At 68.9% G+C, this 57671-nt stretch carries 40 protein-coding genes, 2 tRNA genes and 14 pseudogenes (2 of these 56 cut by a window edge); 47 read left to right on the top strand and 9 right to left on the bottom strand.

Features of this window, described 5'->3' with window-relative positions:
• A protein-coding gene (locus KAE78_RS16905) for an ABC transporter substrate-binding protein (RefSeq protein ID WP_223172679.1) crosses the window boundary here: on the top strand, positions 1 to 792 show its 3' portion. Its footprint begins 120 nt before the window's first position; 792 of the gene's 912 nt are visible here — the last part of the coding sequence; its start codon lies beyond the left edge, outside the window; it ends in the stop codon at positions 790 to 792.
• A 101-nt stretch (positions 793 to 893) separates the two neighbouring features.
• Here the strand turns inward: KAE78_RS16905 and KAE78_RS16900 are convergent, their stop codons facing one another.
• Positions 894 to 2207, bottom strand: a complete 1314-nt coding sequence (locus tag KAE78_RS16900; protein ID WP_223172678.1) for an LLM class flavin-dependent oxidoreductase — start codon at positions 2205 to 2207, stop codon at positions 894 to 896.
• A complete protein-coding gene (locus tag KAE78_RS16895) occupies positions 2204 to 3523 on the bottom strand; it encodes an O-acetylhomoserine aminocarboxypropyltransferase/cysteine synthase family protein (protein ID WP_411156036.1) in 1320 nt (439 codons plus the stop codon). The genes KAE78_RS16900 and KAE78_RS16895 overlap by 4 nt, the downstream gene beginning before the upstream one ends.
• Positions 3524 to 3688: 165 nt before the next feature.
• Here KAE78_RS16895 and KAE78_RS16890 point away from each other — a divergent pair, with 165 nt between their 5' ends.
• From KAE78_RS16890 to KAE78_RS20120, 13 genes and pseudogenes are all read left to right on the top strand, one after another.
• Entirely contained in the window at positions 3689 to 4450 is a 762-nt protein-coding gene (locus tag KAE78_RS16890) for an MBL fold metallo-hydrolase (RefSeq protein WP_223172677.1), read from the top strand.
• A complete protein-coding gene (locus tag KAE78_RS16885; RefSeq protein ID WP_223172676.1) occupies positions 4357 to 4854 on the top strand; it encodes a hypothetical protein in 498 nt (165 codons plus the stop codon). The genes KAE78_RS16890 and KAE78_RS16885 overlap by 94 nt, the downstream gene beginning before the upstream one ends.
• Positions 4855 to 4915: 61 nt before the next feature.
• Positions 4916 to 5446 carry a Rieske (2Fe-2S) protein gene (locus KAE78_RS16880; RefSeq protein WP_223172675.1) on the top strand — a complete coding sequence of 177 codons (531 nt, stop codon included), beginning with the start codon at positions 4916 to 4918 and terminating at the stop codon, positions 5444 to 5446.
• Between the two features lie 70 nt (positions 5447 to 5516).
• Positions 5517 to 6030: pseudogene (gene pyrR / locus KAE78_RS16875) on the top strand (bifunctional pyr operon transcriptional regulator/uracil phosphoribosyltransferase PyrR).
• A pseudogene (locus KAE78_RS16870) lies at positions 6027 to 6990 on the top strand (aspartate carbamoyltransferase catalytic subunit). Before pyrR ends, KAE78_RS16870 begins: the two co-directional pseudogenes overlap by 4 nt.
• Positions 6987 to 8285 (top strand): annotated as a pseudogene (locus KAE78_RS16865) (dihydroorotase). Before KAE78_RS16870 ends, KAE78_RS16865 begins: the two co-directional pseudogenes overlap by 4 nt.
• The gene (locus tag KAE78_RS16860; RefSeq protein ID WP_223172674.1) at positions 8282 to 8788 is read left to right on the top strand and encodes a hypothetical protein; all 507 of its coding nucleotides are present in this window, start codon (positions 8282 to 8284) and stop codon (positions 8786 to 8788) included. The pseudogene KAE78_RS16865 and the gene KAE78_RS16860 overlap by 4 nt, the downstream one beginning before the upstream one ends.
• A pseudogene (gene carA / locus KAE78_RS16855) lies at positions 8785 to 9969 on the top strand (glutamine-hydrolyzing carbamoyl-phosphate synthase small subunit). The gene KAE78_RS16860 and the pseudogene carA overlap by 4 nt, the downstream one beginning before the upstream one ends.
• A pseudogene (gene carB / locus KAE78_RS16850) lies at positions 9962 to 13244 on the top strand (carbamoyl-phosphate synthase large subunit). The pseudogenes carA and carB overlap by 8 nt, the downstream one beginning before the upstream one ends.
• A complete protein-coding gene (gene pyrF / locus KAE78_RS19140; RefSeq protein ID WP_317451953.1) occupies positions 13241 to 13615 on the top strand; it encodes an orotidine-5'-phosphate decarboxylase in 375 nt (124 codons plus the stop codon). Before carB ends, pyrF begins: the two are co-directional and overlap by 4 nt.
• Positions 13612 to 14097, top strand: coding sequence for an orotidine 5'-phosphate decarboxylase / HUMPS family protein (locus KAE78_RS19135; RefSeq protein ID WP_317451952.1), 486 nt, complete (start codon positions 13612 to 13614; stop codon positions 14095 to 14097). The genes pyrF and KAE78_RS19135 overlap by 4 nt, the downstream gene beginning before the upstream one ends.
• Positions 14090 to 14986, top strand: coding sequence for a guanylate kinase (gmk, locus tag KAE78_RS16840; RefSeq protein ID WP_223172673.1), 897 nt, complete (start codon positions 14090 to 14092; stop codon positions 14984 to 14986). The genes KAE78_RS19135 and gmk overlap by 8 nt, the downstream gene beginning before the upstream one ends.
• 64 nt (positions 14987 to 15050) lie before the next feature.
• Positions 15051 to 15416: pseudogene (locus tag KAE78_RS20120) on the top strand (Fic family protein); the annotation flags it as partial.
• A gap of 104 nt (positions 15417 to 15520) precedes the next feature.
• Here KAE78_RS20120 and KAE78_RS20115 read toward each other — a convergent pair.
• Entirely contained in the window at positions 15521 to 15631 is a 111-nt protein-coding gene (locus tag KAE78_RS20115; protein WP_411156046.1) for an EspF repeat-containing protein, read from the bottom strand.
• Positions 15632 to 15670: 39 nt separating this feature from the next.
• On the opposite strand from KAE78_RS20115, the gene KAE78_RS16830 reads away from it, so the two are divergent.
• The 25 genes and pseudogenes from KAE78_RS16830 (at position 15671) to KAE78_RS16710 (ending at position 40268) form a co-directional block, all read left to right on the top strand.
• On the top strand, positions 15671 to 16279 hold the full coding sequence (locus KAE78_RS16830) for a Fic family protein (RefSeq protein WP_223172671.1): 609 nt from the start codon (positions 15671 to 15673) through the stop codon (positions 16277 to 16279).
• A 148-nt stretch (positions 16280 to 16427) separates the two neighbouring features.
• The gene (gene rpoZ / locus KAE78_RS16825; protein WP_223172670.1) at positions 16428 to 16682 is read left to right on the top strand and encodes a DNA-directed RNA polymerase subunit omega; all 255 of its coding nucleotides are present in this window, start codon (positions 16428 to 16430) and stop codon (positions 16680 to 16682) included.
• A 102-nt stretch (positions 16683 to 16784) separates the two neighbouring features.
• A complete protein-coding gene (metK, locus tag KAE78_RS16820) occupies positions 16785 to 17981 on the top strand; it encodes a methionine adenosyltransferase (RefSeq protein WP_223172669.1) in 1197 nt (398 codons plus the stop codon).
• A gap of 3 nt (positions 17982 to 17984) precedes the next feature.
• A complete protein-coding gene (locus KAE78_RS16815; protein WP_317451951.1) occupies positions 17985 to 19907 on the top strand; it encodes a primosomal protein N' in 1923 nt (640 codons plus the stop codon).
• Between the two features lie 70 nt (positions 19908 to 19977).
• Positions 19978 to 20890, top strand: a pseudogene (fmt, locus tag KAE78_RS16810) (methionyl-tRNA formyltransferase).
• Positions 20887 to 22296 (top strand): annotated as a pseudogene (locus KAE78_RS16805) (RsmB/NOP family class I SAM-dependent RNA methyltransferase). Before fmt ends, KAE78_RS16805 begins: the two co-directional pseudogenes overlap by 4 nt.
• A gap of 62 nt (positions 22297 to 22358) precedes the next feature.
• Positions 22359 to 22727 (top strand): hypothetical protein, encoded by a 369-nt coding sequence (locus tag KAE78_RS16800; protein ID WP_223172668.1) that lies wholly within the window; start codon positions 22359 to 22361, stop codon positions 22725 to 22727.
• 67 nt (positions 22728 to 22794) lie between these two features.
• Positions 22795 to 23841 (top strand): 13E12 repeat family protein, encoded by a 1047-nt coding sequence (locus tag KAE78_RS16795; RefSeq protein WP_262927896.1) that lies wholly within the window; start codon positions 22795 to 22797, stop codon positions 23839 to 23841.
• Between the two features lie 56 nt (positions 23842 to 23897).
• Positions 23898 to 24518 (top strand): ribulose-phosphate 3-epimerase, encoded by a 621-nt coding sequence (gene rpe / locus KAE78_RS16790; RefSeq protein ID WP_262927918.1) that lies wholly within the window; start codon positions 23898 to 23900, stop codon positions 24516 to 24518.
• Entirely contained in the window at positions 24515 to 24778 is a 264-nt protein-coding gene (locus KAE78_RS16785; RefSeq protein WP_223172665.1) for a phosphoribosyl-ATP diphosphatase, read from the top strand. Before rpe ends, KAE78_RS16785 begins: the two co-directional genes overlap by 4 nt.
• Before the next feature lie 37 nt (positions 24779 to 24815).
• Positions 24816 to 25655 carry an ATP phosphoribosyltransferase gene (hisG, locus tag KAE78_RS16780; RefSeq protein WP_223172664.1) on the top strand — a complete coding sequence of 280 codons (840 nt, stop codon included), beginning with the start codon at positions 24816 to 24818 and terminating at the stop codon, positions 25653 to 25655.
• Positions 25655 to 26404, top strand: coding sequence for an imidazole glycerol phosphate synthase subunit HisF (hisF, locus tag KAE78_RS16775; RefSeq protein WP_223172663.1), 750 nt, complete (start codon positions 25655 to 25657; stop codon positions 26402 to 26404). Before hisG ends, hisF begins: the two co-directional genes overlap by 1 nt.
• Before the next feature lie 7 nt (positions 26405 to 26411).
• The gene (gene hisI, locus KAE78_RS16770) at positions 26412 to 26768 is read left to right on the top strand and encodes a phosphoribosyl-AMP cyclohydrolase (RefSeq protein WP_223172662.1); all 357 of its coding nucleotides are present in this window, start codon (positions 26412 to 26414) and stop codon (positions 26766 to 26768) included.
• A complete protein-coding gene (locus KAE78_RS16765) occupies positions 26765 to 27340 on the top strand; it encodes a Trp biosynthesis-associated membrane protein (protein ID WP_223172661.1) in 576 nt (191 codons plus the stop codon). Before hisI ends, KAE78_RS16765 begins: the two co-directional genes overlap by 4 nt.
• 47 nt (positions 27341 to 27387) lie before the next feature.
• Positions 27388 to 27618: a DUF6704 family protein gene (locus KAE78_RS16760; RefSeq protein ID WP_223172660.1), complete on the top strand. Its 231-nt coding sequence runs from the start codon at positions 27388 to 27390 to the stop codon at positions 27616 to 27618.
• Complete coding sequence (gene trpC, locus KAE78_RS16755) at positions 27618 to 28397, top strand: indole-3-glycerol phosphate synthase TrpC (RefSeq protein ID WP_223172659.1); 780 nt, start codon at positions 27618 to 27620, stop codon at positions 28395 to 28397. Before KAE78_RS16760 ends, trpC begins: the two co-directional genes overlap by 1 nt.
• A complete protein-coding gene (trpB, locus tag KAE78_RS16750; protein WP_223172658.1) occupies positions 28394 to 29602 on the top strand; it encodes a tryptophan synthase subunit beta in 1209 nt (402 codons plus the stop codon). The genes trpC and trpB overlap by 4 nt, the downstream gene beginning before the upstream one ends.
• A gap of 53 nt (positions 29603 to 29655) precedes the next feature.
• Positions 29656 to 30401 (top strand): annotated as a pseudogene (gene trpA / locus KAE78_RS16745) (tryptophan synthase subunit alpha).
• A gap of 10 nt (positions 30402 to 30411) precedes the next feature.
• A complete protein-coding gene (lgt, locus tag KAE78_RS16740; protein ID WP_223172657.1) occupies positions 30412 to 31509 on the top strand; it encodes a prolipoprotein diacylglyceryl transferase in 1098 nt (365 codons plus the stop codon).
• Between the two features lie 11 nt (positions 31510 to 31520).
• Positions 31521 to 36117, top strand: a pseudogene (gene gltB, locus KAE78_RS16735) (glutamate synthase large subunit).
• Positions 36110 to 37576 carry a glutamate synthase subunit beta gene (locus KAE78_RS16730; RefSeq protein WP_223172656.1) on the top strand — a complete coding sequence of 489 codons (1467 nt, stop codon included), beginning with the start codon at positions 36110 to 36112 and terminating at the stop codon, positions 37574 to 37576. Before gltB ends, KAE78_RS16730 begins: the two are co-directional and overlap by 8 nt.
• 60 nt (positions 37577 to 37636) lie before the next feature.
• Positions 37637 to 39094, top strand: coding sequence for a pyruvate kinase (gene pyk / locus KAE78_RS16725; protein WP_223172655.1), 1458 nt, complete (start codon positions 37637 to 37639; stop codon positions 39092 to 39094).
• A gap of 49 nt (positions 39095 to 39143) precedes the next feature.
• Positions 39144 to 39230: transfer RNA gene (locus KAE78_RS16720), tRNA-Leu, on the top strand.
• A 133-nt stretch (positions 39231 to 39363) separates the two neighbouring features.
• Positions 39364 to 39446 (top strand) — tRNA-Leu (locus KAE78_RS16715).
• Between the two features lie 201 nt (positions 39447 to 39647).
• Entirely contained in the window at positions 39648 to 40268 is a 621-nt protein-coding gene (locus KAE78_RS16710; protein WP_223172654.1) for an ANTAR domain-containing response regulator, read from the top strand.
• A 6-nt stretch (positions 40269 to 40274) separates the two neighbouring features.
• On the opposite strand, the gene KAE78_RS16705 is transcribed toward KAE78_RS16710, so the two are convergent.
• Positions 40275 to 40649 (bottom strand): hotdog fold thioesterase, encoded by a 375-nt coding sequence (locus tag KAE78_RS16705; protein ID WP_223172836.1) that lies wholly within the window; start codon positions 40647 to 40649, stop codon positions 40275 to 40277.
• 118 nt (positions 40650 to 40767) lie between these two features.
• Here KAE78_RS16705 and polA point away from each other — a divergent pair, with 118 nt between their 5' ends.
• From polA to KAE78_RS16680, 5 genes and pseudogenes are all read left to right on the top strand, one after another.
• A complete protein-coding gene (gene polA / locus KAE78_RS16700; RefSeq protein ID WP_262927895.1) occupies positions 40768 to 43371 on the top strand; it encodes a DNA polymerase I in 2604 nt (867 codons plus the stop codon).
• Positions 43372 to 43381: 10 nt separating this feature from the next.
• A pseudogene (locus KAE78_RS16695) lies at positions 43382 to 45054 on the top strand (DUF885 domain-containing protein).
• Between the two features lie 13 nt (positions 45055 to 45067).
• Positions 45068 to 46102, top strand: coding sequence for an LLM class flavin-dependent oxidoreductase (locus KAE78_RS16690; protein ID WP_223172652.1), 1035 nt, complete (start codon positions 45068 to 45070; stop codon positions 46100 to 46102).
• Between the two features lie 28 nt (positions 46103 to 46130).
• A pseudogene (locus KAE78_RS16685) lies at positions 46131 to 47479 on the top strand (MFS transporter).
• Between the two features lie 25 nt (positions 47480 to 47504).
• Positions 47505 to 48260, top strand: a complete 756-nt coding sequence (locus tag KAE78_RS16680; RefSeq protein ID WP_223172651.1) for an SGNH/GDSL hydrolase family protein — start codon at positions 47505 to 47507, stop codon at positions 48258 to 48260.
• Positions 48261 to 48863: 603 nt separating this feature from the next.
• Here KAE78_RS16680 and KAE78_RS16670 read toward each other — a convergent pair.
• Positions 48864 to 50189 carry an MFS transporter gene (locus KAE78_RS16670; protein ID WP_223172650.1) on the bottom strand — a complete coding sequence of 442 codons (1326 nt, stop codon included), beginning with the start codon at positions 50187 to 50189 and terminating at the stop codon, positions 48864 to 48866.
• A gap of 159 nt (positions 50190 to 50348) precedes the next feature.
• On the opposite strand from KAE78_RS16670, the gene KAE78_RS16665 reads away from it, so the two are divergent.
• Both KAE78_RS16665 and KAE78_RS16660 read left to right on the top strand, forming a co-directional pair.
• Positions 50349 to 51350, top strand: a complete 1002-nt coding sequence (locus tag KAE78_RS16665) for an MFS transporter (protein WP_223172649.1) — start codon at positions 50349 to 50351, stop codon at positions 51348 to 51350.
• On the top strand, positions 51347 to 51565 hold the full coding sequence (locus tag KAE78_RS16660) for a hypothetical protein (protein ID WP_223172648.1): 219 nt from the start codon (positions 51347 to 51349) through the stop codon (positions 51563 to 51565). Before KAE78_RS16665 ends, KAE78_RS16660 begins: the two co-directional genes overlap by 4 nt.
• A 209-nt stretch (positions 51566 to 51774) precedes the next feature.
• Here KAE78_RS16660 and KAE78_RS16655 read toward each other — a convergent pair.
• Positions 51775 to 54192: pseudogene (locus KAE78_RS16655) on the bottom strand (ATP-binding cassette domain-containing protein).
• Positions 54193 to 54286: 94 nt separating this feature from the next.
• Here KAE78_RS16655 and KAE78_RS16650 point away from each other — a divergent pair.
• Positions 54287 to 54913 (top strand): HdeD family acid-resistance protein, encoded by a 627-nt coding sequence (locus KAE78_RS16650; RefSeq protein WP_223172647.1) that lies wholly within the window; start codon positions 54287 to 54289, stop codon positions 54911 to 54913.
• Between the two features lie 67 nt (positions 54914 to 54980).
• Here the strand turns inward: KAE78_RS16650 and KAE78_RS19130 are convergent, their stop codons facing one another.
• The 3 genes and pseudogenes from KAE78_RS19130 to KAE78_RS16640 form a co-directional block, all read right to left on the bottom strand.
• The gene (locus KAE78_RS19130) at positions 54981 to 55505 is read right to left on the bottom strand and encodes an alpha/beta hydrolase family protein (protein WP_317451950.1); all 525 of its coding nucleotides are present in this window, start codon (positions 55503 to 55505) and stop codon (positions 54981 to 54983) included.
• Positions 55388 to 56968, bottom strand: a complete 1581-nt coding sequence (locus tag KAE78_RS16645; RefSeq protein ID WP_317451949.1) for a S9 family peptidase — start codon at positions 56966 to 56968, stop codon at positions 55388 to 55390. Before KAE78_RS16645 ends, KAE78_RS19130 begins: the two co-directional genes overlap by 118 nt.
• Positions 56969 to 56970: 2 nt before the next feature.
• Positions 56971 to 57671 (bottom strand): annotated as a pseudogene (locus KAE78_RS16640) (SDR family oxidoreductase); it runs 63 nt beyond the window's last position.

Below are 57671 nucleotides of genomic sequence, written 5' to 3'. Positions count from 1 at the left end.
GACCCCACCACGATCGTCATCGGGTCGCAGGCCTACTACTCGAACGAGATCATCGCCGAGATCTACGCCCAGGCGCTCGAGGGCGCGGGATTCGTGGTGGATCGCCAGTTCAGCATCGGGCAGCGCGACGCCTACATCCCGTCGATCGAGAGCGGGGAGATCACCCTGTTCCCGGAGTACAGCGGCAACCTGCTCCAGTTCTTCGACGACACGACCACCGCGCGCAGCCCCGAGGACGTTCACGCGGCACTCCTGGATGCGCTGCCGGAAGGGTTGACGGTGCTCGATCAGTCGACGGCATCCGATCAGGACTCCTACACGGTCACCGCTGCCTTCGCGGCGGAGCACGGGCTCACGACGATCGCGGACCTCGCCAACGTCGACGTGGTCCTCACCCTCGGCGGACCGCCGGAGCTGGCCGAGCGCCCCTACGGGCCGAACGGACTCGCCGACGTCTACGGTGTCGAGGTCGGTTTCAGCGCGACGGGCGACACCACGGTCGAGGATCTCGTGGCCGGCACCGTCAATGTCGCCAACGTGTACACGGCCGATCCGCGCATCCAGACCGAGGAGCTCGTCGTCCTCGAGGACCCGGAGGCGCTCTTCCTCGCGTCGAACGTGGTGCCGCTGGTCAGCGCTGACATCGCCGATGAGATCGCGGCGGTCATCAACCCCGTGAGCGCGGCGCTGACACCGGAGGGTCTCGTCGCCCTGAACGTCGAGTCGACGGTCGACCAGCGCTCGCCCGCGGAGATCGCCACGGCGTGGCTCAGCGCGAACGGGCTCGGATAGGCGTCATCGCCACGGCGGCCGGCCCGGAGCATCTCCGGTGCCGGCCGCTTCGACGTTCCGGGCGCGAGGTCCCGCCGTGGAAAGAGTCGGACGACCCAGGCTCAGAAGGACTGCAGGTTCGCGCGCAGACCGCCGTCGGCGTACTCCGCACGGAGGATGCCGCGGCGCCGCAGGATCGGGACGAGCTCATCCAGCGTGCGATGCACCGTCACCGGGTGCAGGTCGCCCCACAGCAGCACGCCGTCGTTGCCCCAGGAGCCGAGCTCCTCGATCCGGTCGGCCAGCTCCTCGGCGGTGCCCACGAATCCCGAGCCATCGCTGAGGCGGCCGAGGCGGGCATGAGCGGCAAGGAGCCTCCGCAGCGGAGTGTCGGGGTCGTGCGCGCCGATGAGGCGTCGGATGCTGCCGTGCGAGACGTGATCGCCGAAGATCGACGTGTCCAATGGGGCGTCCAGATCCAGCGCGGTCAGATCGGTCTCCAGATCGCTGGACTGGCGTTCGGCGATGCGGAGGAGGGCGGCGTCATCGGGATGCGCCGATGCGGCGACGATCCGGTCGGCCTCCTCGGGCGAGGAGACCAGCACGGGCTGGATCGCAAACAGGATCTTGATGTCCTCGGGCTGTCTACCGCGCTCACGCGCCGCCGCGTGGATCTTGGCGCGGTAGGCGGTGATGCTGGCCTCATCGAGGGGAGCGAGGGCGAGCTGCACGTCCGAGTTCGCGCCGGCGAAGCCGAGCCCGCGCCCGGAGCCGCCGGGGGAGACGATGACCGGCTCGCCGTCGGTGAAGGGCACGAAGTTGAGAGGGCCGTCGAACGAGAAGTGCTCGCCTCGGTGGGGCACGGCGTCGAGCTGCGTCCCGTCGGCGTAGCGTCCGCGCGCCGGATCGGCGATGAGCGCGTCGTCGGGCCAACTGCGCCAGAGGGAACGGATGCCGGCGAGCCACTCCTCGGCGCGGTCATAGGCCGCATCGTGGCCCAGCGGGGGTGTCGCGCCGAAGTGCCGTGCGCTGCCGGTGTCGGTGACGACATTGAGGGCGAGCCGGTGCCCGCTGAGGTGCTGCAGCGTCGCGAACTGGCGTGCCGCCGTGTAGGGCAGGTACGCGGCGGGGTTCACCGTCGGGGCGATGCCCAGGTGACGCGTCGCGGCGAACAGATAGGGCGCCAGGAGCAGCGGATCGAGCTTGGGTCCGCCGAACGCCTGGCGCACGCGCAGATCGATCGTGGCGGCAGAGCCGAGCGACGGGGCGTCTTCGATGAGGAGGAGGTCGAAGCCCGCCTGCTCGAGCGTACGCGCGGACTCCTGGTAGAGCGCGGGCTCGGTCCAGCGGTAGTTCCAGTCGAGGTAGGGGTGGCCCCAGCCGTGCGGCCCGAATCCTCGGGCGAGGAACCAGCCGAAGTGCTGGAGCCTGCTCACGCGCCTGCTCCTGCGCTCTCCACGGACCGTGCGGCGGCGGCCGCCTCGAGGGCGCGGGTGAGATCAGCCAGCAGGTCGTCGAGGGCCTCGATGCCGATGGAGAGCCGTAGAGTTCCGGGATGCACGCCGAGTGCGCGCTGCTCGGCCTCGGTGCGCTGGGTATGGCTCGTCGAGGCCGGATGCAGCACGAGCGATCGCACATCGCCGAGATGCGTCATGTGGGTGATCACCTCGAAGGTGTTCACGGCGGCGCGGGCGGCGGCGAGGCCTCCGTGGAGGGTGACGGCGAAGACCGAGCCGTATCCGCCCTCCAGGTAGCGTCGGGCCGTGTCATAGCTCGGATGCGAGGGCAGTCCGGCGTGATCGACGGAGGCGACCTCGGGCCGGCTCTCGAGCCAGCGCGCCACCGCGAGCGCGTTCGCCGACTGCCGTTCGACGCGCAGACTCAACGTCTCGATGCCCTGGCCGATGAGGAACGCGGTCAGGGGCGAGGGGGTCGGACCGAACCGGGGCGCGACCGTCTCGCGGAGGTAGGCGATGCGGGCTCGCCCGCCGTGGCGTTCCCAGGGCGCGGGGTCTCCGGTCCTGGTGGGCGCGGTCAGCTGCGGGAACAGATCTCCCGCGCGAGCAGCATCGAAACGCCCGTCGTCGACGATCACCCCGCCGAGCACAGCGCCCTGGCCCGCGAGGAACTTGCTGGCCGAATGCACGACGATCGCGGCGCCGTGCTCGATCGGACGCAGGAGGTAGGGGGTCGCGAAGGTGTTGTCGACGACGAGAGGGATGCCGTGCTCGTCTGCGACCTGCGCGATCGCGGCGACGTCGAGCACATCGTTGCGCGCGTTGGCGATGGACTCCGCCAGCAGCAGGCGCGTCTCCGGGCGGATGGCGGCCCGCCAGGCATCCGGGTCGCCGATGTCATCGACGAAGTCGACCTCGATGCCCAGGCGGGAGAAGTTGTCGAGCAGCAGCCCGCGGGTGCCCTCGTAGATGTGGGTGGACGACACGATGTGCCCGCCGGAGGAGACGAGCCCCAGGATGACGACGGAGACCGCGGCCTGGCCGCTCGCCACCAGGAGTGCCTCGGCTCCGCCTTCGAGCGAGGCGAGCTTGCTCTCGACCGCGGAAACGGTCGGGTTACCGGTGCGGGTGTAGCCGAAGCCGTCCCCGGCGCCGAAATGGGCCGCGGCCTCCTCGAAGTCGGAGAAGGTGAAACCGGCTGTGAGATGGATCGGGAGCGCGCGCGGCGTGGCCGGCACGGCATCCGATCCGACATGCACCTGGCGAGTGGAGAATCCGCCTGCTTCTGCTCCCACGACAGGGCCCTTCCTCTTCGCTTGCAGGGATCCCAGCCTGTCATGCGCGCTTCTGCGGCACCCGCTGTGCGACGCCGTGTTACGGCCGCGCCACGGCGCAGCGGCAGCACAGGATTCGAGAACGACCGCGGGTAGAATCGAGGCGTTCACAAGACGAGGAGAACCATGCGGATCACTGGGCTCGGCCACGCCGGGATGTTCGTGGAGACCGTCGGAGGAAACTTCCTCTGCGACCCGGTGATCGGGCCCTCCTTCTACGGCTCGTGGTTCCCGTTCCCCGACAACCGTGCACTCGACTGGGAGCGCTTCGGGCGCGAGGCGGACTTCCTGTACATCTCGCACCGGCACCGCGACCACTTCGACCCGCGACTGCTCGAGCGCTACGTCTCCAAAGACATCGAGGTGCTGCTGCCCGAGTACCCCATCGACGATCTCGAGCAGGACATCCGGGCGCTCGGCTACAACAACATCACCTACGCGCCGGCCGGCGGGGTGATCCAGCGCGGCGACCTGAAGTTCATGATCACGCCGCTGCGCGCCCCCAGCGACGGTCCGATCGGCGACTCTTCGCTGAGCATCGACGACGGCACGGCCTCGATCCTGAACCAGAACGACTCGCATCCGCTGGATCTGGAGAAGCTTCTCGACTTCGGCACCCCCGACGCATACTTCACGCAGGTCTCCGGTGCGATCTGGTGGCCCATGGTCTACGACCTGCCCCAGGAGTCGAAGCGGACCTTCGCCCGCCTCAAGCGCGAGGCGCAGAACAAGCGCGCCCTCTTCTACATCGAGAAGGTCGACGCGCAGCATGTGTTCCCGATGGCGGGCCCCCGATGTTCCTGCGCGACGAGCTGTTCCGGTACAACGGCACGGGCAAGGACGACGATTCGATCTTCACCGACCAGAAGCAGTTCCTCGCGCACATGAAGGAGCGGCTGCCGAAGTACGACGGGCACCTGTTCGTCCCGGGCACGGTCGTCGACGTGCAGGGGAGCGAGGTGTCCGTCTCGCAGTCGCTGTACACCGACGAGGAGCTCACCCGCATCTTCGATGAGAAGTGGGACTACCTCGAGGAACAGCGCGCGAACCGCCAGCAGGAGCTGCGCGACGAGGAGGCCACGCGCGCGCCGGTGCTCCCGCCGGACGAGATGCTCGCCGCCATCAAGGAGTGGTGGGAGCCGCTGCTGAAGAAGTCCCGCACGATCCGTCTCGGCGTCGGCGGGAACGTGCGGTTCCGCATCGGCGAGCTCGACATGGTCGTCGACTTCCCCGCGCGAAGGTCCGCGAGTACGCGGGGAGGAGTGCATCTACTGGTACACGATCCCCGCTGACCTCGTATCGACGAACATCGTCGATCACGAGATCGACTGGTCGAACTCGATCTTCCTGTCGATGCAGTTCCAGGTGGGCCGCAGCGGCAAGTTCAACGAGTTCCTCACGACGTTCCTCAAGTGCCTCTCGGTCGACCGCATCGAGTACGTGGAGAACTGGTACCAGGAGCAGACCGATCAGACCGAGGACGCCGAGATCGGCGACTGGGTCGTGCAGCGGCGCTGCCCGCATCTGCGCGCCGACCTCACCCGCACCGGCAAGGTCGACGAGGACGGCATCCTCACGTGCAGCATGCACGACTGGAAGTGGGATCTTAAGACCGGCAAATGCCTGTCCACGAGCGGCCACCCGATTCGCGCGTCGAAGGTCGACGAGACATCGGATGCCGAGCTCCGCCCGCCGGCTGAGCCCTTAGGCCGGCGTGGCCCCAAGACCTCCGGCCTCTCGATTCCCGGTGGTCTCACAAACTGCGGGTTCCTCCGGGTGCGAGCCGCACCTTCTGAGACCGCCGAATCCCGCGGTCTCACAAAACGCGGCTTCCGGTCGAGGGAGGTCGCATCTTCTGAGACCGGCGGTCGGGAGAACGGGTAGACTCGACGCACAAGCAACCTTTAACCCCGTCCTGTGAGGCGGAGAAGGGAGCGGTGGATGAGCGCGCGCCGTGCTGCAGGAAGCCGATATCACGCGGGCACTGACCCGCATCGCCCATGAGATCCTCGAGGCGAACCGAGGCGCAGACGATCTGGTCCTGCTGGGCATCCCCACGCGGGGCGTGACCCTCGCGAATCGTCTCGCCGCCTCGATCGGTGCGATCTCCGGCACCGAGACGCCCGTCGGCGCGCTCGATGTGACGCTGTACCGCGACGATCTCGCGAAGAACCCCACGCGCTCACCGCGGCCGACGGAGATCCCGCCGGCGGCATCGACGGCAAGACCGTCGTGCTCGTCGACGACGTGCTCTTCTCGGGGCGCAGCATCCGGGCGGCACTCGACGCGCTGCAGGCGATCGGGCGTCCGGCCGCCGTGCGCCTGGCGATCCTCGTCGATCGCGGACACCGTGAGCTGCCGATCCGCCCCGACTACGTCGGCAAGAACATTCCCTCTTCCCGTCAGGAGCGCGTCAACGTGCGCCTGCGCGAGATCGATGGGCCGAGGAGGTGACGATCGAGGCATGAGGCATCTCCTGGACACCCGCACCCTGGATCGCGAGACCGCGCTGCGCATCCTCGACGTCGCCGAGGACATGGCCGACACCCAGTCCCGCGAGGTCAAGAAGCTGCCGACGCTGCGCGGCAAGACCGTCGTGAACCTCTTCTTCGAGGACTCCACACGCACGCGCATCTCCTTCGAGGCCGCCGCCAAGCGCCTCTCCGCCGACGTCATCAACTTCGCCGCGAAGGGCTCCAGCGTCTCCAAGGGCGAGAGCCTGAAGGACACCGCCCAGACCCTGCAGGCGATGGGAGCGGATGCCGTCGTCATCCGCCACGGCGCCTCCGGCGCTCCGCGCACGCTCGCCACGAGCGGCTGGATCTCCGCGGGGTGGTCAATGCCGGAGACGGCACCCACGAGCATCCGACCCAGGCGCTTCTGGACGCCTTCACCATCCGCAAGCGACGTTTCGGCGAGGACAGCCGCGGGAAGGACCTCTCCGGCATCCGTGTCGTCATCGTCGGCGACATCCTCCACTCCCGCGTCGCCCGCTCCAACGTCTGGCTGCTGACGACGCTCGGCGCGGAGGTCACGCTCGTGTGCCCGCCCACGCTCATCCCGCAGAACACCTCGCTGTGGCCGGCGCGGGTCGTCTACGATCTCGATGAGGCACTCGCCGATGGGCCCGGTGCCGTGATGATGCTGCGCATCCAGCTCGAACGCATGAACGCGGCGTTCTTCCCGACGGAGCGCGAGTACAGCCGCCGCTGGGGTCTTGATCCGACACGGCTGGCCGCACTGCCAGCAGATAGCATTGTCATGCATCCCGGCCCGATGAACCGAGGGCTGGAGATCTCGGCGGATGCCGCGGATTCCCGCGCTCCACCGTGCTGGAGCAGGTCACCAACGGCGTCTCGGTCCGGATGGCCGTGCTGTACCTGCTCCTGACCGGAGAACGATCGGACGAACGAGGGGAAGTGAAGTGAGCGAGACCCTCGTCATCACCGGGGCACTCCTATACGGGAAGGACGCCGCCGACATCGTGGTGGACGGAGGCCGGATCGCCGAGGTCGGCGCCGGCCTGAGCCGGGCCGGAGCCCGCACCATCGATGCGGAGGGCCTCGTCGCCCTCCCTGGCCTGGTCGACCTGCACACGCATCTGCGCGAGCCCGGCTACGAAGCGTCCGAGACGATCCTCACCGGCACGCGCGCCGCCGCGGCGGGGGCTTCACGGCCGTCTTCGCGATGCCCAACACCTCGCCCGTGGCCGACACCGCCGGTGTCGTCGAGCAGGAGCTCGCCCTCGGCGAGGCTGCCGGGTACGCGACCGTGCAGCCCATCGGCGCGGTCACGGTCGGCCAGAAGGGGAGCGGCTCGCCGAACTCGGCGCCATGGCGGCATCCCGCGCGAAGGTCCGCGTCTTCAGCGACGACGGCTTCTGCGTCTGGGATCCGCTCATCATGCGCCGCGCGCTCGAGTATGTGAAGTCCTTCGGCGGCGTCATCGCCCAGCACGCGCAGGACCCGCGGCTGACCGAGGGCGCCCAGATGAACGAGGGCACGGTCTCGGCGGAGCTCGGCCTGGCCGGCTGGCCGGCGGTCGCCGAGGAATCGATCATCGCCCGGGATGTGCTCCTGGCCGAGCACGTCGGCTCGCGGCTGCACGTGTGCCACCTCTCGACGGCGGGCTCCGTGGACATCATCCGCTGGGCGAAGAAGCGCGGCATCGCGGTGACGGCGGAGGTCACGCCGCATCACCTGCTGCTGACCGATGAGCTCGTGCGAGACTACGACGCGCGCTACAAGGTGAACCCTCCGCTGCGGCGCGAGGAGGACGTCCTCGCCGTGCGCGAGGGGCTCGCCGACGGCACGATCGACATCGTCGCTACCGACCACGCCCCGCACCCGAGCGAGCATAAGGCCTGCGAGTGGCAGGCGGCCGCGCACGGCATGGTGGGGCTGGAGAGCGCTCTGCGCGTCGTCCACCAGAGCATGGTCGACACGGGCCTGCTGGAGTGGTCGGATGTCGCCCGCGTGCTGAGCGAGACGCCGGCCCGCATCGGCATGCTCGACGGGCATGGGCAGCGTCTGGAGGCCGGCGCCCCGGCGCACATCACGCTGTACGACGCGGCTGCCGCGGGCACCTTCACCGAGGGGGATCTGCGCGGGCGCAGCGTCAACTCCCCATACCTCGGCCGGGAGCTTCCGGGCGGGTGGAGTGGACGATCCACCGTGGACGCGTGACCCTCGCCGGCGGCGAGCTCGAGGAGGTCGGAGCATGAGCCGGGAGGCGGCCGTCCTCGTGATGATCGGCGTCGCGGTCCTGTTCCTCGTCCTCATGCTCCTGGCCTGGCGTCGTCGACAGAAGCGCGACTCCGCGCTCTCGGCGCCGATCGGGGTGCCTGAGCACGCCGAGGTGCGGGAGCGGCAGGAGGTGCTCTACGTCGCCACGACGCGGCACGAGCAGCCGCTGGAGCGGCTGGCGCTGAAGCCCTTGACCTACCGGGCGCGCGGCGAGGCGTCGATCACCGATCGAGGGCTGGCGCTCAGCCTCGACGGAGCGCCCACGGTGTTCCTCGCATCCGACCTTCTCGTGCGCGTCGAACAGTCCACGTGGACGATCGACCGCGTCGTCGAGCCCGGCGGCCTCGTCCGCATCACGTGGCTCGCCGGCGACGACACGCCTGTCGACTCCTACCTCCGCCTCGTCGCGGGGGACACCACCGACTTCATCCGCAGCCTGGCGCCGCTGTGCCAGGCACCCCAGACGGGAGCATCCGCATGACCCCCACCACAGGAGCCGTCCCGGTCATCGGGACCGGAGCGGGCATCGCCGGCGAGGCCGTGCTCGTGCTCGAGGACGGCACCCGCTATCACGGCCGCAGCTACGGCGCCGAGGGAACGACGCTCGGCGAGGTCGTCTTCGCGACCGGGATGAGCGGCTATCAGGAGACGCTGACCGATCCTCCTACGCGGGGCAGATCGTGCTGCAGACCGCGCCGCACATCGGCAACACCGGCATGAACGAGGAGGACCCGGAGTCCCGTCGCATCTGGGTCGCCGGCTACATCGTGCGCGACCCCTCCCGGGTGGTCTCGAACTGGCGCGCCACGGCCTCCCTCGACGAGACGCTCGTCCGCGACCGCATCGTCGGCATCAGCGGCATCGACACGCGGGCGGTGACCCGCCGCATCCGCTCCTCCGGCAGCATGCGCGGCGGGATCTTCTCCGGCGCCGCCGCGGCGATCGACCCCGACGACCAGCTGCGCCAGGTGCAGGAGGCCCCGCACATGGCCGGCCAGAACCTGTCGGCGGAGGTCTCCGTCGAGACGGCCGCGGTCACCCGGCGGTGGGGGAGCGCATCGGCAACCTCGCCGTGCTCGACCTCGGCGTCAAGCAGGCGACCCTCGACAACCTCACCGCCCGCGGCTTCGACGTGCACGTGCTGCCGCAGACGGTGACCCTCGACGAGCTGCTGACGATCGATCCCGTCGCCGTCTTCTTCTCGAACGGACCGGGCGACCCGCGGCATCCGACGCTCACGTCGATCTCCTGCGCGGTGTGCTCGATCGCGGACTGCCGTTCTTCGGCATCTGCTTCGGCAACCAGCTCCTCGGCCGTGCCCTCGGGCTCGGCACCTACAAGCTGCCCTTCGGTCACCGCGGCATCAACCAGCCGGTGCTCGACAAGGCCACCGGTCGCGTGGAGATCACCGCCCACAACCATGGTTTCGCCGTGGACGCACCCCTGGAGGGCTCCTTCGACAGCCCGAACGGCTACGGCAAGGTCGAGGTCAGCCACATCGGCCTGAACGACAACGTCGTGGAAGGGCTGCGCGCCCTCGAGATCCCGGCGTTCTCCGTCCAGTACCACCCGGAGGCCGCCGCCGGCCCCCGCGACGCCAACTACCTCTTCGACCGCTTCGCAGAGCTGGTCGTCGCCACACTCAAGGAGAAGAATGCCTAAGCGCGACGACATCACCTCCGTCCTCGTGATCGGTTCCGGCCCGATCGTGATCGGTCAGGCGTGCGAGTTCGACTACTCGGGCACGCAGGCCTGCCGCGTGCTGCGCGAGGAGGGCGTGCGCGTCATCCTCGTCAACTCCAACCCGGCGACGATCATGACCGATCCCGACTTCGCCGACGCGACGTACATCGAGCCGATCACCCCGAGGTGATCGAGACGATCATCGCCAAGGAGCGCCCGGATGCCGTGCTCCCGACGCTCGGCGGCCAGACCGCGCTCAACGCGGCGATGGCCCTGCATGCCGCCGGCACGCTCGACAAGTACGACGTCGAGCTCATCGGCGCCAAGGTCGAGGCGATCGAGAAGGGCGAGGACCGCCAGATCTTCAAGGAGCTCGTGCTCGCCGCGGGCGCCGATGTCGCCGCCTCCCGCATCGCGCACACGATGGACGAGGTGCTCGCCGCCGCCGAGGAGCTCGGCTACCCGCTCGTGGTGCGCCCCTCGTTCACGATGGGCGGGCTCGGTTCCGGATTCGCCTACGACGAGGAGGATCTGCGCCGGATCGCCGGTGCGGGTCTGCACGACTCGCCGACCAACGAGGTGCTCCTGGAGGAATCGATCCTCGGCTGGAAGGAGTACGAGCTCGAGCTCATGCGCGACACGGCCGACAACACGGTCGTGGTCTGCTCGATCGAGAACGTCGACCCGGTGGGCGTCCACACGGGCGACTCGATCACCGTGGCCCCGGCGCTGACGCTGACCGACCGTGAGTTCCAGAACCTGCGCGACATCGGCATCGACATCATCCGCGCCGTGGGCGTGGACACCGGCGGTTGCAACATCCAGTTCGCCGTCAACCCCGACACCGGGCGCATCATCGTCATCGAGATGAACCCGCGCGTCTCGCGCTCCTCGGCCCTGGCCTCGAAGGCCACCGGCTTCCCGATCGCGAAGATCGCCGCCAAGCTCGCCATCGGCTACCGCCTCGACGAGATCCCCAACGACATCACCGGTGTCACCCCGGCGAGCTTCGAGCCGACGCTCGACTACATCGTGGTGAAGGTGCCGCGCTTCGCCTTCGAGAAGTTCCCGGCGGCCGATGCGACCCTGACGACCACGATGAAGTCGGTGGGGAGGCGATGGCCATCGGCCGCAACTACGCCACGGCGCTGCAGAAGGCGCTGCGTTCGCTCGAGAAGCGAGGATCGAGCTTCCACTGGGCGAGCAGCCGCTGTCGGTCGATGAGCTCGTGGAGTTGTCGAAGACGCCGACCGACGGACGCATCGTGCACGTGCAGCAGGCGCTCCGACTGGGCGCGACGATCGAGCAGCTCTTCGACGCGACCGCCATCGACCCTGGTTCCTCGACCAGATCGTGCTCATCAACGAAATCGCCGAGTTCGTGCAGAAGGCTCCCGACCTCGACGCCCAGACGATCCGCTACGCGAAGGAGCACGGCTTCTCCGATGCGCAGATCGCCGAGCTACGGGGGAGCAACGAGTCCGACGTGCGTGCGATCCGCCACGGGCTCGGCATCCGTCCGGTCTTCAAGACGGTCGACACCTGCGCGGGCGAGTTCCCGGCTCTGACGCCCTATCACTACTCCAGCTACGACTTCGAGACCGAGGTCGAGCCCTCGGAGCGCAAGAAGGTCGTCATCATCGGCTCGGGGCCGAACCGCATCGGCCAGGGTGTGGAGTTCGACTACTCCTGCGTGCACGCGTCCTTCGCGCTGTCGGATGCCGGATTCGAGACGATCATGGTCAACTGCAACCCCGAGACGGTCTCCACCGACTACGACACCTCCGACCGCCTGTACTTCGAGCCGCTGACGCTCGAGGACGTCCTGGAGGTGCTGGACGCGGAGGCCGCCAGCGGCGAGATCCTCGGTGTGGTGTGCCAGCTGGGCGGGCAGACGCCCCTGGGCCTGGCCAAGGGCATCGAGGCCGCCGGCTACACGATCCTCGGCACGAGCCCTGCGGCGATCGACATCGCCGAGGAGCGGGAGCTGTTCTCGCGTCTGCTGAACGACGCCGGGCTGGTCGCTCCGCGTCACGGCACGGCGACGGATGCCGCGGGCGCCATCGTCATCGCCGAGGAGATCGGCTACCCGGTGCTGGTGCGCCCGAGCTTCGTGCTCGGCGGACGCGGCATGGAGATCGTCTACGACACCCCGAGCCTCGAGGACTACTTCGTCCGCACCGCCGGCGAGGTCGTGATCGAGCCGGGCAAGCCGCTGCTCGTCGACCGTTTCCTCGACGACGCGGTGGAGCTGGACGTCGATGCGCTCTACGACGGGCACGAACTGTACATCGGCGGCGTCATGGAGCACCTGGAGGAGGCCGGCATCCACTCCGGCGACTCCAGCTGCACCCTGCCCCCGGTCTCGCTCGGCCGCACCGAGATCGACCGTGTCCGCACGGCCACGCTGGCCATCGCAGAGGGTGTCGGCGTACGTGGGCTCCTCAACGTGCAGTTCGCGATCAGCGCCGGGGTCCTCTACGTGATCGAGGCGAACCCGCGCGCGAGCCGCACGGTGCCGTTCGTCTCCAAGGCGCTGGGGATTCCGCTCGCCAAGGCCGCCAGTCGCATCATGACCGGCAGCACCATCGCCGAACTCAAGGCGGAGGGGATGCTTCCGGTGAACGACGGCTCCCGCGTGCCGCTGGATTCGCCGGTCTCGGTGAAGGAGGCGGTGCTTCCCTTCAAGCGGTTCCGCACGAAGGACGGCAAGACCGTCGACTCTGTGCTCGGCCCGGAGATGCGCTCGACCGGCGAGGTCATGGGCATCGACCGCGACTTCCCGACGGCATTCGCCAAGAGCCAGTCGGCTGCGTACGGGGGTATGCCGACGTCCGGCACCGTCTTCATCTCGGTCGCCGACGCCGACAAGCGCGCCGTGATCCTGCCCGCCCACCGTCTCCAGCAGCTCGGTTTCACGATCGTGGCCACCGAAGGCACGGCCGAGATCCTGGCGCGAAACGGCATCCGGGTTGAGACCGTGCAGAAGTTCAGCGAGACGCAGGACTCGGGCGGCCGCAACATCGTCGACCTCATCAACGACGGCCAGATCGACATCGTCGTGAACACCCCGAGCGGGGAGCGGCACGGGCAGACGGCTACGAGATCCGCGCGGCCGCCGTCGCCGGCGACAAGGCGCTGTTCACCACGATCGCGGTGCTCGGCGCCGCGGTCAGCGCGATCGACGCCGCCCACAAGGGCTACGACGTCCGCAGCCTGCAGGAGTACGCGCTCGACCGTGCGGGGGCCCTGTGACCCATTTCGGAGCCCGGGTCGCCGCCGGCATCGCGGAGTACGGCAACCTCTGCGTCGGCATAGATCCGCACGGGGCGCTGCTGGACGCCTGGGGCCTGGATCGCTCGGCCGACGGCGTGCGCGAGTTCGGCCTGCGCGTCGTCGAGTCCGCCGCAGGGCGCGCGGGCGTCGTCAAGCCGCAGGTCGCCTTCTTCGAGGCCTTCGGTTCGGCGGGCTTCGCCGCGCTGGAAGAGGTGCTCGCGGCCGCGCGTGCGGCAGGACTGCTCGTGATCGCCGACGCGAAACGGGGCGACATCGGCTCGACCATGGACGGCTACGCGGCCGCCTGGCTCACCGCGGGCTCGCCGCTCGAGCCGACGCGGTCACGTTGAGCCCCTATCTGGGTCCGGACTCCCTGCGTGCGGCGTTGACGACCGCGATCCGCGCCGACAAGGGCGCCTTCGTGCTCGCCGCGACGAGCAACCCCGAGGCGTTCGCGCTGCAGAGCGCCCGCACGGTGGATGTGGCATCCGGCGACGACCAGACCGTCGCCGATCGTGTCGCCCGCGACGTCGGCTGGGCGAACGGCTCCGAGGCCTTCGAGGGCGCCCTCGGCCCGATCGGTCTCGTCGTCGGGGCGACCGTCGACCGCGCCGCGGTCGGGCTGTCGGACGCGGCCCTGCATCGAGCGCCGATCCTCGCGCCGGGTTTCGGCGCCCAGGGAGCGCGCCCGGGGGATCTGCACGCGATCTTCGGACCCTTCTCGGACCAGGTACTCGCGAGCGAGAGCCGGAGCCTCCTGTCCGCGGGGCCGGATGGTCTCGCCGATGCGATCGAGAACCGTGCGAGCGAATACCGTGGTACCCGTGGTTGAGAAGCAGAATCCGCCCGAGGTCGACCGGGTCGCCGCATCCGCCCGTGCCGTCGCCGCGCGTCGCGCTCGCGCGTCACTCAAGCGCGACCTGTCGATGCGCGTGGTCACGCCTCAGACAGTGCTCGCGCGTGCCTTCGCGGAGCCATCGTCTGCGGCGGGGACGATGCGGGTCACCGACTTCCTCATGGCCCTGCCCGCGATCGGCGCGGGCAAGCGCGACCGCGTCCTCGAGGAGCTCGGCATCTCGCCGGTGAAGCGCCTCGGCGGTCTGGGCAGCAGGCAGCGCACGGAGCTGCGCGCGTGGCTGGACGAGCGGTTCCCGCAGAACACGCCCCGCTCGGGCCGCAGTCGGCTGCTCGTACTGGCCGGGCCCACCGCCGTCGGCAAGGGCACGGTGGCCACGCACATCCGCGAGAACCACCCCGAGATTCACCTCTCCGTGTCGGCGACGACCCGCGCTCCGCGCCCGGGCGAGATCGATGGCGTCCACTACTTCTTCGTCGACGACGCCGAGTTCGACCGCCTCGTGACCGAGGGGGAGCTTCTCGAGCATGCCACGGTCCACAACCGCTTCCGGTACGGCACCCCGCGGGGTCCGATCGAGAAGGCGCTGGGGGAGGGTAAGACGGTGCTTCTGGAGATCGATCTGCAGGGCGCCCGTCAGGTGCGCGAGGCGGATGCGTCGGCGACGCTCATCTTCCTGCTCCCGCCGTCGTGGGACGAGCTGGTCGATCGCCTCGTCGGCCGAGGCACGGAAGACGCCGAGGAGCGCGCCCGGCGCCTGCGCACCGCGAAGGGCGAGCTGGCCTCTCAGGGCGAGTTCGACTTCCACGTCGTGAACGAGGACGTCGGCACGGCGGCCCGCGAGGTCGTCGCTCTCGCTGAGTAGCGGCACGCCGTAGCACCCCCGCTATATTCACACTTTTCGCACAAAGTGTTGATAAGATCTACGTATGGTCACGGAAAGTGGCGTTGAGGTGCTGCCTGTCGGCTACGAGGAGCATCAGTGGCGCCTCCGCGCGCCCGAGATGTACTCGCGTGCCGAGGTCGTCCGCCAGACAGGGTCGTACGAGTCCACGATCACACGCCCCATCGCGCCTCAGCACATCAGCATCTCCTCCGCGATCGGCGCGGATGTCGAGGACGCATCCCGTGCACTCACCGACTTCGACACGTACGCACAGCGAGCCCTCGGAACACCCCATGCGGCGATCGGACCGATGTCCGCCATCTTGCTGCGCACCGAGAGCTCATCGAGCAGCCAGATCGAACAGCTCACGACGACCGCGAAACAGATCGCTCTGGCAGAGATCGACGAGGGGAACAAGTCCAACGCCCTCCTTGTGCTCGGCAACGTTCGAGCGATGGAGGCGGCTCTCCGTCTTTCGGAGAGCATCAGCACGCAGTCGGTCCTCGCCATGCACTATGAATTGCTTCGCCACTCGCCAAGCCTGGCAGCGCACGCGGGAAAGTGGCGAGAGGAGATCGTCTGGATCGGAGGAGACAATGCGGGGCCGCGTGGTGCGTCGTTCATCGCCCCGCAGCACGAGCTCATCCCTCAGCTGTCGCTGACGTGGTCGCCTTCGCCGCTCGCACCGACCTGCCGGCGATCGTGCAGGTAGCGATCGCACACGCACAGTTCGAGACGATCCATCCCTTCGTCGACGGAAACGGACGTACGGGACGCGCCCTGTCCCAGGCGATGCTGCGCAACCTCGGGGTCGTGTCGAACACGACCGTCCCGATATCGGCCGGGCTCCTTGTGAACACGGAGACCTACTTCGAGGCGCTCACCGCGTACCGCGACGGAGACGCCGCTCCGATCATTCGGCGTTTCGCGAACGCCTCCCGGTTCGCCGCTGCGACAGGGAAGAGGCTTGTCGACGCGCTGGTCCGCGACCTGGCGCAGTCCACGGAGCAACTTGCGGGGCTCAGGCCGCAGTCGCGTGCCTGGGACGTGCTTCCTCTTCTGGTCGGGCAGCCGATCGTGAACGCCAAGTACCTCAAGGGTGTGCTCGGGCTCAACGACATGACCGCGTTGCGTGCCCTCGACACGCTCAGCGATCGTGGTGTGCTGGTCGAACGATCGGGTGCGCGTCGCAACCGTGTGTGGGAGCATCGCGGCATACTCTCCACTCTCGACGAGTACGCCGCGACGGTTCGTCGATCGACGGCCCACTGAGTGGACTCGCTGCACGATCTCCGGCGGAACGCATCGAGGTCGAGGCCGGCGGATGTAGAATTGCCTGAGGCGTCCGCGCTCATCTCAGCGCGAAGTACCGAATCTCACACACCGCGACGAACCCGTCGCCATGATCAGGAGGTCCCACGTGGCCGGTCACAACAACGGCATCATCGATCCGCCCATCGACAATCTGCTCGAGCGGGTCGACTCGAAGTACGAGCTGGTGATCTACGCGGCCAAGCGCGCCCGTCAGATCAACGACTACTACTCCGACCTCCACGAGGGCAACCTGTTCGACAACGTCGGCCCGCTCGTCGACTCGACGGTCGAAGACAAGCCGCTCACGATCGCTCTCCACGAGATCAACGAAGACAAACTGCGCCTGCGTCACGCCGAGTGACCCTGTTTCCGGACGTGTCGTCATCTGCGCCCGGATGTCGGATGCAGGCGGCAGACTGGTGATGTCCTTCGTTCCCCTGTTCGATCCTCTTCTGGAGCACCGATGAGCGCCCTGCGTCTGTTCACGTCCGAGTCCGTGACCGAGGGGCACCCCGACAAGATCTGCGACCAGATCTCCGACAGCATTCTCGACGGGCTGCTCGCCGAAGATCCGGGAGCGCGCGTCGCGGTCGAGACCCTGGTCACGACCGGTCTGGTGCATGTCGCCGGTGAGATCCGCACCGAGGGTTACGTCGACATCCCCACGATCGTGCGCGACGTCGTCAACCGCATCGGGTACACCTCCAGCGACACGGGCTTCGACGGCGCCTCCTGCGGCGTGAGCGTATCGGTGGGCGAGCAGTCCGGCGAGATCGCCGCGGGCGTCGATCGCGCCCAGGAGCATCGCGACGGCGGCTCGGTCGAGCCCCGTGACCTCCTCGGCGCCGGCGACCAGGGCATCATGTTCGGGTTCGCCACGACCGAGACACCGGTGCTCATGCCGATGGCGGCATGGACGGCCCACCGCATCGCCGAGCGCCTCGCCGAGGTGCGCCGCTCAGGCCTGCTGGGCTATCTGCGCCCCGACGGCAAGACGCAGGTCACGCTCGGCTACGACGGCTTCACCCCGAAGACCATCGACGCGATCGTCCTCTCCACCCAGCACAACCCCGACGTCACCCTCGAGCAGCTGCGCGCCGAGGTGCGCGAGCACGTGATCGACCCCGTCCTCGAGACCACGGGCCTCGACCGCTCCGCCGAGCTGAAGTACTTCATCAACCCCGCCGGTCCCTTCGTCACCGGCGGACCGAAGGGCGACGCCGGCCTCACCGGTCGCAAGATCATCATCGACACCTACGGCGGCGCCGCACGTCACGGCGGGGGCGCGTTCAGCGGGAAGGACCCGTCGAAGGTCGACCGCTCGGGCGCCTACGCCACGCGCTGGGTCGCCAAGAACGCGGTGGCAGCCGGGCTCGCCGACCGTCTCGAACTGCAGGTCGCGTACGCGATCGGCGTGGCCCGTCCGGTCGGGCTGTACGTCGAGACCTTCGGCACCGGCAAGGTCGCCGACGAGGACATCACCCGCGCGATCAACGAGGTCTTCGACCTGCGCCCGCAGGCGATCATCGAGGAACTCGACCTGCTCCGCCCGATCTACGCGCAGACCGCCGCCTACGGGCACTTCGGCCGCGAGCTCCCCGACTTCACCTGGGAGCGCACCGATCGCGCCGACGAGCTGCGCCGCGCCGCCGGACTGTAGACCATGTCCCGGCGCGTCGCGCGCGTGCTGCTCGACTCTCCGCTCCCGCAGCTCGATCGACTCTTCGACTACCAGCTGCCGGATGCGCTGGGCGAGGTCGCCGTGGGCGTCCGCGTCCGCGTGCCCCTGCGCACTGCCGGACGGGTGGTCGACGGCTTCGTCATCGAGATCGCCGACGAGGCTGACGGCGAACGCACGCTCTCCGCGGTCGAAGCGGTCGTCTCCGACGTCGCCGTGCTTCCCGAGCGGCTGTACACCCTCGCACGACGCGTCGCCGACCGTGCCGCCGGCAGCGCCTCCGACATCATCCGGCTCGCGGTGCCGAAACGACAGGTGCGGGTCGAGAAGGCCTGGCTGCGTTCCTCGGAGCCCGTGACGCCGACATCGGATGCCGCAGAGCGCGCGAACGGCATCCTCGCCGAGTACGGCGACCTGGCCGACCTGCTCGCCGACCACGGCCGCGCCGCCGTCGAGGCGATGCCGCTCAGCGACGAGCACGGCGCACCGCTGTGGCCGCAGCTGATCGCCGCAGCGGCGGCCCGGACCCTCGCCGCGGGGGAGTCCTCGGTGCTGGTGGTTCCGGACCATCGGGACCTGGACGCCCTGCTCGCGGCGCTCAGCGACGTCGTTCCGGCATCCGTCGTCGTCCGCCATGACTCCCGGCAGAGCAATCCCGACCGCTACCGCGCGTTCCTCCGCACGCTCGAGGACGCCCCCTGCATCGTGGTGGGCAACCGCTCTGCGGTCTATACCCCCGTGCGCGCCGGTCTCGTCGCGATGTGGGACGACGGCGACGCTCTGCTGTCCGAGCCGCTCGCGCCCTATGTCCATGCGCGCGACGCGGCGCTCGTCCGCCAGGAGCAGGAGGGCAGCGCCCTGCTCTTCGTCGCCCACACCCGTTCGACCGACGTGGAACGTCTCGTCGCGACGGGCTGGCTCGACAGCGTGCACGCACCGCGGCGCGTACGCCCCAAGGTGTCGCTCAGCACGACGGAGGAGTTGGAGCAGCCTGGCGTCCGCCTGACCCCGACCGCGTTCCGCGCCGCACGCGAGGCGCTGTCATCGGGTCCGGTCCTCGTACAGGTGTCCGACCGGGTTTCGCCCCCTCGCTGGTCTGCGGCGACTGCCGGCATCCGGCCCGCTGCCAGGGCTGCGGCGGGCCGCTCGGTGCACGGCGCCGGGGGCGGTGCCGGTGTGCGGATGGTGCGGCCGCACCGCCATGGCGTGGACCTGCACCTCCTGCCAGGGCAGTACCTTCCGGCTCTCCTCGTCCGGCAGCGAGCGTACGGCCGAAGAGCTGGGGCGCGCCTTCCCCGGCATCCGTGTCATCGTCGCCGACGGCGCCCACCCCGTCGAGTCCGTCACCGGCGCGCCTGCGCTCGTCGTGGCGACCCGCGGTGCGGAACCGCGGGCCGAAGGAGGATACCGGGCGGTGCTGCTGCTCGACGGCGCCCGCATGCTCCAGTCGCCCGATCTGCGGATCGGCGAGTCGTGCCTGCGATGGTGGTCGAATGCGGCGGCTCTGGCGACGCCCGGTGCCCGATCCACCTCGTCGGCGTCGACGGCCCCGTCGCGAAGGCGTTCGCGACCTGGTCGCATGCCGCCCACGCGCGCTCGGAGCTCGCCGAGCGCGCCCCTCTGCGCATGCCGCCCGTGGTGCGCGTCGCGCAGGTCGACGGCACCGTCGCATCCGTCGCCCGCGCCCTGGAGTCGCTGCGCGAGCTGCAGCTGCCGGCCGACGCGATCCTCGGACCCGTACCGGTGGCCTCGGACGACGGAGGCGACGCCGGTCGCGTCCGCGCACTCGTGAGGTTCGACTACCGGCTCGGCGCACGCGTGGCAGCCGCGCTGCGCGCATCCGTCGTCGCCGATGCGGTGTCGCGGCGACGAGGGAAGGGCGGCCCGCCCGCAGTACGCTCTCAGTGAGGCTCGACGTCCTCGATCCTGATCTCTGATGTCCCTCGTGCGCGCTCTGCGCGACAGGAAAGGTCCCACGATGCGTTTGGTCTTCGCCGGCACGCCCGGTGCCGCTGTCCCCACCCTGCGTGCGCTCACTGCGCAGCACGAGGTGGTCGCGGTCGTCACCCGGCCGGACGCACCCCAGGGGCGCAAGAGGGTGCTCACGCCCTCGCCGGTGGCGGCCGCCGCCGAGGAGATCGGACTCCCGTCATCCGTGCCGCGCGCCTGGATGACGCCGTGACCGCGCAGATCGCCGGGCTCGCCCCTGACCTCGGCGTGATCGTCGCCTACGGCGGGCTGGTCCGCGAGCCGCTCCTGTCGACCCCGTGCACGGTTGGATCAACCTCCACTTCTCGATCCTGCCCCGCTGGCGCGGCGCCGCTCCCGTCCAACGGGCCCTCATCGCCGGCGACCCTGACCTGGGCGCCAGCGTCTTCCAGCTGGTCCCCGAGCTCGACGCCGGCGACGTGTTCGCGGCGGAGACGATCGCGGTGCCTGCCGATGCCACGGCGGATGCCGCGCTGGAGATCCTGGCAGAGGAGGGCGCGACGCTCACCGCCGACGTCGTCGCGAGGATCGCCGAGGGAACCGCGGTGGCCTCGCCCCAGGAGGGCGAGAGCAGCTACGCGGCCAAGCTGACGCTGGAGGACGGCCTGCTCGACTGGACCGAGCCGCTGGACGTCATCTTCGCGCGTTTCCGCGGCGTGACACCCGAGCCCGGCGCCTTCACGACCGTGGGCGGGCAGCGCCTGAAGATCCTCGACGCCAGCACAGCCGAGACCTCCGAGAGGCTGGAACCCGGACGGATTCACGGCGGCAAGACGGAGATCCTGATCGGCACGGCGACCACGCCTCTGGCCGTGCGGCGCGTCCAGCCCGCCGGACGCGGACCGATGTCCGCCGCCGACTGGTGGCGAGGGCAGCGGGACGAAGGGAGGGCCGGAACGTGAACCGACGAGACTCCCGACGCCCCCAGCACCGGGCACAGGCATCGCCCCGCACGGTGCAGCCCGCGCGACAGGTGGCCTTCGACGTCTTGCGCGCCGTCACCGACTCGGACGCCTACGCCAACCTTTTGCTTCCCGTCGCGATCGCCGAGGCCGGCCTGCCCGTGCAGGATGCGGCGTTGGCCACCGAGCTCACCTACGGCACGCTGCGCCGGCGGGGCACCTACGACGCCATCATCTCTGCGGCATCCGATCGCTCGGTCGAGGCGATCGATCCTGCGGTCCTCGAGGCGCTGCGGCTGGGAACCCACCAACTGCTCTCGACCCGGGTCGCCTCGCATGCGGCGGTCAACGAGTCGGTGAACCTGGCCGTCGCCGCCGCAGGACGCGGTGCCGGCAGCTTCGCCAACGCCGTGCTGCGCCGGATATCGCGTGAGACACCGGGGGAGTGGCAGGAACGCATCGAGGCGGCGGCACGCTCCGACGACGAGAAGCTGTCGCTGCGCACCTCCCATCCGGTCTGGGTCATCCGCGCCCTGCGCCGCGCCCTCGCCGCCCAGGAGAGGGCAGAAGAGCTCGATGCTCTGCTCGACGCCGACAATCTCGCCCCGGAGGTCACGCTCGCAGCTCTTCCCGGACTCGCCGAACCCGCTCCGCCCGGCGGCCTTATGCGCCCACGGCCTTCGCTTCCCCCGGCGGCGATCCCCGCGAGATCGTCGAGGGCTCCGGCGGCACGATCCGTGTGCAGGACGAGGGCTCGCAGCTCGTCGCGCTCGCGCTGGTGGAGGCGGCTCCGGTCCGCGAGGGGGAGCGCTGGCTGGATCTGTGCGCCGGCCCGGGAGGGAAGACGGCGCTCCTGGCCGCCTCCGCGCTCCTGCACGGGGCACGACTGGAGGCGAACGAAGTGATCCCGGCGCGCGCCGGACTCGTGCGGAACGCGCTTCGTGCGGTCCCGGGGACGTCTCCGTGCACGTGCAGGACGGACGCGCCTTCACCGCGGCCCACGAGGGCGCCTTCGACCGCATCCTCGTGGACGCTCCCTGCACGGGCCTCGGCGCCCTCCGACGTCGTCCGGAGGCGCGCTGGCGCAAGACGCCCTCAGACGTCCCGGAGCTCGTGGCGCTGCAGGAGGACCTTCTGCGCGGGGCGCTCGACGCTCTGGCCCCGGCGGAATCGTCGCCTATGTGACATGCTCTCCGCACCTGGCCGAGACCTCCGGCGTCGTCGAAGAGGTGCTGCGCGGGCGCGACGACGTGAGCGTGCTCGATGCGCGCGCCACGATCGCCTCCGTCGCCCAGAGCGAGATCGACCTCGGTGACGGCGACGGTCTGCATGCGCAGTTGTGGCCGCACCGGCACGGCACGGACGCGATGTTCCTCGCGCTGCTTCAGAAGCAGACTGCGACCTGAGCCAAGGAGCAGCAGAGTCCGGCACGCGTTCCTCGTAATCGGGGTATGTCGATGCTGTGTTGATGACGCCGCTCGGACATCTGCATTCATTCGAACCTATGTTCGACAAATGTTCGGTTCTCGGTTACGCTCAAAGTATGTCGAAACTGGCCGCGTTGCACGAGGGGATGTCGCTCCTCGATGATGCGTGGGCGGGCGCCGATGACGCGAGTGGCCTGTCGAGGGAGCAGCTCATCGAGGTGAATGACGCGATCGCCGCGCTGCACCGCCGACTGGATGCGGTGCATGCCGAGGTAGCTGCGGAGATCGCGCACCAGTCGCGCCCGGAGTTGGGGCGGAGAGCCTTGCGAAGCAGCAAGGGTTCCGGTCGCCGGCGACGCTCATCGCCGCGGCGACGGGCGGGTCGGCGGGTGACGCCTCTCGTCTGGTGAAGGTGGGGGAGGCGACGGCTCCGCGTACGAATCTTCTGGGGATCGGTTGCCGGCGAAGTATCCGCTCGTGCGTGAGGCGCTGGCTTCGGGCGTGTTGAGCGCGCCGGCGGCGGCGTTGATCATTGCGGTGCTCGATCGGTGCCGCATCGCGGCCGGTGCGGAGCGGATCGCGGAGGGTGAGCGGGTGCTCGTGGCGGGGGCGGTCGGGCTCTCGTTGGATGATGTGCGCAAGCTCGTCGTGCGTGCCGAGGCGTGGCTGGACCCGGATGGTGTGCAGCCGCGGGCCGAGGAGCAGCGCGGTAAGCGACAGGTGACGATGTTCGAGCGCGACGGGATGGTGCACCTGACCGCACAGCTCGATGTCGAGAGCGCCGCACCGGTCGTGGCCGCGATTCGCGGGTACGTGTCGGCGGCGTTCGCTGCGCGTAAGGATGCGCCGGATCCGGATGCGGCGGATGCCGACCGCCGGAGTGTGCCGATGCTGCAGGCCGATGCGCTCAGCGCGATCTGCGCGCATGTGCTCGGCTGCAAGAGCGAGAAGCTTCCCCTGGCCGGGGCGACGGTCATCGTCCGAATGAGCCTGGAGGACCTGCAGGCGGGTACCGGATCGGCGGAGATCGATGGGATCGATCAGCCGATCAGCATCTCAGCGGCCCGCAGGATGGCCGCCAATGGTGGGGTGATCCCCTGTGTTCTCGGTGGCGACAGCGAGATCCTCGACTGGGGTCGGGAGAAACGGCTCTTCACCCGGGCGCAACGCCTGGCACTGGTCGAACGCGATGGCGGATGCGCGATGTGCGGGCTGCCACCCGAGATGACCCGGGCGCATCACATCCACTGGTGGCAGCGACATCGGGCAGGACCGATCTGTCCAACGGGGTCCTGTTGTGCGAGACCTGTCACCATCGCATCCACGACAACGGGTGGGAGATCCGCATCGACGGGGCCGGTGTCGATGCGCGCGTCTGGTTCCTCCCGCCGCCCTACGTCGACCCCGCCCGCACACCGAGACTGGGTGGCCGGGCGCGATTCGGACTCGCCGCCTGAGCGTGACTTCAGCACATGGAGCAGGCGCAGGACGTCATCCGGGTATCCGGCGATAATAGGGGAGTGACCCTGCCCTCCGCACCGCGCATCAATCCGAGCATCCTCGCCGCCGACTTCGTGAACATGCAGGCGGACCTCGCCCGCATCGCGAGCGCCGACTTCGCGCATGTCGACGTCATGGACAACCACTTCGTGCCCAACCTCACCTTCGGGCCGCAGATGGTCGAACGCATCCAGGCGACGAGCCCGATCCCGCTGGACGTGCATCTCATGATCGACGACCCCGACCGCTGGGCGCCGGGCTATGCCGAGCTCGGTGCGGCGAGCGTGACCTTCCATCTGGAGGCCGCCGCCGATCCGATCGCGCTCGCACGGAGGCTCCGTGACATCGGTGCGCGCGCCGGCGTCGCGATCAAACCCGGCACCGCGGCGGAGAGCCTTTACGACGTCCTCGACGAGTTCGATCAGATCCTCGTCATGACCGTGGAGCCCGGATTCGGCGGACAGGGCTTCATGCCCGAGACGATGCCGAAGCTGCGCGGGCTCGCGGACGAGGCACGGCGGCGCGGATCGCGCGTATGGCTCCAGGTCGACGGCGGGATCTCCGACGACACGATCGCGCAGGCCGCGGCCGCCGGCGCCGACACCTTCGTCGCGGGATCGGCCGTCTACGGCGCCGCCGATGTCGAGGCGGCCATCGGCGGACTCCGGGCCCGCGCCAGAGCCGCTAGCCTTGAATCGTGAAGACTTTCGAGGAGCTGTTCGCCGAGCTGAGCGACAAGGCCGCCACGCGTCCTGCGGGCTCGGGCACGGTCGCGCAGTTGGATGCCGGCGTGCACGCGATCGGCAAGAAGATCGTCGAGGAGGCCGCCGAGGTCTGGATGGCCGCCGAGTACGAGTCGGATGAGCACGCCGCCGAGGAGATCTCGCAGCTGCTCTACCACTTGCAGGTGCTGATGGTCGCGAAGGGCCTGTCGCTGGAAGACGTCTACCGACATCTCTGAGCGACTGTCCCTCTTCCCCTGCAAATGAAGGATTCCCATGCTGCGCATTGCTGTTCCCAATAAGGGCATGCTCGCCGAGACCGCCGCCGAGATGCTCGCCGAGGCCGGATACGCCGGTCGGCGCGACCCGAAGACCCTGCACGTGATCGACTCCGAGAACGACGTGGAGTTCTTCTTCCTGCGTCCGCGCGACATCGCCACCTACGTCGCCTCCGGTGCGCTGGACGTCGGCATCACCGGACGCGACCTGCTCCTGGACGTCGCCCAGCCCGCTCGCGAGATCGAGCAGCTCGGCTTCGGCGGCTCCACCTTCCGCTTCGCCGGGCCTCCCGGACGCTTCGAGAAGCTCGAGGATCTGACCGGCGTCCGCGTCGCATCGGCCTATCCCGGGCTCGTCGGCGCGTTCCTCCGGGAGAACGGCGTCGATGCCGAGCTCGTCCAGCTCGACGGTGCCGTCGAATCCGCGGTGCGCCTCGGCGTGGCGGATGCCGTCGCCGACGTCGTCTCGACCGGCACCACCCTCCGACAGGCGGGTCTGGAGATCTTCGGGCCGGTCATCCTCGAATCCGAGGCTGTCCTCATCAGCCGCCCGGGTGACGCAGACGGCACCGAGACGCTGCTGCGCCGCCTCCGCGGCGTCATGGTGGCGCGTCGCTACGTGCTCCTGGACTACGACCTGCCGACGGAGCTCGTCGACCAGGCGGTCGCTCTCGCCCCGGGGCGCGAGTCCGCGACCATCTCGCCGCTGCGCGACCCCGAATGGGTCGCCGTGCGCGTCATGATCCCGCGCCGCGGGGTCAACCAGGTCATGGACGCCCTCTATGCGCTGGGTGCCCGCGCCATCCTCGTGACGGCGATCGACGCGGCGAGGCTCTGATGACCCTCGCCTGCCGGGTCATCCCGTGCCTCGACGTCGCCGCCGGCCGCGTCGTCAAGGGCGTCAACTTCGAGAACCTCCGTGACATGGGCGATCCCGTCGAGCTGGCCCGCCACTATGCCGCTCAGGGCGCCGACGAGATCACCTTCCTCGATGTGACGGCGACGGTCGACGCCCGCGCGACCACCTACGAGATGGTCCAGCGCACGGCCGAGCAGGTCTTCGTGCCGCTCACGGTGGGCGGGGGAGTGCGCAGCGCCGAGGACGTGGCGAAGCTCCTCGCCGTGGGCGCCGACAAGATCGGCGTCAACTCCGCCGCGATCGCGCGGCCCGAGCTCATCGGCGAGATCGCCGACCGCTTCGGACGGCAGGTGCTCGTGCTGTCGCTGGATGTCAAGCGCGCCGAGGGCACGACATCCGGATTCGTCGTCACGACCCACGGCGGCCGCACCGCGACGGCGATCGACGCCCTCGACTGGGCACGCGAGGCGATCGATCGCGGTGCCGGCGAGCTGCTCGTCAACTCGATCGACGCCGACGGGACGCGCGACGGCTTCGACCTCGAGCTCATCGCACTCATGCGCGAGATCTCCAGCGTGCCGGTGATCGCCTCCGGAGGCGCCGGAGACGTCTCGCACTTCGCGCCCGCCATCGCGGCCGGCGCGGACGCCGTTCTTGCCGCGAGCGTCTTCCACACCGGGGAGATGACCGTCGGCGAGGTCAAGGCCGCTCTCGCGGCCGAGGGGTGACGGTGCGGTGAGCGACATCGAAACGCGCGTGCAGAGCGTCGCCTGGAACGCCGACGGTCTCGCACCGGTCATCGTGCAGCAGTGGGACACGCGCGAGGTGCTCATGCTCGCGTGGACGGATGCGGAGGCCCTGCGCCGCACCCTCACGACCGGCCGCGCGACCTACTGGTCGCGTTCGCGGGGCGAGTACTGGCGCAAGGGCGACACCTCCGGTCACATCCAGGTCGTGAAGGGGGCACGTCTGGACTGCGACGCCGACGCCATCCTGCTTCTGGTGGATCAGACCGGCCCCGCGTGCCACACGGGGACCCGCACCTGCTTCGACACGGTCGATCTCGAGCCGGCCTCCGGAGACGCCGCATGATGACGCGAGGGCGCTCCCTGAGCGTGCTCCTGCTCGTCCTTGTCGGCGGGCTCGGCATCCTCTCCTCGACGCAGACCTGGCTGTTCGTCTCCGTCAGCACCGCGGCAGAGACGGTGGAGGTCTCGGGCGCCGACGCGCTGCCCATCCTCGCGCCGCTCAGTCTGACGATCCTCGCCCTCGCCGGTGTCCTCGCGATCGTGGGACGGATGCTGCGCTACGTCTTCGCCGCGATCGCCGTCGCGATCGGTGTCTGGCTGCTGATCGCCACCCTGCCGCTGGTCACGAGCCCTCCGCTGTCCGCCGCCGCCGGCACGGTCACGGAGCTCACCGGCCTCGCCGGACACGACGCCGTGGCGACGCTCGTGGAGGCCGTCGTGCCGACATCCTGGCCGCTCGTCACCCTCGTGCTCTGGGTGCTGCTCCTAGCGGCTGCGGCCTTCATCGCCGCCTCCGCCCACCGCTGGCGCACGGCGGGCAAACGCTTCCGCACCGACGGCCAGACGCACACCGGCCCCATCGACGCGATCGATTCCTGGGACGACCTTTCGCGCGGCTCCGACCCCACCCGATGAGACCGATAGACTGATCGCAAGCCCCTAGATTCCCTTCGGAGGAGCACATGACCAACCCGATCGCCGACCCCGGCCACGGACACTCGCCCGCGGCGTGGACCGCCGTCATCATCATGCTCGTGGCCTTCACGATCGGTACGGTCGCCTTCTGCCTCGACGTCCCGTGGCTCGTCTGGGCCTCGGCGGTGCTGCTGGTGCTCGGCTGGATCACGGGTGGCATCCTGGCGAAGGCCGGTTACGGCGTGAAGGGCCCCAAGTACACCCCGAAGGCCCACTAATGGTCCTCGCCGACCTGACGGCCGGCGCAGTCGAAGACGCCGAACGCCGGGCTCAGCAGCGACCGCTGGCCGAGGTGGAGCGCGCCGCGCTGGCGCGGCCCGCCGCGCAGGACGCCCTGGCCGCACTCGCTCCCGCGGATCGTGTGAAGATCATCGCCGAGGTCAAGCGGGCGAGCCCGTCGCGCGGGGCGCTCGCAGAGATCCCGGATCCTGCCCTCCAGGCCTCGCTGTACGAACAGGGCGGTGCCTCCGCGATCAGCGTCCTGACCGAGGAACGGCGCTTCGGGGGAAGCCTCGCCGATCTGGAGGCGGTGACCGGGAAGGTCAGTGTGCCGGTGCTGCGCAAGGACTTCATCGCCACCCCGTACCAGGTCTTCGAGGCCCGCGCCGCCGGTGCCGACCTGGCGCTGCTCATCGTCGCCGGCCTTGAGCCGAAGGTGCTCGCGGAGCTCTACGCGCTCATCCTCGACCTCGGCATGACCCCACTGGTCGAGACGCACTCCGCGGAAGAGCTCGATGCCGCCATCGATCTCGGCGCGTCGCTCATCGGCGTGAACGCCCGTGATCTGAAGACCTTGGAGCTGGACCGCGACCTGTTCGGCACACTGGTCGAGCGCATCCCCGACACCGCGATCAAGATCGCCGAGTCCGCGGTGCTGAGCCCTGACGACGTGCGCCACTACCGCTCCGCGGGTGCCGACGTCGTCCTGATCGGCGAGGCGCTCGTCACCGGCGATCCGGTGGCGACCCTCGCCCGTTTCCTGGAGGCCGGAGCGTGAGTCTTCGCGAACAGGCAGGTCCCTTCTTCGGCGACTTCGGCGGGCGCTACATGCCCGAGTCGCTCATCGCCGCGATCGACGAGCTCACTGCGGTGTACGAGTCGGCGATCGTCGATCCCGCCTTCCGCGACGAGTTGGCGCATCTTCTGCACAGCTACGCAGGTCGGCCCTCGGTGCTCACCGAGGTGCCGCGCTTCGCCGAGCACGCCGGCGGTGCCCGTGTCTTCCTCAAGCGGGAAGACCTCAACCACACCGGCTCGCACAAGATCAACAACGTTCTCGGGCAGGCGCTTCTGACCAAGCGGCTCGGGAAGACCCGGGTGATCGCCGAGACGGGCGCCGGACAGCACGGCGTCGCCACCGCGACCGCAGCGGCGCTCTTCGGCCTCGAGTGCACGATCTACATGGGCGAGGTCGACACCGAGCGACAGGCGCTCAACGTCGCCCGTATGCGGCTCCTCGGCGCCGAGGTCGTGCCCGTCACGACCGGCTCCCGCACCCTCAAGGACGCCATCAACGACGCCTACCGCGACTGGGTGGCTTCGGTCGAGACGACCAACTACATCTTCGGCACGGCGGCGGGCCCTCATCCGTTCCCGGCCATGGTGCGCGACTTCCAGAAGATCATCGGAGAAGAGGCGCGCGCACAGCTGCTCGACGAGGTCGGTCGCCTGCCGGATGCCGTCGTCGCCTGCGTCGGCGGCGGCTCGAACGCGATCGGCATGTTCGACGCCTTCCTCGACGACGAGGGTGTGAAGCTCTACGGGGTGGAGGCCGCCGGTGACGGCGTCGACACCGAGCGGCATGCGGCGTCGATCGAGCGTGGACGCCCGGGCGTCCTGCACGGCGCCAGGACCTACGTGCTGCAGGACGAGGACGGCCAGACCATCGAGTCCCACTCGATCTCCGCGGGCCTCGACTACCCGGGGGTCGGACCGGAGCATGCGTGGCTCGCCGACATCGGTCGTGCCGAGTACATCCCGGCCACCGACGACGAGGCTATGCAGGCTCTGCGCCTCCTCAGCCGCACCGAGGGCATCATCCCCGCCATCGAGTCCGCACATGCCCTCGCCGGAGCACTGCGACTCGGGCGTGAGCTCGGCCCCGAGGGGATCATCGCCGTGTGCCTGTCCGGTCGCGGCGACAAGGACATGGACACCGCCGCCCGTTACTTCGACCTCTACGACGAGGGAGCGCAGCCGTGAGCCGTGTCGCCGACGCCATCGCCCGCGCCAAGGCGCAGGGACGCGGAGCCTTCATGGGCTACCTGCCCATCGGCTATCCGGACCTGCAGACGAGCATCGAGGCGGCCGTCACGGTCGCAGAGAACGGCGCCGACATCCTCGAGCTCGGTCCGCCCTACTCCGATCCCGTCATGGACGGCGTGGTCATCCAGGAGGCCACACAGGCCGCCCTCGCCGCAGGGTTCCGCGTGCGGGACGTGTTCACGGCCGTCCGGGAGATCACCGCGCGCACCGACACGCCGGTGGTCATCATGACCTACTGGAACCTCGTGGTCCAGTACGGTGTGGATCGTTTCGCGGACGACCTCGTCGCCGCCGGGGGAGCGGGGCTCGTGACCCCGACATCACCCCGGATGCGGCAGCGGAGTGGATCGCGGCATCCGAGCGCACCGGGCTCGATCGCATCTTCCTCGCCGCGCCGACGTCGACCGATGAGAGGCTCGCCCTGATCGCCCGCAGTTCCACAGGCTTCGTGTACACGGTGGCGACGATGGGGACGACCGGCGAAAGGGCCGAACTGGATTCCGCCGCCCGCACCCTCGTCACCCGACTGCGCGAGCGCGAGGCGGTCAACGCCTGCGTCGGCATCGGCATCTCCACGCCCGACCAGGTGGCGAGCGTCCTGGAGTACGCTGACGGCGCGATCGTCGGCACCGCGCTGGTCCGGGCGCTGCGCGACAGCGGGCTGACGGGCCTGGCGGAGCTGACCCGTTCCCTGACGCGGGGGACCACGTCCGACGCCCCTGTCGACGACAAGTAGAATCGGCGATATGTCCCTCGCGCTTTCTCCTGCCCTCGGCGGTGTCGTCGCCAGCATCCCCAGCCCCTCGGTGAGCTACTTCGAGATCGGCCCGCTGCGCATTTACGTCTACGCGCTCTGCATCATCGTCGGCATCATCGTCGCGGTCCTGCTGACCAATAGCCGACTCACCCGCCGCGGGGCCGAGCCGTGGGTCGTGATCGACATCGCGATCTTCGCCGTCCCGCTCGCGATCATCGGTGCGAGGATCTTCCACGTCCTCACCCACCCGAACTTCTACTTCGGCGAGGGCAAGAACACCTGGAACCCCTTCGAACCGGGCTCCGTCTGGGCGATCTGGGAGGGCGGCATCGCCATCTTCGGCGCCCTGCTCGGCGGCGCCGTCGGCGCCTGGATCGGATGCCGGTGGACCGGCATCCGTTTCGCGAGCTTCGCCGACGCGATGGCCCCGGGCATGCTCCTGGCGCAGGCCATCGGCCGTTTCGGCAACTGGTTCAACCATGAACTGTTCGGGCAGCCCACCGATCTGCCGTGGGGCCTGGAGATCGAGCCCAGCAACCCCGCCTTCCCGCCCGGGCTCGCGCCCGACACGCTGTTCCACCCCACCTTCCTCTACGAGGTGATCTGGAACCTGCTGGGCGTGTTCTTCCTGCTCTGGTTGGGGCACCGCTTCCGCGTGCAGTGGGGCAAGCTCTTCGCCGTGTACCTGATCTGGTACGGCGCCGGCCGCGTGGTCTGGGAGTCGATCCGCATCGATCCGAGCGAGATCATCCTGGGCCTGCGCACGAACGTGTGGGCGGCGCTCTTCGCCGTGCTCCTCGGAATCGTCGTGATCATCGTGCAGACCCGTCGCCACCCCGGACTCGAGCCCTCGCCGTACGTGCCCGGCCGTGAGGGGAACAATCCGAGCGCTGTTGTACAATCGCAGGACGATTCCACAGAATTCGTCGATGTGAGTGAGCCCCCGCGGCCGAAGTCACAGCCGGGGCCGGTGCCACAAGCACTGATCCTTCGACCGAGGGCGAAACCCGATAGACGCCCGTCTGTCACCCTTCCACCGCAGAGAACGCGTGGGCCAACGCCGTCCCGTTGCATTCGAAGATCCTGAGGACGACCCGCATGGCAGTTAGCAACCTCCGTACACAGGTCCCCGCTCCGGCGGGGCTGGCGATCCCCGGCAAGCAGGGCATGTACAACCCTGCCTTCGAGAAGGACGCCTGCGGCCTGGCGATGGTTGCCACCCTGCGCGGGACCCCGGGCACGACATCATCTCGCTCGCGCTGGAGGCGCTGCGCAACCTCGAGCACCGCGGAGCGATCGGATCGGATGCGGGCACCGGCGACGGTGCAGGCATCCTCACCCAGATGCCCGATGACTTCCTGCGCGCGGTCACGGCGTTCGAACTTCCTCCCGTGGGGAGTACGCCGCCGGACTCGCGTTCCTGCCCCGCGACGCGGGCGAGCGCCGCACCCAGAAGGCCGGCGTGGAGAAGATCGCCCGCGAGGAAGGGCTGCGCGTCCTCGGCTGGCGTGCCGTCCCGACGGCGAACGAGCACCTCGGAAAGCTCGCCGACGAGGCGCGCCCCGCATTCGAGCAGCTCTTCGTGAGCGCCGACCACGATGCTTCCAACCCGGCTCCGGGCGACGGCTCCGCACTTTCCGGTATCGCGCTCGATCGCGTGGCGTACCGGCTGAGGAAGCGCGCCGGGCACGAGCTCGGCGCGTATTTCGTCTCCCTGTCCAGCCGGACCCTCGGCTACAAGGGCATGGTCACCACCCTGCAGCTGGAGCCGTTCTACCCCGACCTGCAGGACGAGCGCTTCGCCTCCGAGCTGGCTGTGGTGCATTCGCGCTACTCGACCAACACCTTCCCCTCCTGGCCCTCGCGCAGCCGCTGCGCATGCTCGCGCACAACGGCGAGATCAACACCGTCGGCGGCAACCGCAACTGGATGCGTGCGCGTCAGTCGCAGCTCGAGTCGGAGCTGCTCGGCGACATCCGCCCGCTCCTTCCGATCTGCACCGAGGGCGCCAGCGACTCCGCCTCCTTCGACGAGGTCCTCGAGCTGCTCACGCTGACCGGGCGCAGCCTCCCGCACGCGATCATGATGATGGTCCCGGAGGCGCACGAGAAGCAGGCGGATCTCTCACCCGAGCTGCGGTCGTTCTACGAGTACCACGCCAACCAGATGGAGCCGTGGGACGGCCCCGCCGCACTGATCTTCACCGACGGCACGCTGGTCGGCGCGACCCTCGACCGCAACGGCCTGCGCCCGGGCGCTGGACCGAGACGACCGACGGCCTCGTCGTGATCGGCTCCGAGACCGGTGTACTGGAGTTCGCGCCCGAACGCATCAAGCGTCGCGGTCGCCTGCAGCCCGGGAAGATGTTCCTCGTCGACACGGCGCAGGGCCGGATCGTCGAGGACGAGGAGGTCAAGCAGGAGCTCGCCACCCTCCACCCGTGGCAGGAGTGGCTCGAAGAGGGGCGACCCGTCTCGCCGATCTCCCGAGCGCGAGCACATCGTGCACCCGCCGGCGTCCATCACACGTCGCCAGCGCACCTTCGGCTACACGGAGGAAGAGGTGCGCATCCTCCTGACCCCGATGGGGCAGACCGGCGCCGAGCCGATCGGGGCGATGGGAAGCGACACGCCGATCGCAGTGCTCAGCAAGCGTCCGCGGCTGCTCTTCGACTACTTCATCCAGCAGTTCGCCCAGGTCACCAACCCGCCGCTGGACTCGATCCGCGAAGAGGTCGTGACGAGCCTGAGCCTCGGACTCGGACCCGAGCGCAACCTGCTGTCGTGGGGCCCGAGCACGCACGCACCGTCACGCTCGACTTCCCGGTCATCGACAACGACGAGCTCGCGAAGATCCGCCACATCGACAAGGCGATGCCCGGGCGCTCGAGCGCGACGATCCGTGGCCTGTACCACTTCGACCTCGGAGCGCACGCGATGGAGGACCGCCTCGCCGAGATGTGCGCCGAAGTCGACCAGGCGATCGAGGACGGCGCGGAATTCATCATCCTCTCCGACCGCGACTCCAACAAGGATCTCGTGCCGATCCCCTCGCTGCTCATGGTCTCCGCCGTGCACCATCACCTCATCCGGCGCGAGAACCGCATGAAGGTCGGTCTCATCGTCGAGGCCGGCGATGTGCGAGAGGTCCACCACGTCGCCACGCTCATCGGCTACGGGGCATCCGCGGTGAACCCGTACCTCGCGATGGAGACCGTCGAGCACCTGGTCCGCACCGGTTACATCACCGGGATCAGCCCCGAGACCGCGGTGCGCAACCTCATCTACGCCCTCGGCAAGGGCGTGCTCAAGATCATGTCGAAGATGGGGATCTCCACGGTCTCCTCCTACGCCGGCGCGCAGGTGTTCGAAGCCGTCGGCCTCAGCCAGGAGTTCATCGACGCATACTTCACCGGCACCGAGACGAAGCTCGGCGGCGTCGGCATCGAGGCCATCTACACCGAGAACCAGGCGCGGCACGATTACGCCTACCCCGAGGACGGCGCCGCCCGCGCCCATGAGCGTCTGTGGACCGGCGGCGAGTACCAGTGGCGTCGCGACGGGGCCCCGCACCTCTTCAATCCCGAGACGGTGTTCCGCCTCCAGCACTCCACGCGTACCCGCCGCTACGACATCTTCCGCGAGTACACGAAGCTCGTGGACGATCAGGCGGAGGAGCTCAAGACACTGCGCGGACTGTTCCAGCTGCGTACCGGCATCCGTCCTCCTGTGCCGCTCGACGAGGTCGAGCCGGTCTCCGAGATCGTCAAGCGCTTCTCGACCGGGGCGATGAGCTACGGCTCCATCTCGCGCGAGGCGCACGAGACGCTCGCCATCGCCATGAACCGGATCGGCGGGAAGTCCAACACCGGCGAGGGCGGTGAAGACCCGGAGCGCCTGGTCGACCCGGAGCGTCGCAGCGCGATCAAGCAGGTCGCCTCCGGACGGTTCGGCGTGACCAGCCACTACCTCTCGGAGTCGGACGACATCCAGATCAAGCTCGCGCAGGGCGCCAAGCCGGGGAGGGCGGTCAGCTTCCTCCGGCGAAGGTGTATCCCTGGGTGGCGCGCACGCGTCACGCGACGGCCGGCGTCGGACTCATCTCGCCCCCGCCGCACCACGACATCTACTCGATCGAGGACCTCAAGCAGCTCATCTTCGACCTGAAGCGCGCGAATCCGGATGCCCGCATCCACACCAAGCTCGTGAGCCAGTCGGGGATCGGAGCGGTCGCCGCCGGCGTCGCCAAGGCGCTCAGCGACGTCATCCTGGTCTCCGGACACGACGGCGGAACGGGCGCGAGCCCGCTGAACTCCCTCAAGCACGCCGGCACCCCCTGGGAGCTGGGCCTGGCGGAGACACAGCAGACGCTCATGCTCAACGGCATGCGCGATCGTGTCGTCGTCCAGGTCGACGGCCAGCTCAAGACCGGTCGAGACGTGATCATCGGCGCCCTCCTGGGTGCGGAGGAGTTCGGTTTCGCCACGGCCCCGCTCGTCGTGAGCGGCTGCATCATGATGCGGGTCTGCCATCTCGACACCTGCCCGGTCGGGGTCGCGACGCAGAACCCGGTCCTGCGGGAGCGTTTCACGGGCAAGCCGGAGTTCGTGGTGAACTTCATGGAGTTCATCGCGGAGGAGGTGCGTGAACTGCTCGCCGAGCTCGGCTTCCGTTCCCTCGACGAGATCATCGGCCGTGCCGACCTGCTGAAGGTCGACACCGCGATCGAGCACTGGAAGGCCGAGGGCCTCGACCTCACGCCGGTGCTGGAGGGGCCGTTGTTCCCCGCGGACGAGCCTCGCCGGAGCGCCCGCGAGCAGGATCATGAGCTCGATCAGCACTTCGACGTGGCGCTCATCGAGATGGCGACCGACGCCCTCGAGCGCCGGGAGCCGGTGGTCATCGAGTTGCCGATCCGCAACACGGAGCGGGCCGTGGGCACCATGCTCGGACACGAGGTCACGACGCGCTGCGGCGCGGAAGGCCTCGCCAAGGAGACCATCGACATCCTCCTGCACGGCACGGCCGGACAGTCGCTCGGGGCGTTCCTTCCGGCAGGGTCATCATCCGTCTCGAAGGCGACGCGAACGACTACGTCGGCAAGGGCTCTCCGGCGGCGACATCGTGATCCGTCCGCCCCGCGGCGCGACCATCGCGCCGGAACAGAACGTCATCGCCGGCAACGTCATCGGCTACGGCGCCACCTCGGGGAGCATGTTCCTCTCCGGGGTCGTCGGGGAGCGCTTCCTCGTGCGCAACTCGGGTGCGACCGCCGTCGTCGAAGGCGTCGGAGACCACGCGCTCGAGTACATGACCGGCGGCCTCGCGGTGATCCTCGGCACGACCGGCCGCAACCTCGGCGCCGGTATGTCCGGCGGCGTCGCCTACGTGCACCGGCTGCGCCCGGAGCTGGTGAACATCCAGTCGCTGCAGGGCGGCGAGCTGCTTCTCGAACAGCTCGACCGCGCCGACCTCGAGGTGCTGCGGAGCCTGCTCACCGAGCACGCCGAACGCACGTCGTCCCCCTCGCTCGGCGCATGCTCGACGACTTCGAGAACGTCGCGGCCGAGTTCGTCAAGGTGCTGCCCCGCGACTACGCGGCGGTGCAGCACACTCGCCAGGAGGCGATCGCCGAGGGGCTGGACCCCGACGGCGAAGTCGTCTGGACCCGCATCCTGGAGGTGACCGGTGGCTGATCCCAAAGGCTTCCTGAAAGTGACCGATCGCGAGCTTCCCGCTCGCCGTCCCGTTCCCGTGCGCATCCTCGACTGGAAGGAAGTGTACGAGCCCGGCGATCAGGCCGTGCTGCGTCGCCAGGCCAGCCGCTGCATGGACTGCGGAGTACCGTTCTGCCACTCGGGATGCCCGCTGGGCAACCTCATTCCGGAGTGGAACGACCTGACCTGGCGCGGAGAAGGACGCGCGGCAGCCGACCGGTTGCACGCGACCAACAACTTCCCCGAGTTCACCGGACGGCTCTGCCCCGCACCCTGCGAGAGCTCCTGCGTCCTCGGCATCAATCAGCCGGCGGTCACGATCAAGCAGATCGAGGTCTCCATCGCCGACGAGGCATTCTCCAAGGGCTGGATCGAGCCGCAGCCTCCCGCGCGCCTGACGGGCAAGACGGTCGCGGTCGTGGGTTCGGGCCCGGCCGGCCTCGCAGCCGCTCAGCAGCTCACCCGGGCCGGGCACACCGTCGCCGTGTACGAGCGCGACGACCGCATCGGCGGGCTGCTGCGCTACGGCATCCCCGACTTCAAGATGGAGAAGAGCCACCTCGAGGCGAGGCTTCGCCAGATGCAGGACGAGGGCACGCGCTTCCGTGCCGGGGTCGAGATCGGCCGCGACATCAGCTGGGACGACCTGCGCGCGCGCTACGACGCCGTGGTCGTCGCCACCGGTGCCACGGTGCCCCGCGATCTGCCGATCCCCGGACGTCAGCTCGACGGGGTCCACTTCGCGATGGAGTATCTGGTCGAGTCCAACCGTGCCACGGCGGGCGACCAGGTGCCCAACCAGATCTCTGCCGAGGGCAAACACGTCATCGTCATCGGCGGCGGCGACACCGGAGCCGACTGCATCGGCACCGCTCACCGGCAGGGCGCCTTGAGCGTGACGAACCTCGCGATCGGCAAGCAGCCCGGCGTGGAGCGCCCCGAGCACCAGCCCTGGCCCATGATGCCGACCGTCTTCGAGGTGCAGTCCGCGCACGAGGAGGGCGGCGAGCGGGTCTACCTCGCCTCGACCGTCGAGTTCCTCGCGAACGAGGCCGGCGAGGTGCGGGCGCTGAAGGTCGCCGAGACCGAGTACGTCGACGGCAAGCGACTGCCGAAGGCGGGCACCGAGCGCGAGATCCCGGCAGACCTCGTGCTGATCGCCATGGGGTTCACCGGCCCGGAGACCGACAGCTTCACGGGTCAGACCCAGCCGGAGACGACCGCCCGCGGAAACTTCGAGCGCGACGGTGAGTACGCGTCCTCGATTCCGGGCGTCTTCGTCGCCGGCGACGCCGGCCGTGGCCAGTCGCTGATCGTCTGGGCCATCGCCGAGGGGCGCGCCGCCGCCGCGAGCGTCGACCGCCACCTCATGGGTGACACGGTGCTTCCGTCCCCGGTGCGTCCCACCGATCTCGCCATCGGACTCCAGCCCGCGTAGGCTGGCCCTGGCTCTCACGCCGTTACCCACCTTCCCTTCCAATATCCCCGGAGGAATACGTTGAGACGCGCCAAGATCGTCGCCACCCTGGGTCCTGCGACCTCCACCTATGAAACGGTGCGAGCACTCGTGGATGCCGGTGTCGATGTCGCCCGACTGAATCTGAGCCACGGTGACACCGCGGTTCACGACGCCAACTACGCCAATGTCCGCAGGGCTGCCGAGGACGCCGGTCGCGCGGTGGCCATCCTCGTCGACCTGCAGGGCCCCAAGATCCGCCTCGGCAAGTTCGCCGACGGGCCTCATGAGCTCGCCGTCGGCGACATCTTCAAGATCACGATCGATGACATCGAGGGCACGCGCGAGATCTGCAGCACGACGTTCAAGGGTCTGCCCCAGGATGTCAAGGCGGGCGACCACCTGCTCATCGACGACGGAAAGGTGCGTGTCGAGGTCGTCGATTCCGATGACACGGTGGTCACGACCCGCGTCGTCGTCGCCGGTGCGGTGTCCAACAACAAGGGCATCAACCTTCCGGGCGTGGCCGTGAACGTCCCGGCCCTCAGCGAGAAGGACGAGGAGGACCTTCGCTGGGGTCTGCGCGTGGGCGCCGACCTCATCGCGCTCTCCTTCGTGCGCAACGCCTCCGACGTCACCCGCGTCCACGAGATCATGGCAGAGGAGGGCGTGCGCATCCCGGTCATCGCCAAGATCGAGAAGCCGCAGGCCGTCGAGGCCCTCGAGGGGATCGTCGACGCCTTCGACGGGATCATGGTCGCCCGTGGCGACCTGGGCGTCGAGCTTCCGCTGGAGGCCGTGCCCATCGTGCAGAAGCGCGCCGTCGAACTCGCACGCCAGAACGCCAAGCCGGTCATCGTCGCCACCCAGATGCTGGAGTCGATGATCAACAACCCGGTGCCGACACGCGCGGAGACCTCGGATGTCGCCAACGCCGTCCTCGACGGCGCCGACGCCGTCATGCTGTCGGGGGAGACGAGCGTGGGCGACTACCCGGTCGTCGTCGTCGAGACGATGGCGCGCATCATCGCCTCGACGGAGGAGCACGGACTCGAGCGCATCGCCTCGTTGACCAACCGCCCGCGTACCCAGGGCGGCATCATCACACTCGCCGCGGTCGAGGTCGCCGAGTTCGTCGACGCGAAGTTCCTGTGCGTGTTCACCCAGTCGGGCGACTCGGCCCGACGCCTCTCGCGTCTGCGTTCGCGGATCCCGATGCTCGCCTTCACGCCGGAGCCCAACATCCGACGCCGTATGGCGCTGACGTGGGGCGTGCACACCTCCCTCGTGGACGCCGTCGAGCACACCGACCTGATGTTCCTCCAGGTCGACGAGTACCTGCTGAAGAGCGGCCTGGCCGCAGAAGGCGACAAGGTCGTGGTGATCTCCGGCTCTCCTCCCGGAATCGTCGGCTCGACGAACGACATCCGCGTCCACGCGGTCGGCGACGCGGTCGGCGGTGCGGCCCGATCTACAAGTCGGCCAAGTAGACGGTCCTGAAAGGGGCGAGGCAGACGCCTCGCCCCTTTCGCATAGGCTAAAGTCGATGCGGGCCGGCGTGGCGGAATGGCAGACGCGGAGCACTCAAAATGCTTTGTCCGAAAGGGCGTGTGGGTTCCGGTCCCGCGCGGCCCGAGGCTCCGCACGCCGCGCAGCGGCGAGTGGAGTGGCCGCGTGGCCCCACCGCCGGCACGCGTCCGGAAGCCGCGCAGCGGCTGGAGGGCGCTACCGCAGCTGACCTCGCAACGCGTGCGGTAAAGTCGATGCGGGCCGGCGTGGCGGAATGGCAGACGCGGAGCACTCAAAATGCTTTGTCCGAAAGGGCGTGTGGGTTCGAGTCCCACCGCCGGCACTGTGGCTCTGCGGCCGCCCTCAGGCGGTTGCGGAGCCACATGACTCGTAGAGCGGGACTCGAACCAGCGGGCGAAGCCCGCGTGAGGTTCCGGTTCCGCGGCGCCGGAGGCTCGGTACGACACCCTGTGTCGTACCGAGAAGCGCCGTGGCCCCACCGCCGGCACCAGGGTTTCCCGATCATCTCCACTAGGATTGACACGTGACCGAGGAAGAAACCGCCGCACAGACCTCCGCCCCTGCGCCCCGACGCGTCGTCGTCGCCGAGGATGAGTCGCTCATCCGGCTCGACATCGTCGAGATCCTCCGCGACAACGGCTTCGATGTCGTCGGGGAGGCCGGTGACGGCGAGACCGCCGTGCAGCTGGCGATGGAGCTTCGTCCCGACCTGGTCGTGATGGACGTCAAGATGCCGCAGCTCGACGGCATCAGCGCGGCCGAGCGCCTCAACAAGGGCAACATCGCACCGGTCGTCCTGCTGACCGCGTTCAGCCAGAAGGAGCTCGTCGAACGGGCGAGTGAGGCCGGCGCCCTCGCCTACGTCGTCAAGCCGTTCACCCCCAACGACCTGCTGCCCGCGATCGAGATCGCCCTGGCCCGCCACGAGCAGATCCTCACGCTCGAGGCCGAGGTCTCCGACATGGTGGAGCGCTTCGAGACCCGCAAGCTCGTGGACCGGGCCAAGGGTCTCCTCAACGAGAAGATGGGTCTGAGCGAGCCCGAGGCGTTCCGCTGGATCCAGAAGGCTTCCATGGATCGCCGTCTCACCATGCAGGATGTCGCGAAGGCGATCATCGAGCAGCTCGCGCCTAAGAAAGGCTGAGCGCGATCACCGAGCGGGCAGATCCTTGATCATGTTCGTGATGCGCACGGTCGAGCAGCGTCGTCCCTGATCGTCTGTCACGACGATCTCGTGCACGGTCATGGATCGTCCGAGATGGATCGGCGTGCACACCCCGGTGACGATGCCGCTCGTCGCGGAGCGCGTGTGCGTGGCGTTGATGTCGACGCCCACGGCCAGTCGACCCGGCCCAGCGTGGAGGTTCGCGGCCATCGACCCCAGCGACTCGCCGAGCACGACGTAGGCACCGCCGTGCAGGAGTCCGACGGGCTGGGTGTTGCCCTCCACCGGCATGGTCGCCACGCACCGCTCGATGCTGAACTCGGTGAACTCGAATCCCATCTTCTCTGCGAGAGCGCCCATTCCGCGCGCGGTCGCCCATTCGAGTCCGGGACTGTCGGCTGTGCTCACGAATCCTCCTCCGTGTGTCTGCGCCCCTCGTTAGGCTGTGAGGGTGACGGACTCCGCAAAGCCTACCCTCATGATCGTCGACGGCCATTCGCTGGCCTACCGAGCCTTCTTCGCCCTCCCGGTCGAGAACTTCACCACGAAAGACAACCAGCACACGAACGCCATCTACGGCTTCCTCTCGATGCTCATCAACCTCATCAAGGCCGAGCAGCCGACGCATATGGCGATCGCCTTCGACACCTCGCGGCAGTCCTTCCGCACACGCGAGTACCCCGACTACAAGGCCACCCGGTCCGAGACACCCGCCGAGTTCCGTGGGCAGATCCCGCTCCTGCAGGAGGCACTGACGGCGATGTCGATCCCGGTCCTCACGAAGGAGGACTACGAGGCCGACGACATCCTGGCGACGCTGGCCACGCAGGGCGCCGGGGCCGGCTACGACGTGCTCGTGGTCTCCGGTGATCGCGACACGATCCAACTCGTCACCGACGAGGTCACGCTGCTCTATCCGTCGGTCCAGGGGGTCTCGCAGCTCAAGCGTTACGACCCGCCCGCCGTCGAAGAGCGCTACGGCGTCCGCCCCGCTCAGTATCCCGACGTGGCGGCGCTCGTCGGCGAGACGAGCGACAACCTCCCTGGAGTCCCGAAGGTGGGGGAGAAGACGGCCGTCAAGTGGCTCACGCAGTTCGGCACTCTCGACGAGCTGCTCGAGCGCGCCGGAGAGATCAAGGGCGTGGTCGGTGGCAACCTTCGCGACCATATCGACGACGTCCGTCGCAATCGCAAGCTCAACCGGCTGCTCACCGATGTCGAACTGCCCGTGGAGCCGGCCGACCTCGAGGTGCGTCCGATCGATGCACAAGCCGTGCGCGACATCTTCGCCCGACTCGAGTTCCGCACTCTCATGAAGCGGCTCTTCGAGGCGATGGGCGACGGCCAGGTCGCCGAAGAGGAGGCCGTGGTCGAGATGCCGGCGCCGCGCGAGGCCTCCGTCGGCGAGATCGCCACCTGGCTGGCGGCGCAGAGCGGCGAGATCGGCGTCACTTTCGTCCTCGAGGGCGACCGGCCGGTGCGGGTGGGCGTGGCGAGTCTGACCGAACTCGTCGAGGGCGAATGGACGACGGATGCCGCATCCGTGCTGTCGCCCTGGCTCACCTCGGATGCACCCAAGGCGCTGCATGCGGCCAAACCGCAGGTGAAGGCGCTGGCGCGTGCCGGTGTGCGCCTCGGCGGCCTCGCCTACGACACTCTCCTCGCGGGGTGGCTGTTGCGACCGAGCTTCCCCGACAAGACCCTCGGGCACCTCGTGGACCGCTACCTGGGCGAGAAGCTGCCCGAGGCCGACCCGAGTCAGCTCATCCCCGAGAACGACGGCGCCACACCGGCTCAGCTGGCCTGGTTCACTCTGCGCACCGCAAGGGTTCTGCGCGAGCAGATGACAGAGGGCGTGGCGTCGGTCCTCACCGACATCGAGCTGCCGACACTGCTGACACTCGCCGACATGGAGCTGGCCGGCGTCGCCGTCTCGCACGAGGTGCTCTCGACTTTCTCCGCAGAGCTCGCCGAACGAGCCCAGACGATCGCCACGAGAGCCTTCGAGACGATCGGCCGCGAGGTGAACCTCGGTTCTCCCAAACAGCTGCAAGAGGTGCTGTTCGAAGACCTGGGTCTGCCGAAGACCCGCAAGACCAAGACCGGCTACTCCACGGATGCCGCGGTTCTCGCCGATCTGCAGGAGTCTCATCCGCATCCCTTCCTCGGCCTTCTGCTCGAGCACCGCGAGGCGACCAAGCTCCGTCAGATCATCGAGTCGCTCGATTCCGCCATCGGCGCGGACGACCGCATCCACACGACCTACGTGCAGACCGGCAGCCAGACCGGCCGCCTCTCCAGCACGGATCCCAACCTGCAGAACATCCCCGTGCGCACGGAGGAGTCGCGCCGCATCCGTTCTGCCTTCCAGGTAGGGGAAGGGTTCGAGACGCTTCTGACGGCCGACTACTCGCAGATCGAGATGCGCATCATGGCGCATCTGTCGGGCGACGCGGCACTCATCGAGGCCTTCCAGGCCGGGGAGGATCTCCACCGCTTCGTAGGTGCACGCGTGTTCGGCGTGGAGCCCAGCGACGTCACCTCCGAGATGCGCACGAAGGTCAAGGCGATGTCCTACGGTCTCGTGTACGGACTCTCGGCGTTCGGGCTGGCGAAGCAGCTGCGCATCGAGCAGGCCGAGGCGAAGCAGCTGATGCTGGAGTACTTCGCGCGTTTCGGCGCTGTGCGCGACTATCTGAGGGCCTCCGTCGAGAAGGCACGCGAAGACGGCTACACCGAGACGATCTTCGGCCGGCGCCGCCCGTTCCCCGATCTGGCGAGCCCGAATCGTGTGCTGCGCGAGAACGCCGAGCGCGCGGCGCTCAACGCCCCGATTCAGGGCAGCGCCGCCGACATCATGAAGATCGCTCTGTTCCGCATCCATGAGGACTTCCGTGCGCAGGGGCTGGGCTCGCGCGTTCTTCTGCAGATCCACGACGAACTCGTCGTGGAGGTCGCGCCAGGAGAGTGGGATCGGGCCGAGGAGGTCGTCCGCACCCGTATGGGCACGGCGGCGGAGCTGTCCGTGCCGCTGGATGTGCAGGTCGGGCGCGGCCGTGACTGGAACGAGGCCGCGCACTAGGCTGGAGCGCATGTCAAAAGCACCGCGCACCCCTTCCGCGATCGACGCGCTCGCGGACGAGTGGGTCAACACACTCTGTGAGATCGAGCCCATCCTCGCGACCTACATCGGCCGGAACGAGGCGAACGACCGGTACGGCGATCTGAGCCCCGAAGGGTTTGACCGCAACGCGGAAGCGGTGCGACAGACCCTCGCGGCGCTCGACGCCCTCGAGCCGGTCGACGCCATCGACGAGGTCACCAAGACCGATCTCGGCGCGGAGCTGCGCCTCGCCCAGGAGCTGCACGAGGCGCAGTGGCACCTCCGCGATCTCAATGTGATCGCCTCGTCGGCGCAGGACATCCGCCAGGTGTACGACCTCATGCCCACGGCGACCACGGAGGACTGGAGCGTGATCGCCACGCGTCTCGGCGCCGTTCCCGATGCGCTCCGCGGCTACACCGCGACGCTGCGCGAGGGGATCGCCCGCGGCATCGTCCCCGCCCGCCGCCAGGTGACCGAGGTCGCCACGCAGATCGCCCGTTACTCCGCCGATGACGGATTCTTCGCCTCCTTCGCGGCCGAGGCGACGCCGAGCGAGGGGCAGCTGCCGGCCTCGCTCGCCCGTGATCTCGCGGATGCGTCGAACGCCGCGCGCGTCGCCTACGACGAGCTGCGCGAGTTCCTGTCGAAGGAGCTCGCCCCTGCGGCATCCGAGAACGATGCCGTCGGCCGTGACCTCTACGCCCTGCACTCCCGCCGCTTCCTGGGCGCCACGATCGATCTCGACGAGACCTACGAGTGGGGCAGGGAGGAGCTACAGAGGATGATCGCGGAACAGACCGCGATCGCGAACGAGATCCTTCCCGGCGCCACGGTCGAGGAGGCTGTCGCGCACCTCGAGCAGGACGCCTCGCGCAAGCTCGTCGGCACCGATGCGCTGCAGAAGTGGATGCAGGAGACGAGCGACCGCGCGGTGCGCGAGCTCGGCGAGACCCACTTCGACATCCCGGAGGAGATCCGCACGCTCGAGTGCATGATCGCCCCGACGAAGGAGGGCGGCATCTACTACACCGGTCCGACCGACGACTTCTCGCGTCCGGGCCGGATGTGGTGGTCGGTGCCCGAGGGTGTCACCGAGTTCGACACCTGGCGTGAGCTGACGACCGTGTACCACGAGGGGATCCCGGGCATCACCTGCAGATCGGCCAGGCGGTGTACAACCGCGCCGAGCTCAACTCCTGGCGCCGTCTTCTCGCCGGCACCTCCGGGCACGCCGAGGGCTGGGCCCTGTACGCCGAGCGTCTCATGGAGCAGCTCGGCTACCTGGACGACCCCGCCGACCGGCTCGGCATGCTCGACGGGCAGCGGATGCGTGCCGCCCGTGTCGTGCTCGACATCGGCGTCCACCTCGGCAAGGAGAGGCTCGACGGCGAGGGAATGTGGGACCATGACTATGCGTTTGCATTCATGAGCAAAAACGTGAACATGCCCGCCGAGTTCGTGCAGTTCGAGGTGAACCGTTACCTCGGCTGGCCCGGTCAGGCGCCTTCCTACAAGGTCGGCCAGCGCATCTGGGAACAGGTGCGGGACGCCTACCAGGAGGCCCGGGGCGACGCGTTCTCGATCAAAGAGTTCCACAAGCGCGCGCTCGACATGGGCGGAGTCGGTCTCGACACCCTGAGGAGTGCGCTCCTGAAATAGAGGAGGCACGGCCGTGACCGTCGAGTTCGGACTGGACACATTCGGAGACATCACCAAGGATGCCGCCGGCGGCACGTTGACGGCGGCGGAGACGATCCGCAACGTCGTCGCGCAGGCGCAGAAGGCCGACGAGGTGGGCCTGGACTACTTCGGGGTGGGCGAGCACCATCGCCGGGAGTTCGCGATCTCCAGTCCGGAGATGGTGCTCGCCGCGATCGCGAGCACGACGACGAGGCTGCGTCTGGGCAGCGCCGTCACGGTGCTCTCCTCAGACGACCCCGTGCGCGTCTATGAGCGCTTCGCGACGCTCGACGCGCTCTCGAACGGGCGCGCCGAGGTCGTCGTTGGCCGCGGCTCGTTCACCGAGTCCTTTCCGCTGTTCGGCTACGATCTGCGCGACTACGAGCGGTTGTTCGAGGAGAAACTGGACCTGCTCGTCCAGATCATGAAGGAGAAGCCGGTGACGTGGCACGGCACGATGCGTGCGCCACTGTCGGATGCCGACATCTTCCCGAAGACGGAGAGCGGCATGCCGCTCTGGGTGGGTGTGGGCGGCAGCCCCGAGTCGGTCCTGCGTGTCGCACGGCACGGTGCGGGTCTCATGCTCGCCATCATCGGGGGAGGGGCGGCTCGTTTCCGGCCGCTCGTGGAGCTGTACCACCGCTCGGTGGCCGGATTCGGCACGACGCCGCATCCGATCGCCGTGCATTCTCCTGGCCACATCGCGGCGACCGACGAGGAGGCCTGGGACACGGCGTACCCCGGATTCGAGGCCATGAACAACAGCATCGGCCGTGAACGCGGCTGGCCGCAGTACAGCCGGGCGCGCTTCCAGAACGAGGTCGGGCCCGACGGCGCCCTGTACGTGGGCTCGCCCGAGCGCGTGGCGCAGAAGATCGCCGACACGGTCCGGGTGCTCGGGGCCGGCCGCTTCGATCTGAAGTACGCCAACGGCGAGCTCGGCCACGAGCCGATGATGCGGAGCATCGAACTGTACGGCACGGAGGTGGTCCCGCGCGTGCGGGCGCTCCTCGCGAAGGACGCGTAAGGCGCCGCCCGCGTTCTACGATGAGGGGATGACCGGTACCGCGCCGCCCCGTCGTGCCACTCTCGGCGACCGCATGGACGATCTGCCGTTCACCCGCCGGCACCTGCGGCTGCTGACCGGCTCCGGTGTCGGCTGGGCACTGGACGCGATGGACGTCGGCCTCATCTCCTTCATCCTCGCGGCCCTGGCCGTGCAGTGGAACCTGACCACCGCCGAGGCGGGGTGGATCGCCTCGGTCGGCTTCATCGGAATGGCCGTGGGCGCGAGTCTCGGCGGCCTGCTCGCGGATCGCTTCGGACGTCGGCAGGTGTTCGCGTTGACCCTGCTCGTCTACGGTCTCGCCACGGGTGCCAGCGCACTGGTCGGGGGCATCGCGCTGCTGCTGGTGTTCCGGTTCTTCGTCGGGCTGGGCCTGGGCGCGGAGCTCCCGGTCGCATCGACCTATGTGAGCGAGTTCGCCCCGGCGCGCATCCGGGGCCGGCTCATCGTGATCCTGGAGGCCTTCTGGGCCGTCGGATGGACGGCGGCGGCGCTCATCGGCTACTTCGTCATCCCGCTGTCCGACGACGGCTGGCGCTGGGCGTTCCTCATCGGCGCGATTCCGGCCGCCTATGCCCTCGTGGTGCGCTGGGGGTTGCCGGAGTCCCCACGATGGCTGGCTCAGCAGGGGCGCATCGCCGAGGCGACGCTGATCCTCGAGAAGTTCGAGGCGGATGCCGGCGTCTCCACCGGCGGGGAGCTTCCTGCCTCCGAACGTCGCACCCTCGCCAAGAGCGCCGCATCCCGCCTGTCGACGCTCTGGACCCCGAGTTCCGTCTGCGCACCTTCTGCATCTGGCTGGTCTGGTTCTGCGTCAACTTCGCCTACTACGGCGCGTTCATCTGGATCCCCAGCATTCTCGTCGCCGCGGGGTACGACCTGGTGCACTCGTTCCAGTTCACGCTCATCATCACCCTCGCGCAGCTGCCCGGGTACGCGGTCGCCGCCTGGCTGATCGAAGTGTGGGGGAGGAGGCTGACCCTGTCGGTCTTCCTCGTCGGCTCGGCCGCATCCGCCGTCTTCTTCGGCACTGCCGACGGCGTTGCGGCGATCATCGCCTCGGGAATGGCGCTGTCGTTCTTCAATCTGGGGGCGTGGGGCGCGCTGTATGCGGTGACGCCCGAGATCTACCCGACCTCGCTGCGCGCCACGGGCTCGGGCTGGGCCGCTGGTGTTGGCCGGATCGCGTCGATCATCGCGCCGTTGGCCGTTCCCGTGCTGCTGGCTCTCGGGGGCGCGCCGCTGCTGTTCGTGGTGTTCGCCGGATTCTTCGTCGTCGCGGCCGTCGGCGCCTGGGGGCTCGTGGATCGGCGCGGGCTCGCGCTCGACGACCGGTAGCACCCTCCGGTCATAGACTGGAGGCGTGTCCCGTGTCCGTTTCGCAGTGATCGGCGACTCGTTCTCCGAAGGCGTCGGCGACGAGCTGCCCGACGGGCGCGTGCGCGGCTGGGGCGACCTCGTCGCGCAGGGCTGGGCGAACGCCCTCGGCGAGAGTGTGCAGTACGCGAACTTCGCGATCCGCGGCAAGCTCGCCTGGCAGATCGTGGACGAGCAACTCGAGCAGGCTCTCGCCCTCCGTCCGACGCATTTGTCGTTCAACGGCGGCGGCAACGACATGCTGCGGCCGCGCACCGACATCGAGCACGTCGCCGATGCCTTCACCCGGGTGCTGCGCCGTTGCGATGAAGAGGGCGTGACCCTTCTCGTGCTCTCGGGCGCGAACCCCTCCGGCCAGCTGCCGCTCGGTCAGGTCATGCAGCGGAGGGGAGATCAACTTGCGGAGGCGGTGAGCCGCCGCATCCGGAATCGCCCCGATGTCATCCGCGCGCTCAACTGGCCCGACCGCGAGCTCAGCCAGCCGGTGTACTGGTCGCAGGATCGACTGCACATGAACGCCCACGGTCATCACCGGGTCGCCGCCCGCGTGCTCTTCTCGCTCGGACTCGAACCCCCGGAGACCTGGTGGGCACCGCACGCGACGGTCGAACCGGGCCTGCGCGGTGCCGCGTACTACCGGGAGCACGTGGGTCCTTGGGTCAAGCGGCGCCTGACGGGCACCTCCTCGGGCGACGGGCGACCGGCCAAGTACCCGACCTGGGTCGACAGGACGCCGGAGTGATCGCGCGGGGCGTCGCATGCCCCGGCGCATCACGCAGCTGCTCGTCGGCCTCTTCCTCTACGGAATCGGGATCGCGTTCCTCCTGCGGGGAGACATCGGCTCCGCACCGTGGGACGTCCTGAGCCAGGGGTGACACGGCATGTTCCGCTGAGCTTCGGCGTGGTCACGATCCTCATCAGCATCCTGGTGCTTCTCCTGTGGATTCCCCTGCGGCAGCGGTACGGCGTCGGAACGGTCCTGAACGCTCTTCTTGTGGGTCCGTCCGCCGACATCGGGCTGTGGCTGATCCCCGCCGGGCAGCCGCTGTGGATGCGCATCGTCTTCTTCGCCCTGGGTCTGCTGATCCTGTCGATGGCGACCGGCCTCTACATCGGCGCGCACTTCGGACCGGGTCCGCGCGACGGACTGATGACGGGTCTGCACAGGCGCACCGGATGGCCGATCTGGATCGTCCGCACCGGTCTGGAGGTCACCGTCGTCGTGATCGGCTGGATCCTCGGCGGGGTCGTCGGTGTGGGGACGCTGATCTTCGCACTCTCGGTCGGCCCGCTGTGTCAGTACTTCATGAGGATCTTCGAGATCCGGATGCCGGTGAGCGCGGGATCAGCGCCGCGGCGCGTCGATACCCAGGCGGATGCGGGTGCGCTTGCGCTCGACCACGATGAAGATCGAGCCGAGCAGCCACAGCGGGAGCTGTGTGAGAAAGGCGATCCGGAACGCCTCGAGTGAGTAGGTCTCCGGGGTGCCGGCTCCCTGAAGGTCCATCGCAAGGCCGATGAGGAAGACCGCGATCAAGGCGGCGATGAAACCTCCGGCGTTGACGACGCCCGTGGCCGTGCTCAACCGGTGCGCGGGGTTCGCGGCACGGGCGTGGTCGAAGGCGATCAAAGATGCCGGGCCCCCGGAGGCGAGGGCGATCATCAGGAGGGCGAGCAACCAGAGAGGGGCGGCGCCCGGCCAGAGGGTGACCGCCAGCCAGGCGAGGACCTGCACGCCGATCGTCGGCAGGACGAGCCCGGCGGAGCGCTGGTACGGGTACCGCCGGGAGAGCTCACCGATGATTGGGCCGAAGATCATGCCGGCGACGACGAACAGCGTGAGCAGGCCGGCCGCCTCGGCGGTCGTGCGGCCTTCTCCCGCTGTGAGGAAGGGCATGCCCCAGAGCAGCACGAAGGCCGTGCCGGCGAACGGGGGAGTGAAGTGCGACCAGAACGCCAGGCGTGTTCCCGGGTGGGCCCACGCCGCACGGATGCCGACGCCCGTGTCGATCGACGACGTGACCACACGGACGACGCCTGTCTGGGTATCGACCGTGACGTCCTGCGTGAGCTCCGGCGGGCGATTGCGGATGATGAGCCAGAGCAGCACGGTGAAGAGGATCCCGAGGCCGGCGATGCTGCCGAAGGCCACCGTCCAGGTGGTGGCGTGCAGGAGTGCGGCGAGGGGCACGACGGCGATGATCTGTCCCGCCTGCCCCAGGATCCCGGTCATCTGCACCATGATCGGGCTGCGCTGCGCGGGGAACCAGAGTGCGATGAGTCGGAGGACGCTGGGGAAGATCGCCGCATCGCCGGCTCCGAGCAGCACGCGGGCGAAAAGGGCGATGCCGATGCTCGTGGAGAACGCCATCGTGAGCTGCCCGGCGGCCATCAGGAGCATGCCGATGACCATGATGGGCCGCGCCCCGAAGCGGTCCAGCAGCAGGCCGACGGGAATCTGCATTCCTCCGTACACGGCGAGCTGGATGACCGCGAAGAGCGCCAGCACCGAAGCATCCGCCTGGAACCGTTCGGCCGTATCGACTCCGACAGCGCTGAGCGAGGTGCGGTTGGTGATCGAGAGGACGTAGGCGCTGAGACCCACGATCCAGATGATCCACGCCCGCACTCCGGGGCCGGAAGCCGGGGGAGCGGAGGCGGTGTGCACCATCCCACGCTATCGGGACTGACCGCATCGCGGGCTCGTTGGCGCGTGCGTCGCCATCTGAGTGGCAGGACGAGGAGGGTGACCTCGAGATCTCCCCGCGCCGTCGTTCGGTAACTCGCGCGCCCAGAGGATCGGGGGCGGCGGGCGCGCAATACTGGATCGATGAATGACGAGCAGAATCGGGGCAGAGGGTTCGCACGATTCTGGTCGGCGAACACGCTCAGCACCTTCGGTACGACCGCCACCGCGGTGGCGCTGCCCGTGCTCGTGATCGAGGGGCTCGCCGCCGACCCTGTGGAGGTGGGGATCGTCAACGCCGCGCAGTTCATTCCCTATGCGGTGCTGGGGCTGATCGCGGGCGTGTACATCGATCGCTGGCGACGGCGCCGCACCCTGGTGGTCGCCAGCATCGGCCGTGCACTGTGCCTTGCGGCGATCGTGCTTCTGTGGACGCTGAACGCATTGACGATCGTCGCGCTCGTGGCGCTGCTGCTCCTGTTCGGCTCGTTCTCTGTCTTCGGCTTCGCCGCCTCCCAGTCGCTGCTTCCGCGGATCGTGCCCCGCGAACGGCTTCTGCGCGCCAACGCCAGACTCGACCAGGGCGAAGCAGCAGCGCAGACGTTGGGCCCGACGCTCGCCGGGCTGCTCGTGCGGTGGGTCGGCGCACCGATCGCTTTGCTCGTGGATGCGGTCACCTATGTCGTCGACGCCGTGCTCGTCGCCGGCGTCCCCGTGGAGGAGACTTCGAGGCGACGCCGCGGTCAGGTGTTGCGCGACATCCGAGAAGGGCTCAGCGCCACCTTCCGGCATCCGGTGCTGCTGCCGCTCTCGCTGTCGACGCATGTGTGGTTCGTCGCGAACGCGGCGTCGCTCACGGTGCTCTCGCTCGTCGTCCTGCGCACACTCGATCTCGGGGCGGCGGCATTCGGCCTTCTTCTCTCCGTGATCGGCGCGGCCACGCTCCTCGGCGCCTTCTTCGCCGAACGCGGGGGAGTGCGCTTCGGCGAAGGGGCGACGATCACCGGTGCGCGGCTGGTGTACCCGCTCGTCTGGGTAGTGGTGGCGGTGGTCACCGCCACAGGGGCGCGGTCGGGGTCATCGTCATGTTCGTCGCCCTCGCGCTCGGGGGATTCGCCGCGGGCATCGAGAACGCGAACGAGATGAGCTATCGGCAGCGCGCCGTGGCCGACGAGCTCCTGGGACGCGTCAACGCCACGGGGCGCTCGGTGAATCGCTCCGCCGGGGCGCTGGGCGCCGTTCTCGGCGGCGTGCTGGCGGCAGCCCTGGGCGAGACGTTCGCACTGTGGGTCGTCGCGGCGATCTTCGGCGTCGCTGCGCTCATCGCCGTGTTCTCACCCTTGCGCTCGGCTCGAGCCTGACGCGAGCGGGAAGAGCTCCGGCTCGTGCCGGCGGAAGGCGATGCCGCCCACGTCGGGGTCACCCCAGAAGCAGTCGATCGTTCCGCGGGAAGTGTCGCCTGACCACGGCACTCAGCACCGGGGCGGGCATCATTCCCACTAACTGACATAATGTGCATTATCGGCAAATAAGCTCGGCAGGCCCTTCCCAGTACGAGGAGGCGCAACGCTCATCCTGCGACGTAGTCGGCGAGGTGCTCGCCCGTGAGGGTGCTGCGCTGTGCGACGAGGTCGGAAGGCGTGCCCTCGAAGACGATGCGCCCGCCGTCGTGGCCGGCGCCCGGGCCGAGGTCGATGATCCAGTCAGCGTGCGCCATGACGGCCTGGTGGTGCTCGATGACGATGACCGACTTGCCGGCGTCCACGAGCCGGTCGAGAAGACCCAGCAGGTTCTCGACGTCCGCCAGGTGCAGACCCGTCGTCGGCTCGTCCAGAACGTACACCTCCGCCTCGTCGCCCATCTGGATCGCCAGTTTCACCCGTTGCCGCTCTCCGCCGAGAGCGTCGACAGCGGCTGCCCGAGTGTCAGGTATCCGAGGCCGACATCGGAAAGACGCTCCAGGATCTTCACGACCGCAGGGATCTTCGCCTCCCCGCCGGCGAAGAACTCCCGCGCTTCCACCACCGGCATGTCGAACACCTCGGTGATGTCGCGTCCGGCGAGCTTGTACTCGAGCACACCGGCCTGGAAACGCTTGCCTCCGCAGTCCTCACAGGGCGTCTCGACCGTGTCCATGAAGCCGAGCTCGGTGACGATGACGCCCGAACCCTTGCAGGAAGGGCATGCACCCTCGGAGTTCGCGCTGAAGAGCGCGGGCTTGACACCATTCGCCTTCGCGAAGGCCTTCCGGATCGGCTCCAGCATGCCGGTGTAGGTCGCGGGATTGCTGCGGCGCGAGCCCTTGATCGCACTCTGGTCCACAGTGACCACACCCTCGCGCGGGCCACGGATCCGTGGATCAGCGAGCTCTTGCCCGAACCAGCCACGCCGGTGACCACCGTGAGTACCCGAGCGGGATGTCGATGTCCACATCTTGCAAGTTGTTCTCGTCGGCGCCGCGCACCTCCAGCACGCCGCGAGAGGGACGCACCTCCGCCTTGAGTGCCGCGCGATCATCCAGATGCCGCCCGGTGGACGTTTCGCTCCCACGGAGTCCTTCGACCGTGCCCTCGAAGCAGATCGTTCCTCCTGCCGTGCCTGCGCCCGGACCGAGGTCGACGACATGATCGGCGATCGCGATCGCCTCCGGCTTGTGCTCGACGACGAGCACGGTGTTGCCCTTGTCGCGTAGCTGCAACAGCAGCCCGTTCATCCGCTGGATGTCATGCGGATGAAGCCCGATGGTCGGCTCGTCGAAGACATAGGTCACATCGGTGAGCGAGGAGCCGAGGTGCCGCAGCATCTTGATCCGCTGCGCCTCTCCCCCGCTGAGCGTCCCCGAAGGACGATCGAGACTGAGGTATCCGAGGCCGATCGTGACGAAGGCGTCGAGATTCGCGCGCAGCGCATCCAGGAGCGGCCCGGCCTCGGGGCGCTTCAGATCGCGCACCCAGGCGGCGAGGTCGGTCACCTGCATCCGACAGGCGTCCGCAATGCTCACACCGTCGATCTTCGACGACCGCGCGCCCTCGGTCAGGCGCGTGCCGTCGCACTCGGGACAGCTCGTGAAGGTCGCCACGCGCTCGACGAAACGCCGGATGTGCGGCTGGAGCGCATCCAGATCCTTGGAGAGCATCGACTTGCTGATCTTCGGGATGAGACCCTCATAGGTCACATTGATGCCCTGGACCTTGACCTTGGTCGGCTTGCTGTAGAGGAACGCCTCCCGCTCCTTCTCCGAGAAGGCGCCCACCGGCTTGTCGGGGTCGTAGAAGCCCGATTCGGCGAAGCCTCGAACCATCCAGCCGTCGGCCGTGTATCCCGGAACGAGGATCGCGCCCTCGTTGAGCGAGAGCGACTCGTCGACGATCTGCGACAGATCGATGTCCGAGACCGTGCCGCGTCCCTCGCAGCGCGGGCACATGCCGCCGAGGTAGATCACGTTCTTCACGACCTTCTTGTCCCCGGTCGCCGATACGGAGACGCCTCCGACCTTCTGGGTCGGGATGTTGAAGGAGAACGCGGTCGGTCCGCCGATGTGCGGCTCCCCCAGCTTGCTGAAGAGGATCCGCAGCATCGCGTTGGCGTCCGTGACGGTTCCGACGGTGGATCGCGGATTGGCGCCCAGGCGCTCCTGGTCGACGAGGATCGCCGTGGTCAGCCCTTCGAGCACATCCACATCGGGACGGGGCACCTGCGGCATGAACCCCTGCACGAACGCGCTGTAGGTCTCGTCGATCAGGCGTCGTGACTCGGCCGCGATCGTGTCGAACACGAGCGAGCTCTTTCCCGACCCGGAGACGCCGGTGAACACCGTCAGGCGCCGCTTCGGGATGTCGACCGAGACCTCTCGCAGATTGTTCTCACGCGCTCCCCGGACCTTGATCAGGTCGTGGTCGTCGGCGGGATGCGGCACGATGGGCACGGCGGATTCGTTGGCAGGCACGCAGATGATCCTGCCACTCCCCTGCTCGACACGCCACGACATATGCCGACATTCGGCGTAAGTGACCCCCAGAGCCACCCCGACACCGCTACTCTGTGGGTATCCCACTCACAGGATATTCCCAGAAAGGACCATCATGTCCGCAAATCTGAGTGAAGCGAGAGATGTGCTGAGGGCGGCGCGCATCACCCTTGCGCTCGCCGGCGTCGTCGCGCTCATCGCCGGTATCGTCATCCTCGTCTGGCCGAAGGGCGCGGCGGTCTTCATCGTCGGCATCATCGCCGCCTACCTGATCATCGCCGGGCTCGTCTATCTCGGCCTCGGGATCTTCTCGAAGGAGAAGACCGGCTGGACACGGGTCGGACACATCGTCCTCGGCCTGGTCTACGTCATCGCCGGAATCGCGGCCTTCTGGAACATCACGGCATCGGTGATCGCTCTGGCGATCTTCGTCGCGATCCTCGTCGGCATCAGCTGGATCATCGACGGCGTCGTCTCCCTGTCCTTCCTCGGCGACGCCGCCTCGAAGGGCTGGACGCTGTTCTACGCGATCATCAGCATCATCGGTGGCGTCGTGGTGCTGTTCTCGCCGCTGTACGGCGCACTGATCCTCTGGTGGATCCTCGGAATCACGCTGGTCGTCCTCGGCGTCCTGCAGATCGTCCGGGCCATCACGCTCGGCCGTACGGTCAAGAAGGCGGCGAACGAGATCCGCACCGCCGTGGCGGAGGCCTCGGATGCCGCAGAGAAGGCCGCCGAATAGCCACTCCTTCGCCGGGTTGTACGAGGCCCGCCGCCCTTCGGGGTGGCGGGCCTCGTCGTCGGCCTGATCAGTCCGCGGCGACCGGCAGCCGGCGCTGCCACCAGTCGAGGACCGCGGCGAAGCGCTGGAGACGATGACGCGGCTGACCGCTGCGGGTGAGCTCGTGGTCCTCGCCGGGGAAGATGAGCATCTCGGCATCCGTTCCCTGACGCTTCAGCGCCGAGTAGTACCGCGTGGCCTGCTCCAGCGGGCAGCGGAAGTCCAGTTCCGAGTGCAGGACGAGCGTCGGCGTCGTCACCTGCGCGACGACGGCCATGGGGCTCTGCCGTGCGAGGTCGTCCTCGTGCACCCCGACGTACTCGTCGCCGAAGAACGAGCCGATGTCGCTCGTGCCCTGGAAGGAGACGGGGTCGAGGAACCCTCGCTCGACGATGGCCCCGGCGAAGCGGTGATCGTGCGCGATGATCCATGCGGTCAGATAGCCGCCGTAGGAGCCGCCCATGACGCCGACCCTGTCGCCGTCCAGCGTGGCGTCGACGGTGAGGACGCCCTCGAGAAAGTCGATGACGTCGTGGAAATCCAGGGTGCCCATGGCCCGGCGGATGCTGCGGCCGTGCTCGCGCCCATAGCCCGCCGATCCGCGGGGTTGCAGTAGACCACGGCGTAGCCGGCGTCGACGAGCACCTGGGTCTCATCGAAGGCGTGGACCCCGTACTGCGCATAGGGACCGCCGTGGATCTGGAGGATCACGGGGAAGGGCCCGTCTCCTTCGGGCTTGGCGACCCAGCCGTGCACGGGGTAGCCGTCGCGACCGGTGATCTCCCGCTCCTCGGGGACGACGACGCCGGTGTCGCGCAGAGCGGCGCCGAAGTCCGTCAGCGTGTCCCCGCCGACCTCGACGAGCTCTCCGAAGGTGTCGGGGCGGGCGACGGATGCGAGGATGCGCCCGTCCTCCGAGGCGCCGTGGCCGTTGACCTCGAGGTCCCCGCCGAGCACCTGCTCGACAGCGCCGCTGCGTGATACACGCAGGAGCTCGACCCTGCCGCGGGTGCGGTTCTGCACGAGGAAGTCCTCGCCGATCGCCGTGATGTGACTGCCGACCTCTCCCAGATCGATCGTCTCCGGATCCGTGAGCCGCTGCGGCACGCCGTCGACGAGGATCCAGAGCGCCTGCCCTGGCGCGATGAAGTCGGTCGCGGACTCCGGGAGCTCTGCGGCGAGCAGGGCGATCGTCTCATCGTCGGCGATCGCCACACCGCTCAGGGAGAGGCGCCGGTCGCGGCCGATCACCTCGCGTTCGCCGGAACCGTCGACGCGGATGGCGAGCAGGACGTTGCTCAGATCGCGCTCCGAGGAGTCGGGCTCGTCCGGGACGGTCAGGATCTCGGTGCCGCCCGGAGCGAAGACCGATCCGGAGAAGGAACGCGTGCCGTCGGTGAGCTGTACCGCTTCGCGGTGCACGACGCGCTTGTCCGGCGCGCTCTCCCCCGCCGAGCGCACGACCGGAGCCGGATCCACGAGAGGCTCCGCGCCGAGGTCGGGGGCGTCGACGACGAAGACCTGCGCCGGTCGTCCGGTCGTCCACCCGAGCCCGTTCGCCTGCCATCGCAGTCCGGTCACGCGGCGCGGCGCCTCGGCCTGCGCGTCGAGCCCTTCGACCGAACCGTAGCGTCCGGGCTCGGGCACGGGAGCGGTGAAGGCCAGGCGCGTGCCGTCCGGCGACCAGTCGAAGGAGCGGACGCCGAGGGGCGCATCCGTGACCTGCACGGGCTCTCCGCCCGACGCTTCGACGACCCACACCTGCGGCTTGCCCTTGGCATCGGCGCGGAGGAACGCGAGGCGCGTGTCATCCGGTGAGAGCAGAGGAGCCGAGTCGGAGACTCCGCGTGTCAATGGGCGCATCCTGTGATCGGCGAGCTCGATCCGAAAGAGCCTGCCGACAGGACGGTTCGCCTCGATGGACGGACGCGAGGTCGCGAACACCGCGAAGGAGCCGTCGCGTGCGACCGCAGGGCGACCGACGGAGACGAGTGTCTCGATGTGCTCCGCCCGCACGGTCACTCCGCCACGAAGGTGCTCGTGTCTCCCACCAGGCGCGTGTTGTCGGCCGGCACCGGGTCGACAGCGGCCTGCGCGACCTCGGCCGCGAACTCCGACACATTGTAGAGCTTGCCGGCGGACTCGCGTCGACCGGCGATCGCCCCCGGGTTCGCGCGCTCGAGCAGGGTCGCGGTGATGGTGCCCTCGATCATGTCTCCGGAGACCACGGTGAAGCCGATGCCCTTCTCCGCCAGCGCCGGAATGCGCTCGCGGAGGGCGTCCTCTCCTGCCCGTTTCGACAGCGCGACCGGCTCGTATTCCGGCATCGTGGGGTGGTGCGGATGAAGTGCGCCTGGTGGCTCGTGACGAACACGACGCGCGAGCCCTCGCCCAGCAGCGGCTCGGCCGCGGCGAGGACGTTCAGCTGCGCGTCGCGGTTGAGGGTGAGCGCGTAGTCCTCGGCCATCCCTGATTCCATGCCGCCCGAGGCGTTGAGCACGAGGATGTCCAGGCGGCCGTACTCGGCGCCCACGGCGTCGAACATCTCCTGAACGGATGCCGGGTCGGTCAGGTCGGCACCGACCACGAGCGCCTTCGTCCCGCCCTCGCGGATCTGGGCGGCGAGCTTCTCGGCGCGCGGCGCCTTGTTGCGGAAGTTGATGACCACATCGGCACCGGCGTCGGCGAAGTAGCGGACGGTGTCGGCGCCGATCCCCCG

The sequence above is a fragment of the Microbacterium sp. NIBRBAC000506063 genome, from assembly GCF_017968845.1.
In the GTDB taxonomy this organism is placed as follows: domain Bacteria; phylum Actinomycetota; class Actinomycetes; order Actinomycetales; family Microbacteriaceae; genus Microbacterium.
The sequence above is the reverse complement of the archived record's forward strand: the minus strand, read 5'-3'. Positions and strand labels throughout refer to the sequence as shown.

Coding starts and splice junctions, on each gene's coding strand:
- KAE78_RS16880 (WP_223172675.1), top strand. CDS start 4,916: ATGCAGTTCCAGGTGGGCCGCAGCGGCAAGTTCAACGAGTTCCTCACG.
- trpC (WP_223172659.1), top strand. CDS start 27,618: ATGGTCCTCGCCGACCTGACGGCCGGCGCAGTCGAAGACGCCGAACGC.
- hisG (WP_223172664.1), top strand. CDS start 24,816: ATGCTGCGCATTGCTGTTCCCAATAAGGGCATGCTCGCCGAGACCGCC.
- polA (WP_262927895.1), top strand. CDS start 40,768: ATGATCGTCGACGGCCATTCGCTGGCCTACCGAGCCTTCTTCGCCCTC.
- KAE78_RS16890 (WP_223172677.1), top strand. CDS start 3,689: ATGCGGATCACTGGGCTCGGCCACGCCGGGATGTTCGTGGAGACCGTC.
- KAE78_RS16665 (WP_223172649.1), top strand. CDS start 50,349: ATGAATGACGAGCAGAATCGGGGCAGAGGGTTCGCACGATTCTGGTCG.
- KAE78_RS16705 (WP_223172836.1), bottom strand. CDS start 40,649: ATGGGCGCTCTCGCAGAGAAGATGGGATTCGAGTTCACCGAGTTCAGC.
- KAE78_RS16860 (WP_223172674.1), top strand. CDS start 8,282: ATGAGCCGGGAGGCGGCCGTCCTCGTGATGATCGGCGTCGCGGTCCTG.
- KAE78_RS16660 (WP_223172648.1), top strand. CDS start 51,347: ATGAGCTATCGGCAGCGCGCCGTGGCCGACGAGCTCCTGGGACGCGTC.
- KAE78_RS20115 (WP_411156046.1), bottom strand. CDS start 15,631: ATGAACGACGCACCACGCGGCCCCGCATTGTCTCCTCCGATCCAGACG.
- lgt (WP_223172657.1), top strand. CDS start 30,412: ATGTCCCTCGCGCTTTCTCCTGCCCTCGGCGGTGTCGTCGCCAGCATC.
- KAE78_RS16815 (WP_317451951.1), top strand. CDS start 17,985: ATGTCCCGGCGCGTCGCGCGCGTGCTGCTCGACTCTCCGCTCCCGCAG.
- KAE78_RS16760 (WP_223172660.1), top strand. CDS start 27,388: ATGACCAACCCGATCGCCGACCCCGGCCACGGACACTCGCCCGCGGCG.
- KAE78_RS16650 (WP_223172647.1), top strand. CDS start 54,287: ATGTCCGCAAATCTGAGTGAAGCGAGAGATGTGCTGAGGGCGGCGCGC.
- KAE78_RS16885 (WP_223172676.1), top strand. CDS start 4,357: ATGTTCCTGCGCGACGAGCTGTTCCGGTACAACGGCACGGGCAAGGAC.
- metK (WP_223172669.1), top strand. CDS start 16,785: ATGAGCGCCCTGCGTCTGTTCACGTCCGAGTCCGTGACCGAGGGGCAC.
- hisF (WP_223172663.1), top strand. CDS start 25,655: ATGACCCTCGCCTGCCGGGTCATCCCGTGCCTCGACGTCGCCGCCGGC.
- KAE78_RS16800 (WP_223172668.1), top strand. CDS start 22,359: ATGACGCCGCTCGGACATCTGCATTCATTCGAACCTATGTTCGACAAA.
- KAE78_RS16670 (WP_223172650.1), bottom strand. CDS start 50,189: ATGGTGCACACCGCCTCCGCTCCCCCGGCTTCCGGCCCCGGAGTGCGG.
- KAE78_RS19130 (WP_317451950.1), bottom strand. CDS start 55,505: ATGGGCACCCTGGATTTCCACGACGTCATCGACTTTCTCGAGGGCGTC.
- KAE78_RS16765 (WP_223172661.1), top strand. CDS start 26,765: ATGATGACGCGAGGGCGCTCCCTGAGCGTGCTCCTGCTCGTCCTTGTC.
- rpe (WP_262927918.1), top strand. CDS start 23,898: ATGCAGGCGGACCTCGCCCGCATCGCGAGCGCCGACTTCGCGCATGTC.